Here is a 57,671-nt window from a genome sequence, read left to right on the forward strand (position 1 = left end):
CGATTTAGTTTCTGGTTGGACTTTATGGGCACCTATCACCATCATCGCGCGCGGTCTTCAAGGATACTTAGTCGGGAAAATCGCTTGGTCAGGCAATCGAACTGGTAACAGTACGTCTTTCAATATTTTAGCTGCTGTTGTTTCAATGCCACTGATGATAGCTATCTACTATGTAGGCGAAGCGATCATCTTTAGCAGCTGGGTTATTCCAGCCGCTTCAATCCCAGGAAACATCGTTCAAAACGTAGTGGGATTAATCATCGCAATTCCTGTTGCGATTGCTTTAAAGAAAACACCTTACTTCAAATAAAATAAGTCGGTTCACAACAAAACCCCGTTCATCTAAAAGATGAACGGGGTTTTTGAAATGTGGTTTTTAAAAATTTATTTAGTGATTGTGTTCTTTTCGTCCAACTGCAATGCTTTTGCAGTTGATGCATGGATTTCTTGTAGAAGCTCAGGGTTTTCAGACAAGGACACGCCGTAAGACGGAATCATTTCTTTAATTTTTGGCTCCCATTCGCCTACTTGTTCTGGGAAACATCTTTGGAAAATTTCAAGCATTGCATGAACTGCCGTAGATGCACCAGGTGAAGCTCCTAATAATGCAGCAATTGAACCATCAGCAGCCGTTACAATTTCTGTACCAAACTGAAGTGTCCCTTTTCCTTTATCTGTATCTTTAATCACTTGTACACGTTGTCCGGCAACGACTACTTCCCAATCTTCTAGTTTCGCAGTTGGGATAAATTCACGTAATTCTTCTACGCGTTTTTCGTTTGATAACAAGACTTGTTGAACAAGGTATTTTGTTAATGACATTTCTTTTGCCCCTGCAGCAAGCATCGTGAAGACATTGTTCGGTTTTACAGAGCCGATTAAGTCCATATTCGATCCTGTTTTCAGGAATTTTGGAGAAAACCCAGCAAACGGTCCGAACAATAATGATTTCTTGCCATCAATAAAGCGTGTATCCAAATGGGGTACGGACATTGGCGGAGCGCCAACTTTTGCTTTACCGTATACTTTTGCATGATGTTGTTCCACAATTTCAGGGTCGTTGCAAACTAAGAACAAACCACTAACCGGGAATCCACCAATTTGCTTGGATTCAGGAATACCTGTTTTTTGTAACAATGGCAAGCTTCCGCCACCGCCGCCAATAAAGACGAAATCTGCACTATGGTATTCAATTTTATTGTTTTCTAAGTCCTGCACTTTTACTTCCCATGTGCTATCACTGTTACGTGTAATGTCTTTAACTGCATGGTTGTAATTTATTTCGACTTGTTGTTCACCCAAGTACTCAAACAACATTTCGGTTAACGCACCAAAGTTGACGTCAGTCCCTGTATCGATTTTCGTTGCTGCGATTGCTTCAGTTGACGTACGCCCTTCCATAATCAAAGGCATCCATTCTTTTAACTTTTCTGTATCCGTTGAGAATTCCATTCCTTTAAACAAAGGACTTTTCGTCAAAGCTTCAAAACGATTTTTTAAAAAGCGAACATTGTCTTCGCCTTGAACCATGCTCATATGAGGAATCGACATGATAAAGTCTTTTGGATTTTCAATGCGTTTATTGTTTACAAGGAACGACCAAAATTGTCTCGAAAGTTGGAATTGTTCGTTGATGCTGCTCGCTTTTTTAATATCGATAGAGCCATCTGCTTGTTCAGGTGTATAGTTCAGTTCACAAAGTGCAGCATGACCTGTTCCTGCGTTATTCCATTCGTTAGAACTTTCAGCGCCTGCTTTTTCAAGCTTTTCAAACACTTTAATGTTCCACTCTGGAGCTAACTCTTTAAGCATTGCTCCCAAAGTTGCACTCATAACTCCGGCGCCGATTAAGATGATATTTTTATTATTCTGTTGGTTGTCCATTAAAACCTTCCTTATCCCGTATATTTGCAAATAGGTGCAGCTTGCTCCTGATCAAATAATACAAAAAGCCAGGTTCAACCATAAAACACACCTTTTCTGCTTCAATTATATAATTATATCATATTTCCTGATTGTACCTATCTGCTTTTGCCTGTCCATTATACCTCACTTCATGCGTCTGCAAAAGCATGGTCAACCGACAAAAAAGGCAAACACGTTAAAATACGTGTTTGCCTTTTTTATTTTGTTTGTTATTACTGACCTATAGTTAAGCTTTCAGCGCATGATAGCGGCTAACAACTTCTTTTGTAATGTCACTGTCTTCAGGTAACCCACTAATGGTTGTTAAAACAGCGGCAGGTCCCTTGTCTTGAATTATTTGTTGAATTTCCATCGCTTCTTCATCTTCCGGAAAATCAAATAACAACGCAGCCGCAATGGCATTCGCTAAGTAAGTATAAGATAACCCTGCTTTTTGTGCTTGTGTAGCCGGACGAATCAATCGATCTTCAGGCCCTAACTTCCGGATAGGTGCCCGTCCTACGCGTGTAACACCATCATTCAAGTAAGCATTTTTAAAACGTTCAATATTTTTATCGATATACGTCATATGTTCCTGTTCATCGAGTCCATATTCTTTTACCAAATACGCTCCAGTTTCTTTTAGCGTTTCTCTGACTTGAGTAACAATCTCCTCATCTGCTAATGTTTCATCGATTGTCTCTTTTCCTGCTAAATACCCCAAATAGGCAATAACAGCATGACCTGTATTTACCGTAAACAACTTCCGTTCAATAAATGGTGCGAGATCTTCAACTATTGTCATACCGGTTACTTGTGGGATGGTTTCTGTTGTTTCCACTACCCATTCGAAATATGGCTCTACTAACACATCTAATGAACTCTGATCTTGAATCGGCACAATGCGGTCAACAGCTGAGTTGAAGAAATATACTCTTCCTTCTAGCTTCGCTTTTACCTCATCATCTAAACTATCTAGAATGTGCTGCTTTAAAATATCCGTTGCACCGATTTGGTTTTCACAAGCGATGATATACAGTTTTTCATCCGTTGCCGAAACACGTTCCGTTAGTCCTTGAGCAATTAAAGGAGCGATTCTTGGTAAGATGTTTGGTCCAATAGCAGTAGTTAAATATGTTGCCTGCTGAATTACTCCAATCACATCTTCAGCATGCGTCATATTATTAATGCCCGACACATTTTCAATTGCAATTTGCTCTTCCTGTGATTGAGCTAACTTTACGTGATAGCCTTTTTCTTCGTTTAATTTATTGATTACTTGATCTGCTACGTCCACAAACGTTACATGATAGCCTGACTTAGAAAATAACGCTCCGATAAATCCTCTACCAATGTTTCCTGCTCCAAAATGAACGGCTTGTTTCACTGTCATCATTCCTTTATCAAATTATTTTGTAGGTATTCCCAAAAAACCTCTTCTAATTTCTGTCGAATGGCTTTTTCATTGGAAGAAGTAAAAATCATCATTGATTGATCGCTTTCAATCAAGCTCGTGCTAATTAAACTCAATATTTCTTGCTGTCGTTCAGTCATTACCGTTGGTGCTAGCATTAACAGCAAACTTTTCATTTGCATGTCTTTGCCATCCATTCCTTTTACGATAAGCGGATGATCAATATGGATAACTTGAAATAATAACTCTTGTATCGAGTCATCACGGCCGTGAAAAAGAGCCATTGTCGTATTCGGAATCCCTAGTCCGCCTTTTTCCTCTCGCTCTCTAAGTTCGCGCATTGCAGAAGCTACATTTGTTACAATGTTTTCTTTTCGAGCAGAGTTTAAGACTTCCTGTAAAATCTCCCAATAATCCGTAGCGTACTGCTTTCGAAAAACTTTAAAATTGTTCAATAGTACATCCATACTATGTTGCACTTGTTTTATTTCCTGTAGCAACTGCTGAACATTTGGTCGATTTTTCGATATTATTGCTTCGCTCGTTTTTCCGGGATGTAAATAATTCATTTTGCTCGTAATTTTCTTCACATTATTTTGCAAGTAACTTTCAATATACCCGATATCTCGCTCGTTTAATAAAGGACTTACTCTAATATAATCTACTTCTGTAACCGGTAGCCGAATAGTAGAGATAACTAAGTCATAATTCTTAAAGTCTGCCGCTTGAAAATCATTAATTGAAAGAATTTCTATGGAATTGATTTCGGGAAGTTCTTTTTGAATGCGGCTTGCCAGCATTTTTGAAGTACCAATGCCCGTTGGACAAATAACAACGGCGCCAATTTGTACTTTTTCTTCCCTAATTAATAAAGCAGAACCAAAATGAAGAACAATAAAAGCAGTCTCGTCAGCTGAGAAATACAACTCTTCAAATTCATTTTCTACCCCTTGTTTAACCGCCATAAATAGCACTGGATATTTGCGTTTGATTTCATCAGTTAATGGATTAAAAGATTCGATATTTTGGTTTAACCGGAAAACCAATGGTTCCATATGCGCTAGCAGTCCTTGATACAATGAGAAGTCATTAATAAGATCAACATCTAACTGTGACGATACGTTACGAATTAGGTTCTTCACTTTTCTTCCTAGCAAGACGCTATCATAGTAAGAGCCTTTAGCTTCTTGAACTTTAGACCCTTTTAAAATAATCGACAAAAAATGCATATCAGCTTTTGTTAACGGTACAAGAAGTTGCTCACTTAATTCATTGCATATACTTTCGATCAACTGATACTCGCTAGTAGAACTCTTCTCTACTAATTCTATAGTTTCCAGTAGAAACCCTTTTTCTGTTCGTTGAAGTGTCATACAACTATAAATAACTAAACCCACATAGTCACTATCGGCTAACTTTGTTTGGCCCCGGTTGATTTTTTGGTTGACTAACCGATCGACTACTGCCAAGTACCGCGGAAAAAAATAACCAAGAATATTGTCTTTCTGACTTTTCCCTTGTTGGAGATGGTACAAACTTTCAATCATTTCTTCATAAAAATAAGCCAACATATAACTGCCTAGTGCATAACGCATATTGGCTTCCTCGCCGTTAACTTCGATCCCAACACCTTTTGTTCGAGATACGGCAATGGAAAATTTATGTAGCCAGTCCGATAAGTCATCTAAATGAGTGGTTAATGTAGCATTACTAATTCCTAATTGACTTGCAAGCACTTGTTTTTTAAAAAATGGCCCTTCGTGCAATAAAATAATCAGCAGTTTTAACTTCCGTTCCTCAGGTGTTTCATCTGCTGGACTAACTGTTATCAAATTCTGTATAAGGCGATAAATTTGATCGTTAGGCCCCGTAATTAAAAGTCCTTCATCTGCAGTTCGTTCGATTTTCAGTTCAAATTCTACTAACGTTTTTTCTATCGATTTTAAATCTCGCTGAATAGTCCGAGCACTGACATCTAAATGCGAAGACAAGGAATGAACGGTATGTTTTCCAGAGGTTCTAACAATCAATTCAATAATAGATTTTTCTCTAAACGTGATAAACATGCTTGTCCCTCATTTCGCTTTTAAATGCTTTTTCTCGACTTGAAAATGTAGATAGAACAAAAAGGCAGGAAATCCCGCCTTTCCATTCTTACTATTTAATTGCCGTTAATGATGTCAATTATTTCTTTCGCTGACTCTGCTTCTACTAAGCGATCCACGTTGGTTTGGTCAGCACAAATCACTGCGATTCCAGAAAGAATTTCTAAATGTGTGCCATCTTTTCCAGCAATCCCGAAAATCATTTTTGCACTCTCTCCATCAAAGTCTACTCCATTTGGCACTTGAATAACAGTAAAGCCTGACTTGATGACAGATTTTTTCGCTTCTTCTGTGCCATGAGGAATTGCGACGTTATTGCCCATGTATGTTGTCGTGATTTCTTCACGCTTCAACATTTCGTCCACGTATGATTCTTCAACATAACCAGCTTTAACTAATGCCAACCCTGCAAAGATGATTGCTTCTTCTTTCGTACGGAAGCTTTGTCCGATAAAGACGTTTTCTTCGCGCAACAATTGCTCATCTTCCGGGTTTTGCGGAGCGTTAGTTTCACTTTCTTCAACTAACACATTATGCTCTTCTATTTCACCGCTTTTTAACCGTTCAATCAACTGATCGTATTCCGGACTTGATAGGAAATTATCAACTGAAATATGATAAGCATTTGGTATTTTGTTTTCAGCACGCGGCGTCAATTTTTCCTGTGTAATAACAATCTCAGAATCTGAAGGGAGGGTGCTGATTGCCGTATTCGATACCGATACATTCAGTCCTGCTTCTTTTACTTTTTTGCGTAATAGAGAGGCTCCCATCGCACTTGAGCCCATTCCCGCATCACAAGCAAAGACGATTTTTTGTGCGCTTGCTGGGAAAACACCATTAGTAGTTGGGTTAAGTGAAGGTATTTCCCGGGAAATAGAACTTTTCTTGCCTTTCATTTGTTCCATTTTCTTTGTTGCTTCTTCCATATCTTCATCTGTTTGTTTACTCGCTTTTAAAATGACTGCTGAAATAGCAAATGAAACTGCCGTAGCCACAAAGACTGCTGTAAAGTTTGCTAAATATGCCATTCCTTCAGGTGGTGTAACAGCTGCAATTGCTAGAATACTACCTGGTGACGCTGGAGCAACCAATCCGCCACCCATTAATACAAGTGTAAATACACCACTCATTCCACCAGCTACAACAGCTAGTAGCAACATTGGTTTCATTAATACGTAAGGGAAATAAATTTCATGAATCCCACCAAGGAAGTGGATGATCGCCGCGCCTGGTGCAGATTGCTTGGCAACTCCTTTTCCAAATAGCATAAACCCAAGTAGCACACCAAGACCAGGTCCTGGGTTGGCTTCTAGTAGAAACAAAAGTGATTTACCTGTTTGTTGAACTTGCTCTAGTCCAATAGGTGTTAACACACCGTGGTTAACCGCATTATTTAAGAACAAGATTTTTGCCGGTTCGATTAAAATACTTGTTAGTGGTAGTAATCCCGCTTCTAACAACCAATCTACGCCCGCAACAAGAACATCTGTAAACGAACTTACAGCCGGTCCGATTCCGATAAACGCAAGAAGTGCTAATATACCACCTAAAATACCTGCCGAGAAGTTGTTCACTAGCATTTCAAAACCTGTTTTAATTTTTCCTTCTATCAATTGGTCAAATTTCTTAATAGCATATGCACCAAGTGGCCCCATAATCATGGCACCTAAAAACATTGGTGTATCCGGAGCTCCGATAATAACCCCCATTGTTGCAATCGTACCAACTACAGCGCCTCGTTGATCGTAAATCAACCGGCCTCCTGTGTATCCAATAAGAAGCGGCAACATGTAGATAACCATTGGGCCTACTAACTTGCTAAACTCCTCATTTGGAAAAAATCCTGTTGGAATAAATAGGGCAGTGATTAACCCCCATGCAATAAATGCACCAATATTAGGCAAAACCATCGAACTTAAAAAGTTACCGAATTTCTGTACCCCTACCTTCATGTGATCCTCTCCTTCGAAACTGAATTTATCTTCTAAAATTGTGTGTCGTGGTGTACTACTATCATAGACTCTTAATGGAAGCGCATTCAACAACTAGGAAAGTCAACTTTGTCGGGCTTGTCACGACATAGCTGTTGTTTCTTGAACAAACAAAAAGCTTAAAATACCGTGATTATTTGTTTCATTAGTGAGCAAACTCTATAAATTATGAATTTATATTAAGAAACGAAATTTTTCTTAAAGTTAATAATATTCTGAAATTATTATTTCTATCTTTTAACAATCATTGGAGAATTAATTTAAATAGAATATTTTATACCGTATCTATTTTTTATTTAGTGCAATTCCAAAGAATACTAGATAAGAAAAGGGTTCTCTTTGACAAACAGTCAAGTTCATATAACAATGAGAGTAGCATTAGAATAATTATAATCAAATAACGATAATCAATTGATTACCGTTTTTACATCATTATCCATAATTGTTCTAAAAATATTAGGAGGTCATTATTTATGTCATTAATCGGGAAAGAAATCCAACCATTTAACGCTTCAGCTTATCAAGCAGGAAGCGGAGACTTTATCGAACTAACAGAAGAAAACTTAAAAGGTCAATGGAGTGTCGTGTGCTTTTATCCAGCAGATTTTACGTTTGTTTGCCCAACTGAGCTAGAAGATCTTCAAAACCAATACGCAACGCTGAAAAGCTTAGGAGTTGAAGTATATTCTGTTTCTACAGATACTCACTTCACACATAAAGCTTGGCACGACCATTCAGAGGCAATTGGCAAAATCGAATACACAATGATTGGCGATCCATCACAACGCATTTCTCGCGGCTTTGACGTACTTGACGAAGAAGCTGGTTTGGCACAACGCGGAACATTTATCTTAGACCCAGAAGGTATTGTTCAAGCTGCAGAAATTAACGCAGATGGCATTGGCCGTGACGCAAGTACGCTTGTCGGAAAAATCAAAGCAGCTCAATACGTGCGCAACAACCCAGGCGAAGTTTGCCCTGCAAAATGGGAAGAAGGCAGCGAAACACTTAAGCCAAGTCTTGATCTTGTAGGTAAAATTTAAGGAGTGCAGGACATGATATTAGATTCCGCAATAAAAGCTCAATTAGAACAGTATCTACAATTGCTTGAAAATGATGTGTTGTTGAAAGTTAGCGCAAGCACTGATAAAGTTTCTCGCAACATGACGGCATTGCTGGAAGAAATATCTGCAATGTCTTCTCTCATTACTCTAGAGTATGCACAGCTTGAAAGAACACCAAGCTTTAGCGTTAACCGTCCAGGACAAGACACCGGTGTTGTATTTGCTGGTATTCCTTTAGGACATGAGTTTACGTCTCTTGTGCTTGCATTGTTGCAAGTGAGCGGACGTGCGCCAAAAGTTGAGCAAAACGTAATCGATCAAATTCAAAGCATTCAAGGTTCTTACCACTTTGACTCATATATTAGCTTGAGTTGTCAAAACTGCCCTGAAGTGGTTCAAGGACTCAACTTAATGAGTATTCTCAACCCAAATATCACACATACAATGATTGATGGCGCGGTATACAAAGCAGAAGTTGAAAGCAAAGACATTATGGCGGTACCGACTGTCTTCTTAAACGGGGAATCGTTTGGTAGCGGACGCATGACACTTGAAGAACTGTTAGCTAAACTTGGCAGCGCGCCAGATGCATCCGAATTTGCAAACAAAGATCCATTTGATGTACTTGTTGTCGGTGGCGGACCGGCTGGAGCTAGTGCTGCCATTTACGCAGCACGCAAAGGCATACGGACCGGCATTGTTGCGGAACGCTTTGGCGGTCAAGTCATGGATACGTTGAGCATCGAAAACTTCATTAGTGTGAAAAAGACAGATGGCCCGAAATTTGCGGCCAGTCTTGAAGAGCATGTGAAGGAATACGATATCGACGTTATGAACTTGCAACGCGCGAAAAAGTTGGAGAAAAAAGAACTTTTCGAGCTTGAACTTGAAAATGGTGCTGTCTTAAAAGGCAAAACGATCATTCTTTCAACAGGTGCACGCTGGCGCAACATTGGCGTGCCAGGTGAAGAAGAGTTTAAGAACAAAGGTGTCGCTTACTGTCCACATTGCGATGGTCCATTGTTTGCGGGCAAAGACGTAGCGGTTATCGGCGGCGGGAACTCCGGCGTCGAAGCAGCAATCGATCTAGCAGGTGTTGTAAATCACGTGACTGTTCTGGAGTACAACTCCGAACTCAAAGCCGATTCTGTTTTACAAGATCGACTACGTAGCTTACCCAATGCAACAATCATCACAAATGCTCGAACACAAGAAATTACCGGCACAGAAAAAGTAAACGGCATTTCTTATCTCGACCTTCAAACCGGAAACCTTAACCATATCGAATTAGCTGGTGTCTTTGTGCAAATCGGCCTTGTTCCGAACACAGACTGGCTAGGTGATTTGGTAGAACGCACACAGCATGGCGAAATCGTCATTGACCAACGTGGAGCTACCAACGTTCCAGGTGTGTTTGGTGCAGGAGACTGTACCAACATTCCTTATAAACAAATCATCATTTCAATGGGATCTGGTGCAACTGCCTCACTGAGTGCTTTTGACCATCTTATTAGAAGTAAAGTTCCTGTCTTGGTTTAATACAAAAGTAAAGGACGGTAGATCAACTCGAATCATTCGAGTCGATCTACCGTCCTTTTTTCATTAGTCTCCACTTAGTTCAATCTCATTTTCACTCGCATACTGTTTTGTCCAATCACATAACCCATATATTAATGGGATCAAGCTCTCTCCGTAAGCTGTCATCGAATACTCAACCGTAACTGGAACTGTTGGATATACTTTTCTCGATATAATCTGACTGCTTTCTAACTCTTTGAGTTGCTCAGTAAGGACTTTCTGGCTAATGTTCGGAATGCTTTTTTTAAGCTCTCCAAACCGTTTACTGTCCTTGATCAAATACCAGAGAATCATCAGTTTCCATTTCCCACCAATCAAATCGATTGTCAGTCCTAAAGAACAAACATAATTGTTTTTAACTGCCATTGTATGTCTCCTTTTTCTCTTTCGTAGTCACTTTTTCGTAACTATACCACTAAAAAGTGCCGTATTGTACTCCACAGAACTACTCTGTATGATGAAACTTATCATGACGATAAAAACAGACAGGAGCGATAAACATGGCATATCCAAGAGCATTTTCACACATCGGTTTATCCGTTACAGATTTAGATAAAGCCGTCACTTTTTATAAAGAAGTGATGGGTTGGTATGTTATTATGGAGCCATCTGAGGTAAAAGAAGAAAATGATACGCCTATCGGACAAATGTGCATCGATGTTTTCGGCGCGGGTTGGGGAACTTTCCGAATTGCGCACATGTCGACATCTGACGGCACAGGGATTGAAATCTTCGAGTTTCCAAACAGCGAAAAACCGGAAAACAACTTTGAATATTGGAAATCAGGCGTCTTCCATTTTTGCGTCCAAGATCCAGATGTAGAAGGATTGGTTAGCAAAATAGTAGAACACGGTGGCAAGCAACGAATGCCAATTCGAGAATATTATCCAAACGAAAAACCTTATAAAATGTGTTACGTAGAAGATCCATTCGGTATTATCTTCGAAGTCTATAGCCATAGTTATGAAATTACGTACTCTTCAGGAGTTTATTAACAAGCTGAACCGTATCCTCCAAATGGATACGGTTCTTAGTTTGTAGACAAAAAATAGTTACTCATTTTTTGTATGCATGTGGGATTCTCCACACCTAGTGGACGCTTTCCGCGGACTCCGCGCTGAGCCTCCTCGTCGCAAGCTCCTGCGGGGTCTCATCACTTCGTTTTTCCGCTGGAGTCGCCACTAGGTGCTCCGAATCCTGGAGTGAGTAGGAAAAATATTTTAACACGTTATTTATACGGTGAAACGCACTAAAGAATCTCACTCGGTTCGTAGCAAGAAGACTTCAACTGGGCTGGTCCACGGAGACTCCTGTGGGACAGCGAAAGCTGAAGACCCCGCAGGAATAGCATTGGCCGAAGCCTGCGAGGACAAGCTTTTGCGACGAAGCTAGCGCAGCGATGCAGGAGCATGGTTTTTCAGTGACGAGGAGGCTGAAGCTGAGCCCACGGAAAGCGAAGTGGCCAGTCCGGTTGAAGAGTATGCATCATTATTCGGTTTAATAAGACTTTATCTACAGTCTGAACCGTATCCTCCAAATGGATACGGTTCATTTTAGGTTTTTGAGTGCTTTAAGGTTTAATTTCTTTTTTTATAGAAGCCTCATTGGGTAAAGAGTGAGATGCTATTTTGTTCTATTCACCCACGTTTTTTTGACGTTGCGTTAAAACGGTTTCCATATATTCTTCTCCCCACTCGCGCATTAGCAGGACGATAGGCTTTAAGGACTGTCCAAAATCAGTGAGAGAATATTCTACTTTCGGCGGGATAACAGGATACACTTCCCGGTGAATGATGCCATCTGCTTCTAATTCTCTCAGTTGTAGCGTTAACATTCTTTGTGTAATGCCACTATTTAACCTTTTTAATTCATTGAATCTTTTTTTGTCCTCTAACAGATGGAAAAGGATTACGCCTTTCCATTTCCCTCCGATAACATCTAAGGTACCTGCTACAGGACACGAATATTGATTTAAAAAAGGATTTATTGTATTTTCTTGTACTTTCCCCGTATTCATTTTCAGCACTCCTTTTGTATCAATCGCATTTTATCTATTTCAAGCGTGACTACTTCATTGGTAGCGGTAGTTACTATAACACATAAACTTTCTAAAACATTGACAGTATACAAAATGATACTATAGCACAAAATTGTGCGTACTTACACCTAAATATGTTATATGCTATTATCAATTTATTAAAGGAACGCGGTATGTGTTTTCTGTTTGCAGAAACTTCAACTACGGTTAGTTCCACTACTATAAAAAAAGGAAGTGTATTGAAAATGACTAAAATGAAAGCCGTCGGATTATATAATCATTTACCAATCGATAACCAGGAAAGTTTAGTAGATTTAGAAATAGAAAAGCCTCGCCCAACAAAACAGGATCTTTTAGTACGTGTTGAAGCTATAGGTATGAATCCAGTCGATTCCAAAGTACGTGAGTCGAACGGAGAAAAGTTAACAGAACCTAAAATACTTGGGTGGGATGTTTCGGGTATTGTAGAAGAGGTTGGTCCTGAATGTACGCTCTTTCAGCCAGGAGATAAAGTCTATTACGCAGGAGATATTACTCGTCAAGGAGGCAACAGTGAGTTTCATCTAGTTGATGAACGAATTGTTGGCACAAAGCCAGAGTCTTTGAGTTTTGCCGAAGCTGCAGCACTCCCTCTCACGACAATTACGGCTTATGAAAGCTTATTTGATCGCCTTGCTATCAGCTCAGATTCTGATACAAACAAAGGGAAAACCATTTTGATTATTGGAGCTGCAGGTGGTGTTGGCTCTATTGCTACTCAATTGGCTAAAAAGGTCGGCATGACTGTAATTGGAACGACTTCTCGCCCTGAAACAAAAGAATGGGTACTAAATCTTGGTGCCGATGCTACCATCAATCATTATGAATCTTTTACTTCACAGTTGCAGGAATTAGGTTTTAGTAGCGTGGATTATATTCTTTGTCTCAATGCTACACAAAAACATTGGGGAAATATGGCCGAAGCGATTGCCCCTCAAGGGAAAATTTGTTCTATTGTAGAATCAGATGAGCCTCTTGATTTAACTTTACTGAAAAATAAAAGTGTAAGTTTTGTATGGGAGTTTATGTTTACACGCTCTATGTTCCAAACAGAAGATATGATTAACCAACATTACTTGTTAAATGAAGTAGCCGATTCAATCGATCAAAATGAACTAAAGACTACATTGAACAAACGATTGACTCCTATAAATGCTGAAAATGTCAAAGCAGCTCATCGATTGCTCGAGTCCGGTGCTGCTATTGGAAAAATTGTAATCGAGAAATTCAACTAAATAATAAGCTTCATCACAAGCTGTTAACTTTAAACCCCCGCCTCTGCCAAAGCAGTGACGGGGGTTTTTATCCTTCTATGGCGCAAATATCATGCTGTTTCAGGTTGCAATATAACTTGGACAAATCCGATTTCTTCCTGTACGTTTTGCCTTATACAAGCAATCATCCGCAACATCCACGATTTCCACTGTGTCACTCACTGTTTCTGGATAAGTGGCTACACCTATTGAAACCGTTATTTGAATTTCTTCTTTCGATGAAATTTCAAACTTATGCTGTTCTACTGCTATTCTTATGCGCTCAGCTATTTCTATAGCATATTGATGAGGACAGTCTGGCAGAATCACGGAAAATTCCTCTCCCCCATTTCTCGAAACCACATCAAATGAGCGAGTACTGTTTTGCAACACTTTCCCTAACTCAACCAAAATCTTATCGCCTATTGGATGCCCGTATGTATCGTTCACGTGTTTAAAGTGGTCAATATCGATCATCAATAAGGACAATCTCTCATTTTTCTCCGTTGCATTGCTGATCAAATCATTCCAAACGCTGTCGAATTGCCGTACATTGTTTAAACCGGTAAGAAAATCAGTTGTCGAATCTTTTTCATATTTCATCAATAAATATTGTGTTTTTCGTATATACCTAACAAACATGACTGAAGTCAGTCCACCTATTGTAGAAACCATCCAGTATGAGAAAATTAAGCTTTTTAAAACTGTAACATCCTTTACTAAATACCAAATGATAATACTAAAAGAAATATTTGATAAGATAATCATTAGAAAGCTTTGTTGATATGCGTTCTTTCTAAAATCTGTACTTTTACATAATTTATGAATGACAATAAAACCTAAAATTAATACAGTCATCAAAATCATGGCTGCAATTGCAGATGTGGTAAATCCAAACATAAACCTTGTTAAAATAATTAAAATAGCACTAATAATAGCTTGAGGCACCCCGATAAAGATGATCAACAACATAACTGGTAAAAAGCGCAAATCCACCATCGTTTCAGTGGATACTTGTATGGAAAAAAACATTAAAAAATAGCCTAATATACCTCCTGCAAAACCATCTATTAAAATCGAGATGATACGATTTTTTTGCTCTAACCTAAGTTTCATTCTGATTTGTAAATAAATAAAAATTAGAGAAACCATTATACAAAGATTCACAAATAAATCAGTCAATATTGTCGCCAAAAATAATCCTCCCTAATATCCTAAACTACCGCATATAATATTCTGTCTCAAGTGTATTAATTTAAAAAACCATGCAATGCTCCTAATAACGTAAAGATGATTAAGTGATCTCCGATAGCAATTGCACAGTTTTTTGCACTGACAAGCCCAAATAATGTATTTTTCAAATAGACGATTGAAATTAAGAAGCCTACAATACTCCCTACTGCAACTCCGCCCAACAGACTACTCGAACTAGTTGCTTGAACAAGAACCCCAATGAAGATAGAACTGATAAATGCTACGATTACCGATACGACATATTTTAATGGGCCTGTGCTTTGATTTTTCTTTCCAACTAAGACAGTGTAATAAACTCCACCATAAATCATATACAAAATCCCACCAGCTAAAATCGCCCAATAATTTAAAGAGCTTATGTCTATCAACATATAATTTCCTCTTTTCTATATAGATTAAAGTCTTACTTAGTAAACATCCATTAGCTATTCTGTATAATGATAAAATATGCGTTTCTATCACTATACTCTATTACCTTGTTTTTTTACATATCCTGCACTTTATTATAATTTATTGATAAAATTATGATAATCCCATTTTTCGCTAACTATAAATAAAATCTTTGTTCTATTCCTTATTGGATGGTAATAAAACCAGTATAAAGTTCAACAAATTTCATGTTACTAGCTCGAGAATGTTATGATTAAAGATATATAATTAACTTTTTAGATATAAGTGCATAAGGAGGTTTACAATGAACCAGAATGTCTTAACTCGAAACAATGTCAGAATTATAGGTTCCGGAAAACAAGCTATGATATTTGCCCCTGGATTTGGCTGCGATCAAACTGTTTGGAATTTAGTTGTTAAATCGTTTGAAAAAGATTATCAAATTGTTTTATTTGATTATGTAGGACTTGGACTTTCAGATGTTAAGGCATATGATTCTGATAAATACAGTAAACTTTCCGGCTATGTACAAGATGTATTAGATGTTTGTTCAACATTAAATTTAAAAAACGCTATATTAGTAGGTCATTCTGTTGGAGCAATGGTTGGTATGCTTGCTTCATTACGTAAACCCGAGTACTTTTCTCACCTCATTATGATTAGTCCATCTGCATGTTACTTAAATGACCCACCGGGGTACATTGGCGGTTTTGAAAAAGAGGATTTAATCGGTTTAATGGACTTAATGGCTAAAAATTATATTGGTTGGGCGAATATTTTTTCGGCAACTGCTTTAAATAACCCAAACCTTCCCAAGGTCGGAAAAGAAATCGAAGATCGTTTCTGCTCTACCGATCCTGTAATTGCTCGCAATTTTGCTGAAGCATGCTTTTTTGCTGATAATCGTCAAGATTTATCAAAAGTATCACTTCCAACTTTAATTTTGCAATGTGCTAACGATATAATTGCGCCAGAATCGGCCGGCGAGTACATGAACCAACGTTTGCCAAATAGCACGATCAACTATATGAATGCGACAGGTCATTTCCCACACATGAGTCACCCCGAAGAAACTACGCAACTCATACGTGAGTATCTTTTAGAAACCTCAGTTTCCCTGGAAAAAGAGGATGTAGGTGGTCTAACGTAATGAATGAACAACTAAACCAAGCACCGTGTGGATTTCTTACACTTACGAAGGATGGCATCATTTTATCTGTAAACGAGACATTGCTTCGAGTGCTTGATTTCTCTTCAGATGAACTTGTTGGGCAACATATTAATAAGACACTTACCAAATCAACGCGTATTTTTTTCCACCTGTATTTCATGCAACTTGTAACAGTTCAACATCGGGTAGAAGAAATGTACCTCTCATTAAACTCTAAACATGATGAGGATACGCCTGTCCTTATTAATGCAGTCCTAAATGAACAGCAAGACCAAGAGGTTATTTCCTGCATTATTGTCCCTATTCGGAAACGAAGTGAATACGAAAATCAATTGCTTATTGCTAAAAAAGTAGCTGAAGACGCTTTTAAAGAAAAAGAAAAAGCACATCTGCAGTTAGAAATTGCTCTTCAAAATCTGGAAGCAAACCAAAAAGAGCTTTTAGAAATTAATAAACAAAACCAAAAGTATAATCTAGATACTTACCGGGAATTACAACTTGCAAAAAAAATACAAGAGCGCTCCTTAACTAAACCTATTTGTAACGATAGCATTCATATCGAATCTTACTATAAAGCTTCAAGTGGATTATCTGGCGATATTTATGGTTTCTATAAAATTAATGAGCATCAATACGGCATCATCTTGCTAGATGTGATGGGTCATGGTATTTCTTCTGCACTTATAACCATGTCTTTGCAATCCTTATTCCAGCGACTTATTTCAACCGGTGTTTCGGCAAGTATGGTCATGAAAGAGTTGGATCATCACTTACACACCTTGTTTCCTAGCGATGAAAGTGTTTGGCATTATTGTACAGCTATCTATTTGTTTATCGATACAGCAAAACACACGATTGAATATGTTAATGCGGGACATCCACCATTGATCTACCAAGACTCAGATGGGGAGCAACTCGAGTTATATGCAAGTTCTCCTCCCCTTGGAACGTTTGACAATATTCATTTTGAAACAAAGACCTTTTCATATAAAAAAGGATCTCGAATCATCTTGTATACAGATGGCGTATCCGAATCGCTCGAACCCGAACCTATAAATTCCCTATTATTAAAACACTCTGCCCTTTCTTTACTGCAATTCAAAGAAAAGATTTTGCACTCCCTCGACAATCAAAAAGAAACAAATCATAAAAAAGACGATCAATGCTTTATAGTGGTCGATTTAAAATAAAAAACGCTTGAAATTCAAGCGCTATAGACTGTAGAGCATCTCGATTCGAGATGTCTACAGTTTTTTTTATGTTAAAAAATCGCTCTGATCGCTCTTGTGTAGTCATCACTTTCACGCTCTTTTAATCTTATCCTCTAGTTGAAAAAAACGATTATTTCGGATCATTGCAGTGGCATGCTCTTTAGAAACAGCTGCACTATAATAATAGCCTTGAATTTGATCGACTCCATAAGTAGTCAGCAACTCTTTTTGTTCTTCTGTTTCGACGCCCTCTGCTACGAGTTGGCACCCCAAACCATGTCCCATTGTAATAATGGCTCTTGTGATGCTCTTCATTTCTTTTTTCTCTAGGATATCTTTAATGAATGAACGATCAATTTTGATGGTATCGATAGGAAATCGTTTTAAGTAACTTAAAGAGGAATAGCCTGTTCCAAAATCATCAATCGAAACTTTAATGCCTAGCTTCTTTAAATTTTCAATCGACTTTAATACATATTCTTCGTTATTAATGAGCAGACTTTCTGTCAACTCTAACTCCAACCATTTGCCCTCTAAACCTGTTTCTTTTAAAATTTCAGTAACTGTTTGAACTAGACTTCCATAATGAAATTGATAAGCCGAGATGTTGATCGCCATTACCACAGGCGGAAGCCCTTCATCTTGCCATTTCTTATTTTGCATACACGCTTGGCGTAACACCCATTTACCAATTGGATTGATCAATCCGGTTTCTTCTGCGAGCGGGATAAATTCACTAGGCGATATTGTTCCTAATTCGGGGTGGAACCAGCGAATCAACGCTTCCATTCCTCCAATTTCTTCTGAGGGCATTTTTATTTTTGGTTGATAATATACTTGAAACTCTTCTAACTCTAACGCTTTGCGTATATTATTTTCCAATTGTAACCTTCTGACAGGTTGATGATTAAATTCATTTTGATAAAAGACATAATTTGATTTGCCGGACTCTTTTGCTTTGTACATGGCGATATCCGCATTTTTGATCAATAGTTCACTGTTGCTTCCATCTATTGGATACATGCTTATACCAATACTTGTACTAATGTAATACTCATTGTTTTTCAAGAAAAATGGCTGTAAAATGGTTTCATTTATTTCTTTTGCCATATCGTGTACTACTACTTTGTTTTTTATATTACTAAGTAGAACCGTAAATTCATCTCCCCCAAACCGGGAAACAATTGTAGTTTCCGGTACACAATTCGTTAAGCGACTTGCAACTTCCTTAAGCAAAGAATCACCAGTAGAATGCCCCATTGTATCGTTAATTATTTTGAAACGATCCAAATCAATAAATAACACCGCAAACGCTTGCTGATTTTTCTCATTCTTAATAGAGTCTATGAGGTGATCGACTTTCTTTTGAAACAAAACCCGATTTGGAAGCTCGGTTAATGCATCGTAATGAGCTTGTTTTGTGAGGTCTTTTTGATATCCATTAATTTCATTAAATATTTTATTGATAATTCCCCACGCACCTACTATAAATAAGAGCAAAATAAGAAACGTGACATACATAACCACATTAGAAAATGATAAAAAGGCATTACGGGGAACTGGTTTTATCAATCCTACTACCCAATCCATATCATCACTAAATTTCACATTTTCATACGCTACAAAATAGTCTTTTCCGTCTTTTTGAATCACGTGAGTCCCTTTTATCGTTTGACTAATTTGGTCCCATAATTCTGTGTTTCCAGTCAATTCATTTACATGCGGGAGTGTTACCTCTCCTTGGAATTCTCCAAACTCTTCTTCTGAAAGATTAGCTGCATTCTCTACTGTTGCGGCAATAGAATCTTTCTTCTCTTGAGTACTGCTAGCGATTAAGTCACCATTATTATTAATTACAAAAGCTTCAAATTCATTATTATCACTATCGATTAATTCATTTGATAAATACGATAAGTTAACTTCGTAATGAATCAGTCCTACTTTTTTTCCTTTATAAGGACCATTTTCTTGTATCACCAAAGGGGTTACGTTTCCAAAAACCCAACGTCTACTATCGGCTGACACATAAGGCATAGATTGGTATACTTCTCCACGATTTACCGCCATCGCCGCTTGATAAAATGGTTGTTGTTTTTCGGAAGGAGAAAGATCATGGCTATGAGCAATTTCTTCATCTACTCGAACAACTTCTTCTCCGTTATGTGTGTCATCTAAAAAACACGCTTCATCAGTTTCAGGAATTTGTTCTTTAACATATTGGAATGCTTTTACTTGCTGTTCTCTCCAGTACTCTTTTCGTTCTGGCTCTGTATAGTACTTTTCCCATGCCGGGTTATTAGCCAACAACAACACCGTTTGACGCATTTTCGCTAATTCTTTATCCACCAAATTTGCCACTTGGTTATTTTCTGTTTCTAACTCTGCCAAAGATAGTTCTTCAAATTTTTTCTCATTAATAAAATATAAAATTAATACAGGTACGATGCATATGACTACAGATAAGAGCATTAATCTACGTTTTGATGTCTTTTCGTTAAACATACTGAGATCTACCTTTCTTAGCTGAGTCATAACTACCTTCAAATATTTTAACGTATCTGTATTTTTAAAAGTATCAAATAAATGAAAATTTAGTCTTTTTTTATGTTACAAATTAACTGTAGAACAAGTTATATTTACCCATATTATTATATCATTTTAAACTAAAATATACTTAATTTATATACAAAAATTAGGTTTTTATAGTTATAAATTATAAATTACTCAAACTCAAGTTAAGCAGTGACCTATATTTAAATCTATGATAATGAATGTTATAGTGGAAAAAACTTCTACTAAAGATTCTAGAAATAGGAGCGGATTATGATGACATCTAAGAAAGAAGAAATTATTTATAAAGCTTCGTTACTTATCCATTCTCTTGGCTATACAAATACGAAGTTAAGTGATATTTTAACTTCGAGTGGGATTGGAAAAGGACAATTTTATCATTATTTTACTTCCAAACAAGATCTTGCTGATGCCGTTGTAGAATATTTAATCGGTAATATGAAACATGACATTTTCGACGAAATTTTGGATCGACCAATTGCTCCGAAATTGAGATTAAATCAAATGTTAGATAAGTTGTGCGCTATGCAATTTGAAAATCAAGCTCAAAGTGGTTGTGCCTTGGGAAATTTAGCAATTGAAATTAGTGAAAACGAACCGATACTTAGAGATAAAGTTGCTTCTTTTTTTAAACAGTGGGAAGAGAAAATCCAACGAGCTTTAGATGAATTACAACAACAAAGACAGTTGGATACGAATTTGGATACAGCAAAATATTCACAGGCGATGATTGCCATGATTGAAGGAGCTATTTTGCTTATGAAAAATAAACAAGATATTCAAGTCCTATATGACATTACTGATGTTATTCGCACTGAGTACAATTTAAACGAAGAATAGAGAATCATAAAAATTGACTCTATTCTTCTTTTTTTGTTATCCTTTTTTGTACCGACTGGTAGGTACAACTTTTATACCAGTTTACTTTTTCTTTTGAAGGGAAACTAATTCACATATATGGCACGTTTATAAATTTAACAAGGAAGGTGATTATTTTGACCAACAACCAATTTCAAACATTATTTTCTAAAATAAAAACAGGAAATGTTACATTAGATAGTCGGGCTGGGCTTGCACCTATGACAAGAACAAGTGCGACTGAAACTGGATTAGCAACTGAAGATATGGCTCAGTATTATGCTAATTTTGCTAAAGGTGGATTTAGCCTAATCATTACCGAAGGTACTTACACTGATAAGCTTTACAGCCAAGGCTATTTAAACCAACCTGGAATTGCAACCACTGAACAAACTGACGCATGGAAACCTGTTGTTCAAGCAGTTCAAGAACAAGGGTCGAAAATATTTCTACAACTAATGCATGCAGGGGCACTTTCACAAGGAAATCGATTTAAAAAAAATACAATCGCACCTTCTGCCGTTAAACCAAAAGGAGAACAATTGGCATTTTACGGTGGTTCCGGTGAGTTTTCGATGCCTACAGAAATGACAAAAGAAGATATTTCTCAACTTATAGAAAGCTTTGTTAAGTCTGCTAAAAATGCAAAAGAAGCTGGCTTTGATGGTGTTGAAATTCATGGAGCAAATGGATATATTTTGGATCAATTTTTAACTGACTATACAAATCTTAGAACCGACGAATATGGTGGTCCCACAGAAAACCGCTTACGTTTAATCATAGAAGTTATTGAAGCCGTACGCGATGCTGTAGGAAGTGATTTCCCAGTAGGTATTCGCATTGCTCAAGCTAAAGTAAATGACGCTAATCATAAATGGGTAAATGGAATTGACGATGCTAAACTCATTTTCAGCCAAATCGGGCAAGCTGGAGTCGACTATATTCATACATCTGAACCAAATGCGACTGAGTCTGCATTTTCTGAATCTCCTTCAACATTAGTCGAACTTGCTAAGAAATATGGAAATACAGTGGCAATTGCAAACGGGGCTTTAGAAAATCCTCAACTCGTTGAAGCATTGCTTAGTAAAGGCAAAGCAGATCTTATCACCATTGGAAAAGGGGCTCTTGCCAATCAAGATTGGCCTAATAAAATATTATCAGGCCAAGAATTAGAGGCATTTGACTTCCAAAAAATTCTTCTTCCAAAAGCTACTTTAAAAGAATTTGAAATCAATCAAAACTAATTAATATAAAAAATCAATTATTTATCTGCGTGTAAAATAGGAGGCTATCAAATGAAAGCAATCGTTATTGATCAATATGGAGAAAAAAATGTTTTAACCGAACGAGAAGTCGAAAAACCATCAATTCAAGAAAACCAAGTGCTTGTTGAAATACACGCAACATCTATCAATCCAATCGACTGGAAAGTACGTGCGGGATACCTTAAAGACATGCTACCATTTGAATTTCCAATCATCCTTGGATGGGACGCTGCAGGTGTTATCGTAGAAAAAGGAAGCAATGTAACAAACTTCGAGATCGGGGAACGTGTTTTCACTAGACCCGCAACGACAAACCAAGGAACATACGCTGAATATGTACCTGTAGATGAGAACTTACTTGCTAAAATGCCAGCTTCTATGAGTTTTGAAGAAGCTGCTGCAATTCCGTTAGCTGGATTAACTGCTTGGCAATGTTTAGTTGATTTTGGTGGCGTGAAAAAAGACGATAAAGTTCTTATTCATGCAGGAGCAGGTGGCGTTGGTAATTTTGCAATCCAAATCGCTAAATCTTTAGGTGCGTACGTGACAACAACAGCCAGTGAAAAAAATGAAGAGTTTGTAACATCACTAGGTGCAGACCGTGTCATTAATTACAAAACAGAAGAGTTCAGCGAAATGCTTGAGGATTACGATTTCGTCTTAGATTCAATGGGCGGAGAAGTTCAATCTAATAGCTACAAAGTATTAAAACCAAAAGGCAAACTTGTTTCAATTGCACAACCACCTAACGAAGAAGAAGCAAAGCAATATGACGTAGAAGCCGCTTTCTTATGGCTTGATCCAAAAGGCGATCAATTGCAAAAACTGGCGGATATGTATGAAGCCGGTGAACTAAAATCAATTGTTGGAGAAACGTTCGAGTTTACTGAAGAATTTATGCAGGATGCACATGCGTTGAGCGAAACACACCATGCTCGCGGAAAAATTGTTATCACATTAAAATAATTTTTCAATAACAGTCAAAAAGCAGCTCCCATCAATAGATGAGAGCTGCTTTTTTCAGTTAGTTGACTAGATGTTCTTACTCCACAAAGGTCCATACTGTTACTGTTGCTGAATCAGTACCCGCAACGAGCATAGACTGTTTCTCGCTTGACACCGATACAATATTTGAACTTAGGTTACCTTGTAATGCGAATTGCTTGATCGTTTCAAAGCCCTCAGCAGTTCGTTGAATACCAATTAGTTCATCTTTCCTTTGACTTGGCACCCACAGCTCGATTTGACCATCAGAATTGGAATCTACTGAAGTATGCATATCGAGGTTTTTACTCCCTATTGAATGTGTTGAGTATTCACTTCCCGAAGCCACCACTTTTAACCTTTTATTTTCTTGGTCCCATTCTATAAATTGTAAATTCCCACCAATATGAGGAGTCGTAATTTCTGCTAACTCTAATTTATCTGTTGAATGAAATGCCTCTACTGTTAATGCATGTCTCCAGCGATGACTTTGACCGAGCGGCTCACCTTCAGCTAATTGCTTGCCGGCTTCATCATACAATACCAACCTCGCTCCTTCTTGATCATTGCTTAAGGTTAAGATAATTTCTTTTGTTCCATTTTGATCCCAATCTACCCAAATTGGTTTCAAACTTTCAATGACGTCTTTTTGAGGAACAGAGGTTTCTTGAACTACTTCTTTTTTATCTCCATCAATAATCGCAAACCCAGTCGCTTCTATTTGGTCACCCAAAATGCCATGATCGTAGCGAGTAGATGGTTGCGTCAACACAAGAACCTGGTTTTTGTCACCCACTAACAAATTTGAGTCAGGAAGTGCATTAATTGCAAGTCGCTCAAGTTCTTGTTCTTCACTCCAAAACACCACATCGCCATTTTGATCGATGTACACAAATTCATTTTCTTCTAATAGAAGAGGGGGCACCTGTAGATTACCTTTTGGTTGAGGAACGGTTTTTGCAGTCTGTTTTTCTGTAAGCTCTGTCAATTGGCCACTTTCCGCTACTACTCTAAATCGTTGAATTTCCCCACTATCTAATACAACAGCCAACTCTACATCTGCATCATTGTTTACTTTCTCCGCTTCGATACGAATTGGGATACCATTAAGGTTAATCGTTGTTTCTGAACTCTTGCTTGTACTAGTTTTTTCAGTATTATCAATTGCTTCTTGTTCTACCTCTTGGACATTTTCTTCAGGTGAACAACCCGCCAATATAACGAGCGCTGTAAAAAGAAGTACAAGTAATTTCCTCATTTAGTCACTCCTTTTGATTATGAACCGTAATAAAAATTGAGCTAAAAAAATCCTGATCAGCCGTATTAAGTCTGATCAGGATTTTTTAAAATTAGTTTTTCAAGTCAAAACGATCGGCATTCATCACTTTGTTCCAAGCTTTGATAAAGTCACGAGCGAATTTTTCTTTGTTGTCATCCTGTGCATATACTTCGGCAATTGCACGAAGAATTGAGTTTGAGCCAAATACTAAGTCAAAACGTGTAGCTGTACCAACTGCTTCTCCAGTTGTACGGTTTTTCCCTTCGTATTTGTTAAACTCAGCTGGTGTCCACTCAATATTCATGTCCAGTAACGTAACAAAGAAGTCATTTGTTAATGCACCCGCATTATTTGTCAGAATTCCTTCTGTTGCGCCTTGGTAATTTGCGTCTAATGCACGCATCCCCCCAAGTAAAGCTGTCATTTGTGGTGCAGTCAAACCAAGTAATTGTGCTTTATCAACAAGCAATTCTTCTGGGCTAACTGAGTACTCTTTTTTCTGGTAATTTCTGAAGCCGTCTGAAATTGGTTCTAATACGTCAAAGCTTTCTGCATCTGTTTGTTCTTCGAGTGCATCTCCACGGCCTTGAGTAAATGGCACAGCTAAGTCAAAGCCAGCAGCTTTAACAGCTTGTTCAACTGCAACATTTCCTCCTAGTACGATTAAATCAGCCATCGACACTTTGTTTCCAGTGCTAGCTTTAAGGTTTTCGTAAGTCGCTAGTACTTTCTCCAACTCTTCTGGTTCGTTAACAGCCCAGTTGCGTTGAGGTGCGAAGCGAATGCGCGCTCCGTTTGCCCCACCACGTTTATCTGAATCGCGGTATGTGCTAGCAGATGCCCAAGCGGTTTTAATCATTTGCTGGATAGTTAAGCCACTTTCCGAAATCTTTGTTTTTAGCTCATTGATTTCGTCAGCTGTTAATGTACCTGGTGCTGCTGGAACTGGATCTTGCCAAATCAATTCTTCTTCTGGTACTTCTGGTCCTAAGTAACGCTCTTTAGGTCCCATATCGCGATGAAGAAGTTTGAACCAAGCACGTGCAAATGCATCGGCAAATTCATCCATGTTTTCATAGTAACGACGCGAAATTTTTTCGTAAACAGGATCTTTACGAAGTGCCATATCTGCAGTTGTCATCATTGTTTTCACTTTGATAGAAGAATCTTCTGCATCCGGGGCCATTTGCTCTTCAGACAAATCTTTTGCTGTCCATTGATAAGCGCCGGCAGGAGATTTAGTCAATTCCCACTCGTATTCGAATAATTGCTCAAAGTAACCATTATCCCATTGCGTTGGGTTGGCAGTCCAAGCTCCTTCAACACCACTTGAGATGGTATCGCGGCCTTTTCCTGAGCCGTATGAGCTCTTCCAACCAAGACCTTGGTTTTCCATTACAGCTGCTTCTGGATCGTCCCCTACTTGATCAGGGTCCCCAGCGCCGTGTGCTTTACCAAAAGTATGCCCACCTGCAATTAGTGCAACCGTTTCTTCATCGTTCATACCCATCCGTGCAAATGTCTCACGAATATCTACAGCACTGCCTAACGGATCCGGTTTACCGTTTGGTCCTTCTGGATTCACATAAATTAGACCCATTTGAACAGCTGCTAGAGGGTTTTCTAACTCGCGATCGCCAGAATAGCGATTGTCTTCTAACCACTCTTTTTCATTGCCCCAATATACATCTTCTTCTGGTGCCCAAATATCTTCGCGTCCTGCTCCAAAGCCAAATGTTTTAAAGCCCATTGACTCAAGTGCAACGTTACCAGTTAACACTAATAAGTCAGCCCATGAAATTTTGTTGCCGTATTTTTGTTTGATCGGCCAAAGCAGTCGACGTGCTTTATCTAAGTTTACGTTATCTGGCCAGCTGTTAAGCGGCGCAAAACGTTGATTTCCGGTAGAGCCACCTCCGCGACCGTCTGCAGTACGATATGTACCTGCAGCATGCCATGACATACGAATGAACAAACCGCCGTAATGACCATAATCTGCTGGCCACCAGTCTTGGCTATCTGTCATTAACTTATGCAAGTCTTGTTTTAAAGCATCAAAGTCTAATTTTTCGAATTCTGTTTTATAATCAAACTCTTCCCCTAGAGGATTTGTCTTTGTATCATGCTGGTGAAGAATGTTCACATTCAGCATATTTGGCCACCAGTCTTTGTTTTGCGTTTTTCCTGGCTTGTTTGAAGTTGTAATTGCACTATCTTTATGACCACCTGTTACTGGGCATTGACCTTCGCCTGCCGCTGTGTGGCGCTTTTCTTCATTGTTTTCCATCTTTGATAACCTCCCAATAGTGTGAAAAATAGTTTGTTTTCATCGAAATCGATTACCGCTATTTGTTGCTCGTGTAAAAATGATTCTTACATTAGAATTATACTAAAGTAGAGCGTAGCTGAACAGTAATAAGACTGTCAATTTAAAAGCAAATTTTTTACTAAGTAAAACAAAACCCTAAATCGGTTATTTTTCGAGTGAAAAATAATGGATCATCAAAAAAATAGTGATATACCTAAAAGTGTAAGATCCACTTTTTTAGGTACATCACTATTACGACAGCTTTTTTAAGCATTTACTTTATTTAATAACCTTGAATTGTAATTACAGGCTAAAAACTCACTCATATCATCTGCAGTTAGGGGCTCTGAGTATAAATAGCCTTGCACTTCGTTACAGCCAATTGATTTTAAATATTCTTCTTGTTCTACTGTTTCGACTTGTTCTGCTAGGGACAGTAATTTTAAATTTCTTGCCATAACGATAATGGTATCAATAATCGTTCTTGCCTTTTCGTCATGTTCAATATCTCGTACAAGAGAGCCGTCAATCTTCAAGCGATCGATTGAAAAGTTCTTCAAATGATTCAAAGAGCTATAGCCTGTACCAAAATCGTCCATGCTAATTGAAATGCCAAGATGTCTCAACTTATCAAAAATGTCTTTAGCATATTCTACATCTTTAATTGCCAAGCTTTCTGTAATTTCCAAGTCCAACCGCTCGAAATTATAACCAGTTTCTTTGAAAATTTCTTTAATCGTTCCAATAAAGTTGTGATGGAAAAATTGTTTAATCGATACGTTCACACTTAAATACAACTCTTCGCATCCTTGTTCTTGCCAACTTTTCACTTGCTTGCTAGATTCCCTTAACGCCCATTCGCCTAGTTCAATGATTAACTCACTGTCTTCGACTATCGCGATAAAGTCATCCGGCTTTATCAACCCTTCTTTCGGATGATTCCACCTCAGTAAAGCTTCTACACCAAACATTTTTCCACTTGCGTAATCTATTTGCGGTTGATAAAAAATCTCAAATTGTTTTTCTTTGACTGCTTTTCTTACATCGGCTTCTAATGATAGCTGTTTTGGGTTTTTCTCTTTTAAATAATTATGATAAAACTCGTACATATTTTTCCCTTTTTCTTTAGCGCTATACATAGCCGCATCCGCGAACTTCATCAAGTCTTCTCCAATTCGACTATCTTGAGGATACAAAGCGATTCCAATGCTTCCTGTTATGTAAAGTTCCTGATTTTGACTTCCTAAAAGGAAAGGCGTTTGTATTTGAAGCAAAATATCCTCTAACTGCTTTTGGAAAACTTCATCGTCTGAGACATCGGGAAAGAGAAAAGTAAATTCATCTCCACCTAACCTTGAAATGACTACGTCTTTATCTACTAAAGACCGGAAACGATCGGCTAATACTTGAAGCAATTGGTCTCCTATTTGATGTCCTAAAATATCATTCACTAATTTAAAGCGATCCAAATCTAAAAAGCAGACAGCCATTTGTGAGAAGGCCGTTGAATAAGTAATTTTACGGTCTAGCTCTTCCACAAAAAATCGTCTATTCGGTAGAAGCGTTAGCGAATCGTGATAGGCCATATGATGCATCTTTTCTCTGGCTTCTGCAATTTCCGTTATGTCTTTTACAAATACATTTATGTGTGTCAGTTCTTCATCTAAAAAGTTCGGGACTAATGTAATTTGCACATCAATATGATTGTCAAACTTAGTAAGCAACTTTGTTTCAAACATTTGAGAATCACCACTAAACGCGATTTTCAAAAAACTTAAAAATTCAGCTCGTTGATGTTCATGAATCAGTTTACTAAATGAAGAATATTCTTCTAATTCCTCTGGAAGAAAGCCCGTCATTTCTTTTGTAGCCTCGTTTACTTTATTGATTTCACCTTTATCATCTACTGAAAATATCGCAATCGCTTGGTTTTCAAAGAGGGCTTCATATTGATGCTTATTTTTATAAATAAGTTCTTTTTGTTTCTCGCTATACAGTTCCGAAATAAAACTTGGAAACAACTCTAAAAACACTAACCCAAATATATTAATGGTTAATGGCAACAAAGTGTTATTAAAATACAGCCAGTCATAAATTTCGATGTCATGATTATTAAATAAATCAAAGTTGGAAAATAACGTAATGCTCGAAAACAGCGTGTACCGAATACTTGCAAAGGCAAGTCCAATCGCCACACTACCATAAACAATCCACTTAACATGTATTTTTTCTATTTTTCGTAACTGTCGAATAAACCGAAAAGTTGCTATCGCATTTCCTAACAGCAAAATATTCGCACTGATAAATAATAGAAGATTCATGTCTAGATTATTCTCGATCATTATTTTTCTAAGGTCAATGTAATTGACTAAACTAATACAAAAAGCAAAAATAATGGAACCGATTAACAATCGCTGAAATGTAACTTCTTTATAACAAATGGTACTGATCGCTGAATAAACAGAAAAAGAACAAAAGAGAATGATTGAGACAATTAGTAATAATTTAATCGGGGTCATAGCACCGGTGAAATATGTATTTAAATAAGCAAAGTAGATGACAAATCCTGCCACAAAAGAAGTGATACGCACCTTATTTTTGTTTTTATCTATAAAATCGATTTTCATGATAATACTAACGCCTATAAAGGCAGCTATACTGGCTACCACAATTGACAGCATGTAATCATTAAGTAAAAAATAATCCATAGTTAAACCTCTTTCCTAACCAATTACGCTTGCCAAATTAGAAGGACTATTTATCCTACTTTGTAATCAAAAATGTAAAATTTATAAGCTTTTTCAATACATTATGCTTATTTATGACCTAATTCAATATACACCTAATGGACTAAATTATATCCATAATACAGGTATATCAACCAAATTTCAATAGAAGATTCCGATAATTCCGCAAAAAAGGCATCCATACAATTTTGAGTGGTTAGCTCAAAGCTGTATAAATGCCTTTATCTTTATCCGTATTATTCTAGTACAAAGAAAGTTTTAGTAGAACATATCAAACCAACCATTGCTTATCGTTTGTTTGTACCAGTAATAACTATCTTTTTTTGTTCTTTCTAATGTGTTGAAATCTACGTGAATGATGCCAAAACGTTTATCATAGCCTTCAGCCCATTCGAAATTATCTAAAAGTGACCAAGTTAAATATCCTTTTATGTTAACGCCATAATCGATACTTCTCTTTAAAGCAGTTAAATGTTGCTTTAAATACTCAATCCTTCTTTGATCGTGAACTCGCCCATTCTCCACACCATCATTATAGCAAGCGCCATTTTCGGTTATGTAAATTGGAATAGAACCGTATTGATCTTTTATTTTTGCTAATACACGATAGAAACCTTCAGGGTAAATAAACCAACCAAAATCTGTTTTCTCAAAGCCAATATCAATTCTTTCCAGGTCGAACAAGTCTGCATCTTTTTTGTATCTGCCGATTGCTCCTGTGTAATAGTTAATGCCTAAGAAATCGATCGGTTGGCTGATGATTTCCATATCGCCTTCTTCAATTTGGAGAGTTACGCCTTTTTTCTCAAACCAATCCACCATAAAATCAGGGTAGCTCCCTTTAAAGATCGGATCGAAAAACCATTCCATTAGGAAGCCCATTCCTCTATTACAAGCATCAATGTCTTCTTGCTTGTTGCTAAATGGCTCAAGCCATTCCACGTTAGGTGCATAGCCAATGCCACCTTCAATTGCTGCTTCTCTAAATCGAGTAACTGCTTTCCCGTGTGCTAGCATCAAGTGATGAGAAATATTGGTTGCAAGTTGAAGATCTTGATTGCCTGGTGCGTGTATGCCTATAAAGTTAGATAAGAACGATACACACCAAGGTTCGTTGATTGTTATCCAGTTTTTAATCTTTCCTTTAAACTCTTTGAACATAAGCTCCGCATAGTCGGCAAATGCTTCAACTGTTTCTCGATTATCCCAGCCGCCTTTGTCTTGCAAAGCTTGTGGCAAGTCCCAATGATAAAGCGTACACATTGGTTCGATACCGTTTGCCAACAAGGCGTCTACGAAATTATGATAATACTCTAACCCTTTTTGGTTTACTTCACCAGAACCCGCAGGGAAAATTCGAGGCCATGAAACAGAAAAGCGGTACGTATCAATCCCTAATTCTTTCATTAATTGGATGTCTTCTTCATAGCGATGGTAACTATCGATCGCCACATCCCCGTTATCACCATTTAACACTTTGCCTGGCGTATGTGAAAACGTATCCCAAATTGACAAACCTTTTCCATCTTTATAAGCTGCACCTTCTATTTGAAAAGCAGCTGTTGCCGCTCCCCATTTCATGTCTTTCGGAAATTCCATAATTGCCATTTCTATTACCTCCAGTATCCAGAATTTACGAATGCGTCACGTTCTTTTAGTTTATACCTTTTTTTTGATCAAACTGCCGCAAGATTCTCTTACGATTAGCTCCGAATCAATAAATACCGGCTGTAATTCTGCTTTGCCGTTGATTAAGTCATTTAGCATATACGCAGCTAATTTGCCTAATCGCTCTTTGTCTTGTTTAACAGTTGAAAGCGGAGGCGCGCTATAACGACAAGCGTCAATATCGTCACACCCCACAAGACGAATGTCTTCAGGCACTTTTAGTCCTGCTTCTTTAATCGCCATTAACGCTCCGAATGCCATCATATCAGAAGCTGCGAAAACGGCTTCAGGCTGCACTGGTGCTTCTAATATTTTTTTCATCGCTGTATATCCACTAGCTTCATAATAATCTCCGTATTCGATCCATTCGTCTCTTACTTCAAGACCAAATTGATTCATCGCCTGTAAATAGCCTTGTGCTCTCAGTTTCGTAACGACAGAATCTTGCTGTCCACCAATAAAGCCAATATTTTTTACTGAATTCAAATACAGATGTTGAACCACTTTACTCCCTAACGACACATTATCGGTCATCACATAGCTTGAATTGGGTCCATCTAATACTAAGTCAATACCAATACACGGAATCTCACTATGAACCAATTCATAAATCGAGTCTTCAATTTCTTCTCCTGTAATAATGATGCAGCCATCTACATGGAAATGCTTACAGCGAGCCAAGTAACTGCCGTTATCTTGAGAGAAATTTTCATTTGAAAACATGAGGATGTCAAAGCCCAATTGGCCAATGTTCTTTTTAAAGGCGGTCACAACTTCTGTGAAAAAAGGATGCGTAAATTCAACATTTACTTTTCCAGCGTAAATCAAGCCAATCAAATTGGACTTTTTTGTGGCGAGCGATTTAGCTGAAAAGTTTGGTTGATATCCCGTTTGTTTAATAATATCCAATATTTTTTTCTTCGTGGCTTCGTTCACACCATGATAGTTATTGATCGCTTTGGATACAGTAGCCGGAGAGACACCGGCCATTTTTGCGATATCTTTTATTTTTAAACTCATTTGTACTCCCTCTTTTGCTCCTATAGTAAAGGTTCTTATCCTTAATCATAATGAATCAGTGAGTATTAAAGTAGTTTTAGAAACGAAAAGATTATTTAACGGATCCTTCTGCAATACTCGAGATAAACAAACGGTTGAACAATAAGAAAATAATAATTAATGGTACAGTTGCCCAGAACACACCTGACAAGATCATGCCAAAGTCCACATTAAATGTATTGCTTAATGAAGCTAGTGCGACTTGGATCGTGTAATTTTCCGGATCTCTTAAGATGGTAAACTGCCATAAGAACTCGCCCCATACCGCTGTGAACACAATAATTCCAAGCGTTGCAAAAGCTGGCAAGATGATCGGCAGTACAATACTTCTGTAGATTTTGAAATTCGAGCAGCCATCTAATTTTGCGGCTTCGATCAACTCATCAGGTACAGAGTCACTTACATATTGTCTCATAAGGAAAATCCCTAGTGGATTCAAAAAGAACAAAATCATAACACCGGATAACGTATCAAGTAATCCCGCTTTCGCAATCAAAAAATATTGTGGGATCAATCCAAGTTGAGGTGGAATGATCATGGTCAATAAGATCGTAATAAAGAGAAAGTTTTTAGCCGGGAAATGAAATTTCGCAAAAGCAAATCCTGCTAGTGAACTAATAAATAACACGACGAGGGTAACAATCGTACATAGTACGAACGATGTCCATAATGCTCCGAAAAAATCAATTTGCTGAAGAACTTTTTGAAAGTTTTCCACCATTAAGTTACCAGGTGTAATGGTAGGTGGAATTGAGTTATACGCCGAGCTGGTTTGAGTTGCCATAACAAACATCCAATAAAATGGGAAAAGAGAGAGCGCCGAAGCAAGAGTCAGAAATAAATAGACAAACACCTTACCCATAGATAGTTTTCTTTTTTTAGCTACTGTATTCATTTATCTAGCCCCTCCTTCTCTTTTTGCCAATTCCAGATGTTAAGTACGTATTAATTGCAGCGAAAATAATGATGACCACGAGTAAAATAATCGCTGTTGCAGAAGCTGTTCCAAACGATTGAAGTTTGAATGCGTCACGGTATAAATACATTACAACCGTCATCGCTTCATCTCTCGTAAAGGCTGATGCTCCTAGGAATACCGTTGGTTCAGAAAACAGTTGGAGTGCACCGACGGTTGAAAAGAAAACCGTTAAAAGAATGAACGGCTTCAGCAAAGGCAAGGTAATGTGGATCACCTGTTGGAATTTGCTGGCACCATCAATTGTTGCAGCTTCGTAAACATCATTGGGAATACTTTGAATACCCGCTAGATAAATAATCGTATTGTACCCAACCCATCTCCAAAATACCATGATGGAGATGGCGATCTTTGTTCCCCACTCTGAAGTTCCCCAGCTTACTGGATCAGCGCCGAACAATCCAAGCACGTAATTTGCCAATGAAGACTGATGGTCACTGAAAATAACACTAAAGATCAAGGCAACCGCAACCATTGACGTAATGTAAGGCATAAAGATTGTAACTCTGAAAAAACTTCTGAAACGGAGAAATGCTACGTTTAACAAAATTGCTAAAATGATACCGACTATAATCTGTGGAGCAGTACCGATTAAACCGATGACAATTGTATTATAAAGTGATTTCCAAAAAAGAGGATCTTCCAATACAATTTTGAAGTTGTTTAGTCCAACAAAGCTCATTTCCCCTAGGCCATTCCACTTTTGGAAAGCCAAATAGAAACTAAAAAGTGCTGGATAAAGACCAATAACGCCGAAGATAATAAAGAAGGGTGCGATATATAAGTACGCGGACACTCGGTCTTTCTTGCTTTCAGATAAATTCTTTTTCTTGCCTTTTTTCCCTTTTTGATAAGTAGAGTCCATTTTCACTCCCCGTTTCCGTTAAAAATAATAAGGATATGGCTTCCGCGAGGTCACCATATCCATTAACAAGTTTGTGTTGCTTATAACTTTTAACGATTTACTAGATCTTGTGCACGTTTAACAGCTTCATCCCACTCTTTTTCAGGATCTGCTCCGTTTTGCACGTTTTTCAATGCCGTTAGTATTTCGTTGTTTACAGGGAAGTATTTTACGCCTTTGTAAACAGCAGCATCGATATCTTGTGCAGCTTCAGCGAATACTGACGATGTTACTTGACCACCGAAGAATTCATCTTCGTTCGATTTAAATTCGTCCATTTCATAAACAGTAGGAGATGATGGGAACAATCCTTTGCTTTGGAATGATTCTAATTGATTTTCAGCAGATACTAACCATTCAGCAAAGTCATATGCTTCTTGTGCATGATCTGTTTCGTTTGGAATCGCAAGGTATGATCCACCCCAGTTTGCTGCGAACTCAGTAGGAAGTGTAGCAACTTTCCATTTGCCTACAGCATCCGGTGCATTTCCTTCCATCCAACCTTTTAACCAACCTGCGCCTAGCTCAACTGCAAATTCACCGTTGTTGACTGCATTTGCCCATTCAGGTGACCACATATCAAATTCTCCTACAACTCCAGCTTCGTTAAGCTCAACTGCGTAGTCGTATGCTTTTTTAACATCGTTATCTCCTTCAGTGATCAACAATTCACCTTCAGGATTTAAATACGTTTGCTCTGAAGCATCCAAGTAAGCTCTAAAGGCCATTTCGATACTATCAACAAAAGGTTTTCCAGTTTCCGCTAACACTTTCTCTCCAGCTTCTTTAAACGCTTCTGGAGAATTGATCAATGCCTCTACCTCTGAAGGATCTGTCGGTAACCCAGCTGCTTCAAATACATCCGTGCGGTAGTACAATGCTTTTGGCCCGATGTCTGTAGGTAGACCGAAAAGGAAATCACCTTCTGAATTTTCTCCAGCATTCCATTTCCATTCTAAATACTGATCTTGAACATCTTTAGCCCCAAGGTCATATAAGTTTTCAAAACTACCTTGTGCTTCTTTAAAGCGGTCAAACTGGTCAACTTCTAACATTGCGATATCAGGCGCCCCACTTCCAGCTGATAAAGAAGTAAACAATGCATCATGATGTTCTGCTGTTTCAGACGCTTTTACTTTAATTGTTACGTTTGGATTTTCTTCTTCGTATGCTTTTGCTAATTCTTCATAGTTAGTAGCTCCAAAAGACCAAAAATTTAGGGTTACTTCTTCGTTGCCATCCCCTGAACCCTCTGACTTCTCATCTCCGCTACATGCTCCAAGTGTTAAAGAAAGAGCTAGTGCTGCACCAAGTACAGGCCATTTTTTGTTGATCAATGTGTTTTCCCCCTTGTATTTGAATAATTTCTTTTACCCGAATCTCCATCGTGCTCTTTTCGCTGATTAACGAAACCGGTTTCGTTAATTCGTAAAAAAAATAGAATTAAACCGCTTACACGCATAATATATAACGATTAATCAAATAAATCAATCTTTTTTTAAATAAAAATGTAAACCGGTTTCGTTAATTATGAGAAATTTCTGTATTATCCGCTTTAGAACAGCATTCGTAGTAAAAAAAAAACGAGGTAACTATTTCGCAAATAGTTTTCCTTTCCTCGCTTTTTTTATATTAAATTAGTAAATTAGATGGCGGATTAATTGCTAATCACTGGATTTACTCTAGTAAATCTTCTGAAATCAATTTAAATCCTTCAATCATTGTATCTTCTTCTACTTCAATCAATACACAACGTTTGCCATTGTAATTGACTTGTTTAACGTAACGTAAGTCTTGTGGGTTAATGGCAATATCCGCAACTTTTGTGCTGATTTTGATGGATTTTGACGTGTAACTTGGCACAATATGACTGGCTTTCATCTCATAGGTTTTGTCTTCAACCACCTGTTGAAAAGCTCTTTCTACTTTTTCTGTGCTGATGTCTTTCATGCCACTCGCTTTTAATACACGTTCGACTTCTTTCACATCCATCATGGGTGTTTCTTCATTGTCGTCATCACTTTCAGCTTCGATCACTAACAGGTGATTGATTTCATCGTAAACACCCGCCAGCGTTCTTGAATCTACTTCGTCTCCAATTACCGCTTTCACGATTTCCTCAAATACGGCTTTATCTTCCTCAGCCGTGACGATCTCATTGCCATTTAAGACATTTTCGATAAATTGGAAATCCGGTTTATTGGCTTTGCTCGCTGCATATAAAACGTGATTGATGTCAGCTGCATTGTCTGTGAAACTTGGAAACAAGAAGCCCCCAATTGGCGAAGAAAGCTTAATAACGGGATCAACTAGCACGTTTGACTTAAACTCTTTTTCCATGAAGTCAAATACCAACGAACTTTTTGGCAGTTCGGTTTGGTTCATGCTGCTTAAAATAAACGGCGTTGTGTACGTTTCATCTCGAAAGTCCATTTCGGATTCATCTGATTTGCGCTTTGTTGTTTTATGGTAATTTCCACGAATAAACGTAACAACGATATCTTTTTCGTATTGAACATCTTGAACCATCTTCAATGCAATTTGCTGCATATTTTTTTTCCATTCTGCGACCACCTTTGACTCCAGCCCTTCATACAATAGGCGTTGTGTATGATCGGTTTGCCCTTCTTCTTGCGGTTGGAATTTAACATCAAACAATTTGATGTCTAACTTGCCACTTAAAACCTTTTTGAAGTTGGCAAGAAACAGCTCTTGTTGTTCCCGGTCCAATAAAGAAAACGAACGACTTTCTTCGTGAAAAATCTCACTGCTTTCCTGCTGTATGTAGACATTATAAATATCAGTGATTTTTAATAACTCACTGTCTAGTTTAAATCGTTTGCGAATATCGGCTATATCTTTATTGTTCATCTCTTTTCCAACTCCCTAACTAATAAAATCCAAGTAATACAAAAAAGAGTATCAAAGCAACCATTAGCTTTTGACACTCTTTCAGTATAACAAGAATTCAGATGGCACATCTCTTCTAGCCAATAAAATTCAGAGCGACTCGAACGAACTCCGATGAAGTTGGTGCATACGCTCTGCTAGTTCAGGAACAGGACCATCAACAATTGTGTCTTTAATGACTTCTCTAATAGCCAAATTTCGAACACGTGATGGCGCGGCTCCCATATTGCTTAACCATTCAGCTAGTTGCTTAGAAGAGCTTGCATAAACGATTCTCCCCAAGCCTACCCAGCCGTGCGCTGCTGCGCACATCGGACAATGCTCTCCCGAGGTATAGACCGTTGCCTTGCTTCTTTCTTCAAGTGATAGATTCGTTGCTGACCACCTGGCAATCGCAAACTCAGGATGCTGTGTATGATCGCCACCCGCCACATGATTGTGATCTTCGTAAAGCACATCTCCGGTTTCTGAAACGAGAACTGACCCGAACGGTTCATCGCCCTTCTTTAAAGCCATTTCCGCTAATTCCACACAACGCTTTAAATGTGTTAAATCCACCTCGCTAATCATTTGGCTCCTCCTTTCCATATCAAATTAACTGTCTACTTCATGATTAATTATATTTGAAAATCAAAAAACAGACAGAGAAAAGTCTTTCTTTTTCTCTGTCTGTTTTTATGGAGTGACTTATAGTTTCTTTAATTTGTTATGAATTTCACTTCGCTACTACTTCAACTGTTTCTAGTACTACCGAAAAATTATCATTCGATTGTTTAACATCCCATTCCGTACGATCAAGTAAGGACGCTATTTGATCTACAGGTACAGGACGACTGAAATAATAACCTTGTGCTAAATCGCAACCTTCTGACTTAAAGTAGTTGTATTGCTCTAAAGTTTCTACCCCTTCAGCAACAGATTTCAAATCCAGTTTTTGTGCCAAACTAATGATGGTAGAAATAATAGAAGTGGTTTTTTTGTTTTTAGATAAATTTCTAATAAAGGATTGATCAATTTTTATCGAATCGATTGGAAGATCCTTTAAATAAGATAAAGAAGAATAACCCGTTCCGAAATCATCAATCGAGATTCGAATTCCTAAGTCTTTCAACTTATTCATCGTGATTATCATGGATTCCGTATTTTCCAAGAACACACTTTCCGTCAGTTCAAGTTCCAATATGTTTGGATCTAACCCAGTTTCTTGAAGAACTCGTTCAACAGTATCCACAATATCGCTATTTACAAACTGCTTGATCGACAAATTCACAGCAATATGGAAAGGACGGCCATACGTATCGTTCCATTCCACGGCCTGTTTACATGCCGTTCTCAACACCCATTCTCCGATTGGAATGATTAATCCCGTTTCTTCTGCAATTGGAATAAATCGATCGGGTGGGATGACTCCCCATTCTGGATGAATCCAGCGAATAAGTGCTTCTGCCCCATACATAAGCCCTGTTTTCGGGTCTATTTGAGGCTGATAATACATCACTAGTTCATTATTACCTAAAGCATTATGAAGGTGCTCTTCAAGTCCAACTCGTTCCTCAAACGAAGTGTTCATCGAATTGGTAAAGAATTTGTAGTTGTTGCCTCCCAATACTTTGCTGTTATACATAGCAATATCCGAATTTTTTATCAAAGCTTCTATATTCTCACCATCAGATGGATAAAAGCTAATACCAATACTCGACCTCAAATACAATTCATGCTGGTCGATGAAAATCGGCTTTCTAATTTCTTCCAAAATTCTCTCTACAACCCGAGAAACTTCAGCTTTTTCTCTTTCTAGCAATATGACAGTAAATTCATCTCCGCCTATGCGAGAGACTATATCACCTCTAGAAACACAACTAATTAATCGTTTCGCAATTTGCTGCAAGAGTTTATCACCAACAGCATGACCGCGAGTATCATTTACCATTTTGAACTTATCTAAGTCAATAAATAATACCGCAATTTCTTGATCTAATTCCACAAAACTTTTTAGTTTCTCAGTAAAATGGAGTCGATTAGGGAGACCTGTTAATGTGTCATGGTAAGCTAAATAAGTACTCTTCTCTTCGGCTTTTTTACGATCAGTAATATCCTGGATGGCACAAATGGAAATATTCTGTCCTTCTCTTTCTACAAAATTTACATTGATTAAAGTAGAAATGATATGCCCATCTTTATTGACTAACTCTGCTTCAAAGTTATTAATAGGAACTCTTTTTAAAAAACCTTTAAGCAAAGTCATCCGACGTCGCTCTGAAGTTGCTAATAAGTCGATTAAATACTGTGGTTTTTTTCCAAAAAGTTCATTGGAGGCAGGATTGGTTTCTAAAATTTGATGGTCTTCTTTAGCAACGATAATGGGTACCGATACTAAGTTGAACATATTATTTAGAAACTCGCCTTTGTCCCGATTTTCTGCTTCTGCAATTCGTCTCAACTTATTTTGAAAAAAGGTTTTACGGTTTGCTCGCTCCATAATATTTCCACCTGCTACACAAGTAACCAAAAGCACCCAAAGAAGCAATGAGAGTATCCCAATTTCCTTTGTACCAATTAAGGCAATCTGGTAAATAGAAACATAAAGAAGAGTAGTCAAAACAGCAATTTTAAACCTCAACCTTAAAATAAAAAATGAAAACAAACTAACTATAACGATTCCACAAATTGCTAAAATGCTATTTTCTAATATAATATGACCAACAACAACGACACTTAATCCAGCAAGTCCATTAGAAACTGCCGTCATTAATTGATAATACTTTCCAAAGCGGTTAGTATTTAAAACGATTAAATTCAGAGTAAACACTGGATACAATACAAGAACTATTACTTGAATAATTTGCGTAAAATGTTGCTGTATACTCATATACGAAAATATGCCTAAACTAAGCCACGCTAAGTAGGATAAGACAATCCCGATTTTGTTAAACAGACGTACTTCGCTATCATTGAAAGATTTAAACTCTTTCTCTAATGTTCGATCCCGAAAACTTAAAGTCAATGGATGAAAAGACAATTCAAGCTGGCCTCTACTATTATCCATAACTTCACATAACTCTATGCATATCTAATTGTTTAATTTCTTCCGTATTAACCTGATGTCTACGACAAATCTCTTCTAAAGCATTGACTGTATAATCAATTTGCTCTTTGCTGTGATTATAATTGACGATTAATCGGATTCTTCCTTGATTCATTTTTACAGCGGGAAAGACAATCGGAGTCGAGTAAACACCAACGAGATAAAGATCATTAACAACTAATCTTAGTTTATTGTGATCTTCGATAAACACTGGAATAATTGGACTTTTGCTTGTACCAAGGTCAAACCCTTTAGATATCAATGAATTTCGCATATAAGTATTTTTAGCATGTAGTTCAGTTATTAATGAAGGGTTGTTCTCTATTTCTTCTAGCGCAGCTAAAATAACTGCAGCATCTACAGGTGTTAAGCATGCTTGAAATAAATAGGCATCGGAAAACCTTAGCAACGAGCAATACTTCTTATCTGCTGCAAGAAAGCCTCCAACAGAAGCTGTCGCTTTAGATAAAGTAGACATAATGAAATCAACTTTTTCACTTACCCCTTGTTCAAAGCAATAGCCTCGCCCTTTGTCTCCATAAATACCAAATGTATGTGCTTCGTCTACATACAAATAAAATTTATGTTGCTGTTTCAAATTTGTTATTTCTTTGAGTGGAGCTAAATCCCCGCTCATTGAATACGCTGATTCGACGATGACAAATATGTTTTCAAATGAGTCCTCATACCTTGTCAATTTCTTTTCAAGATCGGCAACATCATTATGTTTAAAAGAAATTGTTCTTTTAGCATTGGATAATCTTATACCATTAATAATAGATGAATGGCTTTCACGATCAAAAAGAATCAAGTCCTTACTTCCCACCAACATTGAAATAGCACCCAAGTTTGCAGTAAAGCCTGTTGGAAATAGAACTGCGCTTTCTTTTCCTGTCATGTCACTTATTTTCTGTTCTATTTTTTTATGCAAAGTTGTCATTCCACAAGAAGATGCAGAAGTCCCAGCGCCAGTACCAAACTGACTTAAAGCGCGGGTAGCTTTTTCAATTACGTTCTTATTACGGTTTAAACTAAGGTAATGATTTACATTCCATAAAACGCATTCTTTTATTTCACCGGATTGTTCTGTTATGACATTCATCAAAGTCGCAGGACCATTTTCCAAATATCGATCATATTCATTATCTACTTCAACAAAACCATGAAGCGTTTTAGCTCTTTCTTCAAGATCAGTAATACCTTTTAAATACGTAAGAACTTCTCCAATCGTAACAAATTCATTTGTCATTAAAATACCCCCATCCCATATTTTTGCATATTATAAATTCAATTTATTAGTACTATCGTATTGCTGTATAGTGCTATTGTAACACTATTGTAAATTTATTCAATTAATATTTTAGTAATTCTCAAAAATATACTAATTTATTTTTTACGTACATTTTAAATCTTGTTAAATCAATATTTATAGACTATTACCTCCGTTATCCACAGTTGTATTAAATTGTCTTTCAACCAATTTCCGATCTAAAAATAATAGGTTTTTTTCTTAAAAGTAAGCATTTAGACTTTAAAAACCTTAAATTCCACTATTTAAAACAGATAAATCCCTCTACTGATTCATCTTTTAAGAGTCTATGTATCTACAACGAAATTATTTTAAAAGGACTAATAGACCTGTCGAGTTCATAAAGCACTTTTGTTTACATCTAACCCATATAAAAGAGCGTCTATAAATCGAATAATCGACCTGTAGACGCTCTTTTCTCTATCCTCTAAACTTTACTTATTATTTTAGTTTATCTGAAATAGTTACGACGGCTTTCATAAATTCGGAAACAAATTCTTCGCGATTGACCGTGTGAAGAACATGCACGTTCGGCACTTTACCAGAACGATTCGTATAATCAACCACTGTTGCTCCCGCTGTTACACCTTCTAATGCTACCTCTACATAACAATCTTGTCCTTTAAAGTATTCGGGCTTCAATAAATACATAACGGCGCAAACATCGTGGAAGTGTAGCACTTGATCGTAGTTTTCTTCGTGGAAAGGAGTTCTTTTGATAACATCTAAATAATAAGTCACCAAATGATAAGCTTTTTCTGCAAATTCCGTACCAATAGCTAAAATATTTTTTGCTTCCTCCACTGTGACAAATGCTTTATGCGTAACATCTAATCCACTCATTACTATCGGTATTCCTGACCGAAAGACGATTTCAACTGCATGCGGATCCACATACGCATTAAATTCAGCGCTAGGCGACATATTGCCCCCAACTGCCGCACCGCCCATCCAAGAAATACGCTCAATGTTCGCCTTTACTTCAGGATGCGCTAGTAATAACGCTGCGACATTTGTTAATGGTCCCGTTGCGACAATCGTTATTTTCTCATCGCTCGCTAAAATCGTTTCGAGCATTGCTGTTATGGCTGGTCGTTTGCTTACCGGCAATTTTGGCATTGGAAATTGTACATTACCAAAGCCACTTTCTCCGTGTATATCTTCTGCTACTTCTAGTTGTCGAAAAATCGGCTGTTCCAATCCACGTGCAATTTCTACATTCGCTTCAATATAACTTAAGAATGAACGTGCGTTGTAATTTGTTTTATCTTGAGAAATATTTCCCGAGCACGTTGTAACAAGTCGCACGTCCAGCGCATCTTCATTAGCAAATGCTAATGTGAGCATCATTGCGTCATCAATTCCAGGGTCTGTATCGATAATAATGGGTATTTTAGTCATTGAAATAAGCCACCTTTTCAACCAATTTTTAAGCACTCTACGTCTTTTTCGATGATAGATAAGTAATTTTAAAACAGCAAATTACCATTCAAGCAATTCATGCTTTATACTAATCTTACTTACTAAAGGGGGCAGACACAATGTCCGAAATGGCAAACGATTTCAAAGAAGCGTTGATCGCTAAAGTAAAGTGCTTATCTACTAGTTCGCTGTATATGCTGAAGTACATGGCGATTATTCTTGTACCACTATACTTCATTTATTTATTTCTAAATTAATGAAACTTAAAAGGCGATTCCGTTTTGAATGGAATCGCCTTTTTTTATTTATGATAAATGCTATTCATCCATTTTTCGCAACAGGAAAGTGTTTGATGTTTTTCTTTCCCCATTCGTCCATCATTAAAACGATTGGAATTAGGCTTTCCCCTAAAGGAGTTAATGAATATTCTACTTTCGACGGAACTTCAGCAAATACTTCCCGATGGACAATCCCGTCCTCCTCTAATTCTCTAATTTGCGTAGTCAGTACCTTATGTGAAATTTTGGGAAGTAAGCGGTTAATCTCACTAAAGCGCAACACACCTTCTGTTCCCAAATAATAAATAATAATGATTTTCCACTTGCCGCTGATAATTGATAAGGTCAGTTCTTTTTCGCAATTAAATTCGCCACTCTCAATTTCCCTTTTTATTTCTGACCGCAAATCACCCATGAGCCTGCCCCTTTCTTCCATTTCTTCCTGAAAGTATCCTTTAGGTAACCTTCTCACAATAAAGTGCGTTATTCCATTAAAAAGAATTATAATTTAGAATAAATCGAAGATAGAGAATATTTAATATAAACGCTTACAGTTTTGTCTCTTCTCCGATGCTGCCCCGGTGTAAAGATTAGATCTTTCTATGTACAAAATTAGATAGGAGCTGACAGAAATGGCAGGAAACAGAGCGGTTGTATACAGAGGTGCTGGAACAGTAACAGTTGAAGACATTAGCTACCCTGAATTAATCATCAGAGACGGTCCCGGGGTAAATCCGTTGAATGTAGGGCGTAAATGTGAGCACGGAGTAATTGTAAAAGTCGTTACAACGAACATTTGCGGAAGTGATCAACACATGGTGCGTGGCCGGACAACAGCTCCTGAAGGGCTTGTACTCGGCCATGAAATTACCGGAGAAGTTATTGAAGTTGGCCGTGATGTTGAATTTATAAAAAAAGGTGACTTAGTATCTGTTCCATTTAATATTGCTTGTGGTCGCTGCCGCAGCTGTAAAGAGCAAGATACCCATATTTGTGAGAACGTAAATCCGGATCGTCCAGGTTCTGCTTATGGGTACGTCGATATGGGTGGATGGGTCGGCGGGCAATCGGAATATGTGATGGTCCCTTACGCAGATTTTCAGCTGCTCAAATTTCCAGATAAAGATCAGGCAATGGATAAAATACTTGATTTAACGATGCTTTCCGATATTTTCCCGACAGGCTACCACGGTGCCGTGAGTGCTGGTGTGAAACCAGGAGCTACTGTCTATGTTGCCGGGGCTGGCCCTGTAGGTTTAGCCGCTGCCCATTCTGCTCAACTACTGGGTGCATCTGTTGTCATCGTGGGTGATTTAAACAAGGAGCGCCTTGCACAGGCCCATAGTTTCGGCTGTGAAACTGTAAATCTTCGGGAGCATCCGAACCTCGGGGAACAAATTGCTCAAATTCTAGGTGTCCCAGAAGTGGATTGCGCGATTGATTGCGTAGGCTTTGAAGCTAGCGGACATGGTGAGGGCGCTGGTGAAGCACCAGCTACCGTATTAAATTCCATTATGGATGTTACGCGTGCAGGTGGACGTCTTGGTATACCTGGACTCTATGTAACCGGTGATCCTGGCGCTGCCGACAAAGATGCCCAAAATGGAACCTTGAAGGTGCGCTTAGGACTGGGCTGGGCAAAAGCTCATACCTTTGTAACTGGCCAAACTCCGGTTATGAGGTACCATCGTGATTTGATGAAGTCGATTTTAAGCGGAAAAGCACAAATTGCCAAAGCCGTAAACGCAACCGTCATTACGTTAGATCAATCACCAGAGGCATACGCTGAATTTGACCATGGCGCTTCCAAGAAGTTTGTCATTGATCCGCACGGGCATTTTAAAAAATAAGTTACTTGCTCCTCTGCTTATGGAGTAACAGGGAGGTTTATTTCCTTGTGGATGATGCGTGTTTTAATATGAAAAAGCGCTAGGATTATAATCCTGGCGCTTTTTTTATTTTGGAAAGGTGGGTGAACAGGACTTCCACTATATCTTTGTCGAGAAAACCTCACTTACTTATGATACGGTTCACCCTTCATAATCCGAAACGCCCGATAAACCTGCTCCACCAAAATCAACTTCATCAATTGATGGGGAAACGTCATCTTCGAAAACGATAATTTTTCATCCGCCCGCTTTAACACCTCGTCATGCAATCCAAGCGATCCGCCAATGACAAAGACAATTTTGCTGCGGCCATAGGTCATTAACGATTCGATATCTTTTGCCAGCTGCTCTGAAGTTTTCATCTTGCCATCAATCGCTAATGCAATGACATACGCGTCAGCGGAAATTTTCGCCAAAATTCGGTCGGCTTCTTTCTTTTTGACAATTTCCATGTCCGCATCACTCAATTGCTCTGGTGCTTTTTCGTCCGCAACTTCAATTTCATTAATTTTTGAATAGCTTCCCAGTCGTTTTGTGTACTCTTCGATTCCAGCTTTCAAATATTTCTCTTTCAACTTTCCTACACTGATAATTGAGATATTCACAACTTATCCCCCTTCACATTAAATTTACAAACAAGTTATACACAATAGTTATACACATACTAACATCCAATTTCTACATATTGTGCTCGATCATGCGTTTGCCACAAGATACGTTGCAGCCTCTTTGCAATAATCACAAGTTGTGGATAACTTTTCTGTTTCTGATAATTCTGTTAGTATCGGATAATTTTTAGTCTCTGCCACGAACACGTCTAACGCATGCTCCACGTGGGTTTTACAGCATTTTATCTCCATTATTTCCACCTCTTTCGATTTCCGAATATTCCACATAGTTATACACATTTCATTCACCTTTATCCACACCCTATTTTAACAGACCTAAAGAGTTCCGGATAGCGAAGCTTTTATCCTCTTGTGGATTGTTAACAATAAATATGCACATTAAAAGTTATCCACATGCTATTTTCACCTTCCCGAACGTTTTTACTTTTCCTCTAAATTTCAGAATTTATTATTTGAATAGTATTAGTTCAAGACAATGAAATGAGAAGCGAGTATTCAATCCTTTATATTAGACAAGATTAATATCCTCTTAAGTGGAGAATACTTAGATTTCCTTTGGTTATACGAATGTTATATACTGATTTCACATACTCATCACTTTACTATGATATTTGGAGGAGATCTTATGATGTTCGAAAACAACGTAGTAATTGTTAATGGTGGAACCGATGGAATTGGTAAAGAAGTGGTTCGTTTCTTTTGCAAAGAAGGGGCTACCGTTCATTTTACTGGAAGAGATCGCAACAAAGGCTCTCAAGTAGAAAGTGAATGCGATGGAAGGGCTCATTTTTACCAAGTCCATAACGAAAACGTGGAAGAAATCGAAAGCTTTTTTAAAACACTTGAAAATAACGGTCACAACGTTGATATTCTATTCAATAGTGCTGGTATTTTATCGACAGGAATGGGGCCTTTGTCTCGAGTAAAACTAGATGACTGGAATCATTTAATTGCGGTCAATCAAACAGCCATCTTCGTCTATATGAAATATTCTTTAGTCGGGATGAGCAAGCAACGAAATGGCGTTATTATTAATAATGCAGCCATCCTTGGAAACGATAAGGTTAATCCTATGCTGCCAGCTTATAGTGGAACAAAAGCAGCGATTGTGGCAATGACTCAAAGCACAGCACTTCGCTTTGCTAACCTCGGAATTCGCGTAAATTGCATATCCCCTGGCCCTACAGAAACCGACCTAGCCATTAATGCATATGGCGGAACAGAGAAGTATGAAGAACAATCCAAAAAACACCCTCGAGGAAGTTACGGAAAACCAAGTGAGATTGCAGAAGTTGTTCTATTTTTAGCTTCAGACAAAGCATCCTATATAAACGGTGCGGAAATAGTCGTAGACGGTGGCTACTCCTTAAAATAAACAAATTCAGAGTATATTTCCTATCTTAAAAAAGAACCTTTCACTAGCGAAGGCGCGTCTACGGGGTAGGCGAAGCGAGAAGACAGATGATCTTCCTGGCTTCTCGCGAAAGCCAAGGAGGAGCGATTTTGGCTCCTCCTTGGCGACGAGCTTGCGCAGGAGCAATCATCTTTGCTCTACCCAAAGCGACCAAAGCGATAAATTTCCACAAAAAAACCTGCATAGAAGTTTCTATGCAGGTTTTCTATTTTACAATGCTGAATTATCCACAAGCTTTAAGTTGAATTCGATTAACTCACCATCTCGATACGCTTTAACGGTCAGTTCATCACCGATTTTCTTTTTATTGTATAAATGCTTTCGCAACTCGATAATATCGTCTATTGCGGTACCATCCATTTCAATAATTACATCAAACTGCTCCATACCCGCCGCAGCTGCAGCAGAACCTTCTATCACTGAATTGACAACGACACCCGTTACCACGTCTTCAGGAAGCTTTAAGGTGTCTTGACGAGAAGCTTGGGGCACTTGAACCAAATCCATCAACGTTACACCCATTGCAGGTCGAATCATTTCCCCATTTTCTTCAATCGACTCGATCACAGGAATCGCAGAATTGATGGGAATCGAAAATCCAATGCCTTCTACTTGCGAAGTCGCGATTTTCATCGAATTGATGCCAACCAATTGCCCTGCTAAATTGACCAATGCGCCACCACTGTTTCCTGGATTTATCGCTGCATCTGTCTGCAACACTTCTGCTTGCCAATCCTCTTGACCATCTCCATTCAAATCCACTGGCACCGCTCGATCTTTACCAGAAACGACACCCGTCGTCACTGAACCTGAAAAATCCAGACCTAACGGATTGCCAATTGCAATCACTGTCTCTCCTTGTTTTAACGCATCTGAATCCCCAAATTGAGCAACCGCCTGCACTTTAGCGCCGTCCATTTCAAGTACAGCCAAATCGGTCCATATATCACTTCCTACTAGCTCGGCTTGAACTTTAGAACCGTCCGACAACGTCACTTCAATACCACTGGCTCCATCAATAACATGATGATTCGTAACGACATACGCCTTTCCATTTTCGTTTTTATAAATAACACCAGATCCCGTGCCAACAGCTTGTTCTTGTTGCGGTGATTGAGACCAAAAATCCCCATTCGCTTGCAAATTACTAACCCCCACAACCGCATCCGCCGCTATATCAACTGCTTTTGTCACATCTGTCATAATATTAACCGAAACTGCCTCAGAACCTTCTTTCGCACCTTGCTCTACAATTTGCGTGTCACTAGTGCCATTTTCCGGTCTTAGCTCTGGTAAGGTATAAAACAATACCCATACTAATAACGCACCTACTACAACTCCGCCAAGACCTGCAGCAAACGCACCAAACCGGCTTGGTCTCGGCCTACCATTTGGTGTTTGATTGTAATAACCCACCGCACTCATCCTTCCTTTATCTTCTCTCTCTATTTACCCCGTTTGAACCATTTATAAGACCTTTATAATTTCAGTTTAAAAATTTCGTGTAACCAATGCAAGCTGGAAAAACTTCGTATATTTAACTTTCTTCTAATATCAATAAAAAGAGTATTCAACACACGTAGAAGAAGTCGTATTAGTCGGCGACTCCTGCGGGAAAGCGGAGTAATGAGACCCCGCAGGAGCTTGCGACGAGGAGGCTCATCGCTCCGCCCGCGGAAAGCGTCCGGCTAACACGACTTCTTCGTTTATTTCTCAACAAAAAAGCCATCCAAAAGTCACTTTCATGACCTTTGAACAGCTCTTCTCTTACACAACGATTAATTTAGTCGGTATATTGGCATCCGTATCAAACAGATTCACGTATTCTCCCGTGATAATCCCTTTTGACTGCAATGTTTGCTCAACACTCATACGCGCTAAATCTTTCATATTATTGTCTTTACTCAAATGCGAAAGATAAATGCGCGTCGGTTTTTCAGCAATCACTTCACTCATCGCCACTGCCGCATCTTCATTCGACACGTGACCCACATCACTTAAAATCCTACGTTTAATCGACCATGGATAACGGCCCATCTGCAGCATTCCCACGTCGTGATTACTTTCGAACACATACGAATCCGACGCTTGAATAACGCCTTTCATCCGGTCGCTGACATAACCTGTATCCGTAATCAACGACAACTTCCGACCATTCGCATGAAACACATAAAACATAGGATCTGCCGCATCGTGTGACACAGCAAACGATTCAATATCCATCGAACCGAAAGTTTTCACCGTGTCCATATCAAAATGGAATCGCTGCTCTACAGGAACCGCTCCGATCAACCCATCCATCGCAGACCATGTTTTCGCGTTGGCATAAATCGGCACTTTGTGTTTACGTGCTACAATCCCAAGCCCTTTAATGTGATCGCTATGTTCATGAGTGACCAAAATGCCATCCAAATCGCTCATTTTTTTACCGATTGCCGCAAACAATTCTTCCATCTTACGGCCACTAAGTCCCGCATCGACTAAAAAAGAATGTTCTCCGTTCTCGATATATGTGGCATTGCCGCTTGAACCGCTGGCTAATACACTGAATTGCATAGTGAAAATCTCCTTACTCTACTTCTTCTGGTGGTTTGTTCAATTCAATAACTCCGTCTTTTACCGCATTCACAAAATAATCTTGTCGGCTTCCATCTTCAAGTTCGCCTTGAACATGCCATGTTGGGACAAACATTTGACGGTTTTTTGATACTAGAACATGTACCGAATAACCTAATTCTGTATTGACGATTTTAGTACCATATTCCAACATGTTTTTTTGGTAAAGGGTATGAATGGCGGTGACCGCTGTCACTAAACTTTTCGGTTCTTCGTTTTCGATAATATTGGTGAACATCGTTTGTTCATAGCGGACAACATTCCCTTCGTTATCCCAATACACCGTTACTTTTCCATCATCGCTATAATAAAGAACTTCACCAGCAAGCTTTTGAAAATAGACTGCTTTATTTAACTCTTTATCAATCTCCCATAATTCATAGGAAGTGCCTTCATACACGTTTTGTTCCATAAACGTAGCTAACGCTTTTGCGCTTTCTGGTTCGCCCACCGGTGAAACAGCTTTTTCATACGAAACTTGTAGTTTTTTTCCGTCTTGAATATTCACTTGAACATTTTCTTTAGGTGCTTCTTTCGCCGTGAATATTTTCGTTTCTCCACGAATATAAGGCATCCCTTCCACATTTTCAGGAAGGTTTGAATAGGTAATTTTATCAGCTTGTAACTTTTCATCCACTGAGGATTCCGAAAGCACTTCTACATTTTTCGCTTCTGTATACCGATTCAAGTACAAGGAATACAAAAAGACATTTAAAATAGAAAAGACAATGATAAAAATAGTCTTGGTTTTATTCCAATCCAAGTTCTCCCCCTCCTGTCAATTCAGTTGGCAGCTCTGTCCAAATCCCATTTGTTTTCACGTACCACGTCGGCTCAAAAATGATAAAAGAATCATCTTCACTTCTCGTTACATGATAAGCAGGCGTAACATCCGTTATCGCGGATCGTTCTTCTTCCTCCATTTGTCCAAGAGCTTTCAATACATTTTCTCCTGAAGCAAGTACAACTACTCTTTTTTCTGCTTCTGAATCTAATTGATAAGCTGGTCGAACATAACTATAAACTTGTTCGATTCCGTCATCTATTCCCCACATCACTTCTAGATCCGTAGTAGTCGAATTACTGAAGACCGGTAAATCAGCTACGTATAATTGATACTCAATTTGCTGATTTACTGAATTCATGCCTGCATAGAAATATTGATCTGTCCAGCCGCCATGGGCATTAATGTAGTTCAGCGAATCGAAAAGTAAATCTGATGGAATCGCTGGATCTGTGGTTTCGGCTTTTGGCTGTATATAACTTATGCTTTTGGTGTTCGGATTTTCTCTCATAAATGCCCCTGAATCATCCGTATACTCCTGCGTTTTTAAATCCGCTGAGAAGACCAATTCTGGACTATCCAATAACGCTTCTGCAAACTTCGAAGTTGAAATTTCTTCTAATAAAAACCCAATACTCGTCTTCTCAACTTTTTCTTGTTGCACATAGATCGGTAATACCCCAATCGCGTCATCTGTAACATAGGTATCATAGTCGCCCGCTTGGTCCACAATCTCTGTTTGGAATTGATACAAGTCTTCTACTCGAAGATCTGCTTTGTATATTCTTCCTGACAACGAGTTAATAAAATATAAAGCCGGACGATCATTAGCTGGTGCATCCCATTCGATAATAAGCCGGTCAAAAGAAGATTCTGGAATTGTTGTATCCACAATATTATTAATCGAGTCAAAAACTGGTAAGGGTACTAATCCGGGATAGTAAACAAGCGCTCGTTTTGAGCTGTGCATATAAGATTTTATCGTCGCTGGAGTTGCTTCATCTTGCACCAATCTTATATTGCTAATTTGCCAGTTCTTCACAGACTCAAGCAAGACTTCAATATCATTTTGGTCGCTCGTCCCGGTGACATTTTCGTCGTTATGAAACAGTAGTTTTACGGGACGAACAATTTCTTCTGTGTTTTTCGTTTCTGAAATTGGCATTTCTACTGTAGTAGTTGGTTCAATAATTTCATGTGTTGGTGTGAACGTCCAAATAGTAAAGGTTAACGCAAGACTCAGTAGGATGAGTAAAAACAAGGCGATCGACTTGATATGTTCTACATATTTCAATCCCACTCACCCCCATCGTCTTCTTCAAATGGCAACGTAAAGAAAATACTTGTTCCTTTTCCTAGCTTACTTTCTGCCCAAATGACGCCTCCATGAGCATTGATCATTTCTTTTGAAATCGCCAACCCTAATCCCGTACCACCCATTTCACGGGATCTTGCACGGTCAACGCGATAAAATCGGTCAAAGATCCGATCGACATTTTCTTTTGGAATTCCCATTCCTTCATCACTAATTTGAATCAGTAAATATCCTTCTTCAACAGTCATGTTAAAGCGGACTTTTCCACCTTCAGGAGAATATTTCAATGCATTCGAAATGATGTTATCAATTACTTGGGTTAATTTATCTGGGTCAATTTCAACAAAGTACTGCTCTTTAGGCAATTGACGCATAAAATTCACTTTGTGCGACTTCGACATTTCAAAACGATCGATAATGCGATTGAAAAAGACGTTGAATTCAACCATTTCTTTGCTTAATTCGGTTTCACTCGAATCCATTTTTGATAATTTCAGCAAATCATTTACCAGTCGAATCATGCGTTCTGTTTCTGTTTGTGTCACATTTAAAAAGTTTGGCGCTAAGTCTGGATCTTGCCATGCCCCATCAGCCAATGCTTCTAAATAACTGCGCATTGTTGTTAAAGGTGTCCGCAATTCATGCGATACATTGGCCACAAACTCACGGCGTTCAATATCAATTTTTTCTTGTTCTGTGTTGTCATGCAAGACCGCAATTAAACCATTAACAAAGCCTGTTTCTTTTTGAATTACAGAAAAAGTCGTACGCAATAACGTACTTTGTTCATACGTACTTAAATCTAATGTAACAGCTTCTTTCATATCAATTAAATCTTCGAAAGTATATTCTTCTTCAAGACCCAATACGCTCGTTACCGGTCGGTTTATGACCGTTTCACGTGAAACATTAAGCAATTGAAGCGCAGGATCATTGATCAAAATAATGCGTCCTCGCCTATCAGTCGATAATACGCCATCGGTCATATTAGAAAGGACAGATGCTAATTTCCGACGTTCACTTTCTGTCGATTGTTGAGATTCCTGCAACCGATTTGTTAAATGGTTAAAAGCTCGAGCAAGTTGACCAATTTCATCATCACTATAAACTCTTACTTTACGGGAAAAGTTTCCTTTTGCCATTGCTTGCGCTTGTCTTCGCATATCCGCAATAGGTCGTGAAATGGTTTGAGCCACTAAAATTCCTAAAATTGCAGTAATGGCCAAGGAAATCGTTGTACCTACTGCGAGAATGGAGTTGATATCATCCATTTGGTCATACACGTTTTCAATTTCAGCTTCAACATATAAAGTCCCGAGTAAGGTGCCACCTGTCGCCACAATCGGCAAGGTTCGTACCCAAATTCGCTCTTCGCTTTCCTTATCCACATAGGTTTGTTCTAAATCAATTTCTCCGATAATAGATTGGCGAACCAAGTCATTGGTTGACCGCTGGCCGACTAGTATTTGGTTTTCAATAACAGATGATGCAAGAATGCTATACCGTGTATCTACAACCCGTATTTCATTGATATCATCTGATTGAAATCCATATAATACCGTTCGCAAGGTTTGTTCAAGCGTTGAATTTTCTTCTGTACGTTCTTTAATCATTTCTTCACGCACACTAAATTCAATAATTTCCATACGGTCTTTAATAGAACTTTCAAAGTTCCCTTTTAAGGTTTCTTCAAGCTGCTGAGCAAAGTACAGACCAATAATCTGCATAGCTAGCAAAATCAGCAAAATATAAATTAACACAAACTTCACATGTATCGACTTTAAAAAATTTACTTTTGACATCTAACTACTCCTGTTCAGGATTTCGCAAATAATACCCTACGCCGCGACGCGTCACAATCCATGCCGGATGACTTGGGTTATCTTCAATTTTTTCACGCAGACGTCTAACGGTAACATCCACTGTACGGACATCACCAAAGTAATCATATCCCCATACGGTCTGCAATAAATGCTCACGTGTCATGACTTGTCCAATATGCTTACCAAGATAGTGAAGCAGTTCAAATTCACGGTGAGTCAATTCGATCGTTTCTTCACGTTTTAATACAAGATAAGCATCTGGTTGAATTGTTAACACACCTACTTGAATATCATTAGAGTGTTGTCCTTCTTCTTCAGCAGGCGCTACATTTTGACGTCGCAAATTGGCTTTTACACGTGCAATCAGTTCACGCGTTGAAAAAGGTTTTGTCACATAATCATCTGCACCTAGTTCTAGACCTAGCACTTTATCAATTTCAGAGTCTTTGGCTGTTAACATAATGATTGGAAAATCGTACTTTTTGCGAATTTCACGACAAACTTCCATCCCGTCGCGATTTGGCAACATAATATCTAATAACATTAAATCGGGTTGAATTTCTCCAGCAATTTTAATCGCTTCGTCTCCGTCATACGCACAAACTACATTAAAACCTTCTTTTTTCAAGTTAAACTGTAAAATATCTGCAATCGGTTTCTCATCGTCTACAACCAATATTGTTTTACTCATCATTTTTCTCCCCTTTTTCTTCCCATCTACACCCTTTTTTGTTGTCATTGCTCGTTCTTTACTACCCTATACTTTATCATTGTTCAAGGCATTTCGCATCTATCAGTAGCTACCCCTGCTCTGTCTCAAACACTCAAAACCTAAGCGCAATCCACAAAACAGCAAAAAGCAGCCGCCTAAAGGCGACTGCTTGATCTCAATTCTAAGCTTAAATTATCTCCAAACACTTGTAACAATGTTTGTTTGGTTACGGTCAGGACCGACAGAGAAAATCGAAATTTGAACACCCGTCAACTGAGAAATACGCTCTAAGTAATGACGTGCATTTTCTGGCAATTCATCTAATGATTTGCAGCTTGTCACGTCTTCAGACCAGCCTGGAAGCTCTTCATACACAGGTTCGCACTCATCCAGCATACGTAAGTTTGCTGGATATTCTGTGATCAGTTCTCCTTGGTAACGGTAAGCTGTACAAATCTTAACCGTTTCAAGACCCGACAATACGTCAATGGAGTTAACTGTTAAGTCCGTTAATCCACTTACACGTCTTGCATGACGAACAACTACACTATCAAACCAACCAATGCGGCGTGGACGACCAGTAGTCGTACCGTACTCTTTACCAATTTCGCGGATTTGTTGACCTACTTCATCGAACAATTCTGTTGGGAATGGTCCGTCTCCAACACGTGACGTGTACGCTTTACATACGCCGATTACGTGTTGAATAGTTGTTGGTCCTACGCCCGCTCCGATTGTAACTCCACCCGCTACTGGGTTAGAAGACGTTACAAACGGATACGTTCCTTGGTCGATATCGAGCATAACGCCTTGAGCGCCTTCAAACAATACGCGACGGCCATTATCAATAGCATCGTTCAATACTTTTGATGTGTCTGTTACATATTTAGCGATTTCTTGCCCATATGCATAATACTCTTCCATAATTCCTTCGACTGTAAATCCTTCTGTTTCATAAAATTTCTCGAACAAACGGTTTTTCTCGATTAAGTTCATGCGTAGTTTTTCTTCGAACACAACGTGGTCCAATAAATCCGCCATACGAATTCCGACACGTGCTGCTTTGTCCATATAAGCAGGTCCGATGCCTTTACCTGTTGTTCCAATTTTATTTGCTCCGCGACGCGCTTCTTCTACTTCATCTTGCTTAATGTGGTATGGCAATAATACGTGTGCGCGGTTTGAAATGCGCAAGTTTTCCGTTGTAATGCCACGCTCATGAAGACCTTTTAATTCTTTAACAAGCGCTTTTGGATCTACAACCATGCCGTTTCCAATTACCGATGTTTTCTCTTTATAGAATATCCCTGAAGGAATCAAATGCAATTTATACGTTTCTCCACCAAAAATAATGGTGTGTCCAGCGTTATTACCGCCTTGATAACGTGCAATTACTTCTGCATGTTCTGATAGAAAATCAGTGATCTTCCCTTTTCCTTCGTCTCCCCATTGCGTTCCAACTACTACGACTGACGTCATAATTCCGCACCTCCGTTAGGCATATGCCCTATCTCAAACAGTGTTTATTGTACCAATTAAAGACGAAACCGTCAATACAAAACAGAAGAAAACACGAACATATAAATGTGTTGCCACATTTAATGTTCGTGTTTAAAAGTCTCCGCCGGATTCATGTTGACTCCAGTCAATGGTGACAAACTTATTGTATTCTTTCACAAACGCCAATTTAACAGTCCCTGTTGGACCATTACGTTGTTTTGCAATGATAATTTCAATCATGTTTTGGTCTTCTGTTTCTTTGTCATAATAATCTTCACGATACAAGAACGACACAATATCGGCATCTTGCTCAATACTTCCAGATTCACGTAAATCCGACATCATTGGACGCTTGTCTTGTCGTTGTTCTACTCCACGAGATAACTGCGACAACGCGATAACCGGTACTTCAAGCTCACGCGCTAACCCTTTTAATGAACGGGAAATATCCGATACTTCTTGTTGTCGGTTTTCACCAGATTTACCGGGTCCTTGGATCAATTGAAGATAATCGATCATGATCATGCCAAGTCCATATTCTTGTTTTAAACGTCGGCATTTTGCCCGAATGTCATTTACGCGAATACCCGGTGTATCATCGATAAAGATTCCGGCATTGGATAAACTGCCCATCGCCATTGTCAACTTGCGCCAATCTTCGTTTTGAAGTGCTCCTGTACGCAATACTTGTGCATCAATATTGCCTTCCGCACAAAGCATACGCATAACCAACTGTTCAGCACCCATCTCTAAACTAAAAATGGCGACATTTTCGTCTGTTTTAGTCGCGACGTTTTGCGCGACGTTCAAAGCAAAAGCTGTCTTACCAACAGAAGGCCGTGCAGCTACAATAATTAAGTCGTTTCGCTGAAACCCTGCTGTTACCTTATCAAGGTCACGGAAGCCTGTAGGGATTCCTGTGACGTCTCCTTTACGAGTATGCAGCAATTCGATGTTGTCGTAAGTTTTTACTAGTACATCTTTGATATGGGTAAAGTCACCGGCTTTTTTCCGGCTTGATACTTCCATCATTTTCTTTTCTGCTTCGGAAAGCAATGCTTCTACTTCATCTTCACGTGTAAATCCATCTTCTACGATTGTAGTAGCTACCCGGATCAATCGGCGAAGCAATGCTTTTTCTTCTACAATATGCGCATAATGGGCAACGTTTGCTGCTGTTGGTACAGCGTTAGCGATTTCCGTTAAATACGATAAACCGCCAACGTCTTCTAATTCTTTTTTGACAGAAAGTTCTTCTGTCACGGTCACTACATCAATCGCTTTTCCGTGATCTGCTAAATTCAGCATCGTCTGGAAAATCTTTTGATGCGCAATGCGGTAAAAATCTTCTGCCATCACAATTTCAGCAACCGTGATTAAAGAAGGCGGTTCTAAAAAGATGGCGCCAATAACCGATTGCTCGGCTTCATGGTTGTGCGGGGGGACACGATCAATCATTTCGTTCATCGGTGTCTCACCTTACGCTTCTTCTGTAACATGAACTCGAAGCGTAGCCGTCACATCCTGGTGCAATTTCACAGGAATATTAGTGTAGCCAAGCGCACGAATGGCATCGTCCAATTCCATTTTGCGTTTGTCTAATTTGATGCCATGCTTTTTTTCAAGTGTTGTTGCTACTTGTTTTGTTGTAATTGAACCAAAAAGACGTCCGTCTACTCCAGATTTCGCAGTCAATTCGATAGTTAAACCCTCAAGTGTTTCTTTTAACTGTTCTGCTTCTTGACGTTCTTGGTCAGCTTCTTTTTGCTCTTTTTTCTTTTGACCATCTAATTTACTAATAGTTGCTTGGTTTGCTTCAATCGCTAAATTATTTTTTAATAGGAAGTTATGTGCATAACCATCTGCTACGTTTTTAATTTCACCTTTTTTGCCTTTACCTTTTACGTCTTTCAAAAATATTACTTTCATTCGTTTGTTCCTCCTTCA

Annotated in this window: 48 protein-coding genes (2 of these 48 running past the window's edge); 13 read left to right on the forward strand and 35 right to left on the reverse strand. The window is 38.4% G+C overall.

Annotated features, from left to right (window positions below):
- A protein-coding gene (locus BCM40_RS15775) for an ECF transporter S component (protein ID WP_065525025.1) crosses the window boundary here: on the forward strand, window positions 1-310 show its 3' portion. The gene continues 233 nt to the left of window position 1, outside the view; only the last 310 of its 543 coding nucleotides appear in the window; the start codon falls outside the window, past its left edge; its stop codon occupies window positions 308-310.
- A 74-nt stretch (window positions 311-384) separates the two neighbouring features.
- Here the strand turns inward: BCM40_RS15775 and BCM40_RS15780 are convergent, their stop codons facing one another.
- The 4 genes from BCM40_RS15780 to BCM40_RS15795 form a co-directional block, all read right to left on the reverse strand.
- Entirely contained in the window at window positions 385-1,884 is a 1,500-nt protein-coding gene (locus BCM40_RS15780) for a malate:quinone oxidoreductase (protein ID WP_065525024.1), read from the reverse strand.
- 268 nt (window positions 1,885-2,152) lie between these two features.
- The gene (locus BCM40_RS15785) at window positions 2,153-3,292 is read right to left on the reverse strand and encodes a mannitol-1-phosphate 5-dehydrogenase (RefSeq protein ID WP_065525023.1); all 1,140 of its coding nucleotides are present in this window, start codon (window positions 3,290-3,292) and stop codon (window positions 2,153-2,155) included.
- Between the two features lie 5 nt (window positions 3,293-3,297).
- On the reverse strand, window positions 3,298-5,385 hold the full coding sequence (locus BCM40_RS15790) for a BglG family transcription antiterminator (RefSeq protein ID WP_065525022.1): 2,088 nt from the start codon (window positions 5,383-5,385) through the stop codon (window positions 3,298-3,300).
- 95 nt (window positions 5,386-5,480) lie between these two features.
- Window positions 5,481-7,379, reverse strand: coding sequence for a PTS mannitol transporter subunit IICBA (locus tag BCM40_RS15795; protein ID WP_065525021.1), 1,899 nt, complete (start codon window positions 7,377-7,379; stop codon window positions 5,481-5,483).
- A 512-nt stretch (window positions 7,380-7,891) separates the two neighbouring features.
- On the opposite strand from BCM40_RS15795, the gene ahpC reads away from it, so the two are divergent.
- Window positions 7,892-8,461: an alkyl hydroperoxide reductase subunit C gene (gene ahpC, locus BCM40_RS15800; protein WP_008427795.1), complete on the forward strand. Its 570-nt coding sequence runs from the start codon at window positions 7,892-7,894 to the stop codon at window positions 8,459-8,461.
- Window positions 8,462-8,473: 12 nt separating this feature from the next.
- Window positions 8,474-10,021, forward strand: a complete 1,548-nt coding sequence (gene ahpF, locus BCM40_RS15805) for an alkyl hydroperoxide reductase subunit F (RefSeq protein WP_065525020.1) — start codon at window positions 8,474-8,476, stop codon at window positions 10,019-10,021.
- Between the two features lie 63 nt (window positions 10,022-10,084).
- Here ahpF and BCM40_RS15810 read toward each other — a convergent pair whose 3' ends face one another.
- Window positions 10,085-10,426, reverse strand: coding sequence for a winged helix-turn-helix transcriptional regulator (locus tag BCM40_RS15810; RefSeq protein ID WP_065525019.1), 342 nt, complete (start codon window positions 10,424-10,426; stop codon window positions 10,085-10,087).
- 134 nt (window positions 10,427-10,560) lie between these two features.
- On the opposite strand from BCM40_RS15810, the gene BCM40_RS15815 reads away from it, so the two are divergent.
- Window positions 10,561-11,055 carry a lactoylglutathione lyase family protein gene (locus BCM40_RS15815; protein WP_065525018.1) on the forward strand — a complete coding sequence of 165 codons (495 nt, stop codon included), beginning with the start codon at window positions 10,561-10,563 and terminating at the stop codon, window positions 11,053-11,055.
- A gap of 638 nt (window positions 11,056-11,693) precedes the next feature.
- On the opposite strand, the gene BCM40_RS15820 is transcribed toward BCM40_RS15815, so the two are convergent.
- Complete coding sequence (locus BCM40_RS15820) at window positions 11,694-12,077, reverse strand: winged helix-turn-helix transcriptional regulator (protein ID WP_065525017.1); 384 nt, start codon at window positions 12,075-12,077, stop codon at window positions 11,694-11,696.
- A 266-nt stretch (window positions 12,078-12,343) separates the two neighbouring features.
- On the opposite strand from BCM40_RS15820, the gene BCM40_RS15825 reads away from it, so the two are divergent.
- Entirely contained in the window at window positions 12,344-13,372 is a 1,029-nt protein-coding gene (locus BCM40_RS15825; protein ID WP_065525016.1) for a zinc-binding alcohol dehydrogenase family protein, read from the forward strand.
- Window positions 13,373-13,471: 99 nt separating this feature from the next.
- Here the strand turns inward: BCM40_RS15825 and BCM40_RS15830 are convergent, their stop codons facing one another.
- Together BCM40_RS15830 and BCM40_RS15835 are read right to left on the reverse strand one after the other, a co-directional pair.
- Window positions 13,472-14,584 (reverse strand): GGDEF domain-containing protein, encoded by a 1,113-nt coding sequence (locus BCM40_RS15830; RefSeq protein WP_156851318.1) that lies wholly within the window; start codon window positions 14,582-14,584, stop codon window positions 13,472-13,474.
- Window positions 14,585-14,640: 56 nt separating this feature from the next.
- A complete protein-coding gene (locus BCM40_RS15835; RefSeq protein ID WP_065525015.1) occupies window positions 14,641-15,015 on the reverse strand; it encodes a DUF1761 domain-containing protein in 375 nt (124 codons plus the stop codon).
- 323 nt (window positions 15,016-15,338) lie between these two features.
- Here BCM40_RS15835 and BCM40_RS15840 point away from each other — a divergent pair, with 323 nt between their 5' ends.
- The gene (locus tag BCM40_RS15840) at window positions 15,339-16,184 is read left to right on the forward strand and encodes an alpha/beta fold hydrolase (protein ID WP_065525014.1); all 846 of its coding nucleotides are present in this window, start codon (window positions 15,339-15,341) and stop codon (window positions 16,182-16,184) included.
- Complete coding sequence (locus BCM40_RS15845) at window positions 16,184-17,395, forward strand: PP2C family protein-serine/threonine phosphatase (RefSeq protein WP_065525013.1); 1,212 nt, start codon at window positions 16,184-16,186, stop codon at window positions 17,393-17,395. Before BCM40_RS15840 ends, BCM40_RS15845 begins: the two co-directional genes overlap by 1 nt.
- A 111-nt stretch (window positions 17,396-17,506) precedes the next feature.
- On the opposite strand, the gene BCM40_RS15850 is transcribed toward BCM40_RS15845, so the two are convergent.
- Window positions 17,507-19,918, reverse strand: a complete 2,412-nt coding sequence (locus BCM40_RS15850; RefSeq protein WP_065525012.1) for a bifunctional diguanylate cyclase/phosphodiesterase — start codon at window positions 19,916-19,918, stop codon at window positions 17,507-17,509.
- Between the two features lie 321 nt (window positions 19,919-20,239).
- Between BCM40_RS15850 and BCM40_RS15855 the strand changes: the two genes are divergently transcribed.
- The 3 genes from BCM40_RS15855 to BCM40_RS15865 all read left to right on the forward strand — a co-directional run bounded on the left by BCM40_RS15855 (window position 20,240) and on the right by BCM40_RS15865 (window position 23,079).
- Complete coding sequence (locus BCM40_RS15855) at window positions 20,240-20,827, forward strand: TetR/AcrR family transcriptional regulator (RefSeq protein WP_238323738.1); 588 nt, start codon at window positions 20,240-20,242, stop codon at window positions 20,825-20,827.
- Between the two features lie 155 nt (window positions 20,828-20,982).
- A complete protein-coding gene (locus BCM40_RS15860; protein ID WP_065525010.1) occupies window positions 20,983-22,092 on the forward strand; it encodes an NADH:flavin oxidoreductase in 1,110 nt (369 codons plus the stop codon).
- Window positions 22,093-22,143: 51 nt separating this feature from the next.
- A complete protein-coding gene (locus BCM40_RS15865) occupies window positions 22,144-23,079 on the forward strand; it encodes an NADP-dependent oxidoreductase (protein WP_065525009.1) in 936 nt (311 codons plus the stop codon).
- A 76-nt stretch (window positions 23,080-23,155) separates the two neighbouring features.
- Here the strand turns inward: BCM40_RS15865 and BCM40_RS15870 are convergent, their stop codons facing one another.
- From BCM40_RS15870 to BCM40_RS15930, 13 genes are all read right to left on the reverse strand, one after another.
- Window positions 23,156-24,355 (reverse strand): hypothetical protein, encoded by a 1,200-nt coding sequence (locus tag BCM40_RS15870; protein ID WP_065525008.1) that lies wholly within the window; start codon window positions 24,353-24,355, stop codon window positions 23,156-23,158.
- 91 nt (window positions 24,356-24,446) lie between these two features.
- Window positions 24,447-26,663: a catalase/peroxidase HPI gene (gene katG / locus BCM40_RS15875; RefSeq protein ID WP_065525007.1), complete on the reverse strand. Its 2,217-nt coding sequence runs from the start codon at window positions 26,661-26,663 to the stop codon at window positions 24,447-24,449.
- Window positions 26,664-26,950: 287 nt separating this feature from the next.
- Entirely contained in the window at window positions 26,951-29,392 is a 2,442-nt protein-coding gene (locus tag BCM40_RS15880; RefSeq protein WP_065525006.1) for an EAL domain-containing protein, read from the reverse strand.
- A 297-nt stretch (window positions 29,393-29,689) separates the two neighbouring features.
- Complete coding sequence (locus BCM40_RS15885) at window positions 29,690-31,039, reverse strand: GH1 family beta-glucosidase (protein ID WP_065525005.1); 1,350 nt, start codon at window positions 31,037-31,039, stop codon at window positions 29,690-29,692.
- 51 nt (window positions 31,040-31,090) lie between these two features.
- Complete coding sequence (locus BCM40_RS15890) at window positions 31,091-32,119, reverse strand: LacI family DNA-binding transcriptional regulator (RefSeq protein WP_065525004.1); 1,029 nt, start codon at window positions 32,117-32,119, stop codon at window positions 31,091-31,093.
- Between the two features lie 91 nt (window positions 32,120-32,210).
- Window positions 32,211-33,053 carry a carbohydrate ABC transporter permease gene (locus BCM40_RS15895; protein ID WP_065525003.1) on the reverse strand — a complete coding sequence of 281 codons (843 nt, stop codon included), beginning with the start codon at window positions 33,051-33,053 and terminating at the stop codon, window positions 32,211-32,213.
- A 4-nt stretch (window positions 33,054-33,057) separates the two neighbouring features.
- Window positions 33,058-33,999, reverse strand: coding sequence for a carbohydrate ABC transporter permease (locus BCM40_RS15900; RefSeq protein ID WP_008427755.1), 942 nt, complete (start codon window positions 33,997-33,999; stop codon window positions 33,058-33,060).
- 89 nt (window positions 34,000-34,088) lie between these two features.
- The gene (locus BCM40_RS15905) at window positions 34,089-35,375 is read right to left on the reverse strand and encodes an ABC transporter substrate-binding protein (RefSeq protein ID WP_065525002.1); all 1,287 of its coding nucleotides are present in this window, start codon (window positions 35,373-35,375) and stop codon (window positions 34,089-34,091) included.
- A 340-nt stretch (window positions 35,376-35,715) separates the two neighbouring features.
- Window positions 35,716-36,909 (reverse strand): DUF4317 domain-containing protein, encoded by a 1,194-nt coding sequence (locus tag BCM40_RS15910; protein ID WP_065525001.1) that lies wholly within the window; start codon window positions 36,907-36,909, stop codon window positions 35,716-35,718.
- Between the two features lie 129 nt (window positions 36,910-37,038).
- Entirely contained in the window at window positions 37,039-37,518 is a 480-nt protein-coding gene (locus BCM40_RS15915; protein WP_065525000.1) for a nucleoside deaminase, read from the reverse strand.
- A 145-nt stretch (window positions 37,519-37,663) separates the two neighbouring features.
- Window positions 37,664-39,994: a putative bifunctional diguanylate cyclase/phosphodiesterase gene (locus BCM40_RS15920; RefSeq protein ID WP_083394553.1), complete on the reverse strand. Its 2,331-nt coding sequence runs from the start codon at window positions 39,992-39,994 to the stop codon at window positions 37,664-37,666.
- Window positions 39,995-39,998: 4 nt separating this feature from the next.
- A complete protein-coding gene (locus BCM40_RS15925; RefSeq protein WP_065524998.1) occupies window positions 39,999-41,282 on the reverse strand; it encodes an aminotransferase class I/II-fold pyridoxal phosphate-dependent enzyme in 1,284 nt (427 codons plus the stop codon).
- Between the two features lie 501 nt (window positions 41,283-41,783).
- Window positions 41,784-42,743: a nucleoside hydrolase gene (locus BCM40_RS15930; RefSeq protein WP_065524997.1), complete on the reverse strand. Its 960-nt coding sequence runs from the start codon at window positions 42,741-42,743 to the stop codon at window positions 41,784-41,786.
- Between the two features lie 140 nt (window positions 42,744-42,883).
- Between BCM40_RS15930 and BCM40_RS16510 the strand changes: the two genes are divergently transcribed.
- A complete protein-coding gene (locus tag BCM40_RS16510; protein ID WP_169818725.1) occupies window positions 42,884-43,021 on the forward strand; it encodes a hypothetical protein in 138 nt (45 codons plus the stop codon).
- A 64-nt stretch (window positions 43,022-43,085) separates the two neighbouring features.
- Here the strand turns inward: BCM40_RS16510 and BCM40_RS15935 are convergent, their stop codons facing one another.
- Window positions 43,086-43,457 carry a winged helix-turn-helix transcriptional regulator gene (locus BCM40_RS15935; RefSeq protein WP_065524996.1) on the reverse strand — a complete coding sequence of 124 codons (372 nt, stop codon included), beginning with the start codon at window positions 43,455-43,457 and terminating at the stop codon, window positions 43,086-43,088.
- 217 nt (window positions 43,458-43,674) lie between these two features.
- Between BCM40_RS15935 and fdhA the strand changes: the two genes are divergently transcribed.
- Window positions 43,675-44,892: a formaldehyde dehydrogenase, glutathione-independent gene (gene fdhA, locus BCM40_RS15940; protein ID WP_065524995.1), complete on the forward strand. Its 1,218-nt coding sequence runs from the start codon at window positions 43,675-43,677 to the stop codon at window positions 44,890-44,892.
- A 164-nt stretch (window positions 44,893-45,056) separates the two neighbouring features.
- Here fdhA and rlmH read toward each other — a convergent pair whose 3' ends face one another.
- Together rlmH and BCM40_RS15950 are read right to left on the reverse strand one after the other, a co-directional pair.
- Window positions 45,057-45,536: a 23S rRNA (pseudouridine(1915)-N(3))-methyltransferase RlmH gene (gene rlmH, locus BCM40_RS15945; RefSeq protein ID WP_065524994.1), complete on the reverse strand. Its 480-nt coding sequence runs from the start codon at window positions 45,534-45,536 to the stop codon at window positions 45,057-45,059.
- 90 nt (window positions 45,537-45,626) lie between these two features.
- Window positions 45,627-45,791: a CxxH/CxxC protein gene (locus tag BCM40_RS15950; protein WP_065524993.1), complete on the reverse strand. Its 165-nt coding sequence runs from the start codon at window positions 45,789-45,791 to the stop codon at window positions 45,627-45,629.
- A gap of 394 nt (window positions 45,792-46,185) precedes the next feature.
- On the opposite strand from BCM40_RS15950, the gene BCM40_RS15955 reads away from it, so the two are divergent.
- The gene (locus tag BCM40_RS15955; RefSeq protein WP_065524992.1) at window positions 46,186-46,935 is read left to right on the forward strand and encodes an SDR family NAD(P)-dependent oxidoreductase; all 750 of its coding nucleotides are present in this window, start codon (window positions 46,186-46,188) and stop codon (window positions 46,933-46,935) included.
- A gap of 249 nt (window positions 46,936-47,184) precedes the next feature.
- Here BCM40_RS15955 and BCM40_RS15960 read toward each other — a convergent pair whose 3' ends face one another.
- The 10 genes from BCM40_RS15960 to BCM40_RS16005 form a co-directional block, all read right to left on the reverse strand.
- Window positions 47,185-48,390 carry a S1C family serine protease gene (locus tag BCM40_RS15960; protein WP_420330052.1) on the reverse strand — a complete coding sequence of 402 codons (1,206 nt, stop codon included), beginning with the start codon at window positions 48,388-48,390 and terminating at the stop codon, window positions 47,185-47,187.
- Between the two features lie 351 nt (window positions 48,391-48,741).
- On the reverse strand, window positions 48,742-49,530 hold the full coding sequence (locus BCM40_RS15965) for an MBL fold metallo-hydrolase (protein ID WP_065524990.1): 789 nt from the start codon (window positions 49,528-49,530) through the stop codon (window positions 48,742-48,744).
- 13 nt (window positions 49,531-49,543) lie between these two features.
- A complete protein-coding gene (locus BCM40_RS15970; RefSeq protein ID WP_065524989.1) occupies window positions 49,544-50,353 on the reverse strand; it encodes a two-component system regulatory protein YycI in 810 nt (269 codons plus the stop codon).
- Window positions 50,340-51,674, reverse strand: a complete 1,335-nt coding sequence (locus tag BCM40_RS15975; RefSeq protein WP_238323739.1) for a YycH family regulatory protein — start codon at window positions 51,672-51,674, stop codon at window positions 50,340-50,342. Before BCM40_RS15975 ends, BCM40_RS15970 begins: the two co-directional genes overlap by 14 nt.
- The gene (gene walK, locus BCM40_RS15980) at window positions 51,665-53,491 is read right to left on the reverse strand and encodes a cell wall metabolism sensor histidine kinase WalK (protein WP_065524987.1); all 1,827 of its coding nucleotides are present in this window, start codon (window positions 53,489-53,491) and stop codon (window positions 51,665-51,667) included. Before walK ends, BCM40_RS15975 begins: the two co-directional genes overlap by 10 nt.
- Before the next feature lie 4 nt (window positions 53,492-53,495).
- Window positions 53,496-54,203 carry a response regulator YycF gene (gene yycF, locus BCM40_RS15985; RefSeq protein ID WP_065524986.1) on the reverse strand — a complete coding sequence of 236 codons (708 nt, stop codon included), beginning with the start codon at window positions 54,201-54,203 and terminating at the stop codon, window positions 53,496-53,498.
- Between the two features lie 213 nt (window positions 54,204-54,416).
- Window positions 54,417-55,703, reverse strand: a complete 1,287-nt coding sequence (locus BCM40_RS15990; RefSeq protein WP_065524985.1) for an adenylosuccinate synthase — start codon at window positions 55,701-55,703, stop codon at window positions 54,417-54,419.
- Between the two features lie 132 nt (window positions 55,704-55,835).
- Window positions 55,836-57,191, reverse strand: coding sequence for a replicative DNA helicase (gene dnaB, locus BCM40_RS15995; protein ID WP_065524984.1), 1,356 nt, complete (start codon window positions 57,189-57,191; stop codon window positions 55,836-55,838).
- Window positions 57,192-57,203: 12 nt separating this feature from the next.
- Window positions 57,204-57,653 (reverse strand): 50S ribosomal protein L9, encoded by a 450-nt coding sequence (gene rplI / locus BCM40_RS16000; RefSeq protein WP_065524983.1) that lies wholly within the window; start codon window positions 57,651-57,653, stop codon window positions 57,204-57,206.
- Window positions 57,650-57,671 carry the end of a DHH family phosphoesterase gene (locus tag BCM40_RS16005; RefSeq protein WP_065524982.1) on the reverse strand. Its footprint extends 1,952 nt past the window's final position, so the window shows 22 of its 1,974 coding nt (coding positions 1,953-1,974); its start codon lies beyond the right edge, outside the window — the gene reads right to left on this strand; its stop codon occupies window positions 57,650-57,652. Before BCM40_RS16005 ends, rplI begins: the two co-directional genes overlap by 4 nt.

The sequence above is a fragment of the Planococcus donghaensis genome (assembly GCF_001687665.2).
GTDB lineage: Bacteria > Bacillota > Bacilli > Bacillales_A > Planococcaceae > Planococcus > Planococcus donghaensis.

Coding starts and splice junctions, on each gene's coding strand:
- BCM40_RS15780 (WP_065525024.1), bottom strand. CDS start 1,884: ATGGACAACCAACAGAATAATAAAAATATCATCTTAATCGGCGCCGGA.
- BCM40_RS15790 (WP_065525022.1), bottom strand. CDS start 5,385: ATGTTTATCACGTTTAGAGAAAAATCTATTATTGAATTGATTGTTAGA.
- BCM40_RS15795 (WP_065525021.1), bottom strand. CDS start 7,379: ATGAAGGTAGGGGTACAGAAATTCGGTAACTTTTTAAGTTCGATGGTT.
- ahpC (WP_008427795.1), top strand. CDS start 7,892: ATGTCATTAATCGGGAAAGAAATCCAACCATTTAACGCTTCAGCTTAT.
- ahpF (WP_065525020.1), top strand. CDS start 8,474: ATGATATTAGATTCCGCAATAAAAGCTCAATTAGAACAGTATCTACAA.
- BCM40_RS15810 (WP_065525019.1), bottom strand. CDS start 10,426: ATGGCAGTTAAAAACAATTATGTTTGTTCTTTAGGACTGACAATCGAT.
- BCM40_RS15815 (WP_065525018.1), top strand. CDS start 10,561: ATGGCATATCCAAGAGCATTTTCACACATCGGTTTATCCGTTACAGAT.
- BCM40_RS15820 (WP_065525017.1), bottom strand. CDS start 12,077: ATGAATACGGGGAAAGTACAAGAAAATACAATAAATCCTTTTTTAAAT.
- BCM40_RS15825 (WP_065525016.1), top strand. CDS start 12,344: ATGACTAAAATGAAAGCCGTCGGATTATATAATCATTTACCAATCGAT.
- BCM40_RS15835 (WP_065525015.1), bottom strand. CDS start 15,015: ATGTTGATAGACATAAGCTCTTTAAATTATTGGGCGATTTTAGCTGGT.
- BCM40_RS15840 (WP_065525014.1), top strand. CDS start 15,339: ATGAACCAGAATGTCTTAACTCGAAACAATGTCAGAATTATAGGTTCC.
- BCM40_RS15845 (WP_065525013.1), top strand. CDS start 16,184: ATGAATGAACAACTAAACCAAGCACCGTGTGGATTTCTTACACTTACG.
- BCM40_RS15850 (WP_065525012.1), bottom strand. CDS start 19,918: ATGTTTAACGAAAAGACATCAAAACGTAGATTAATGCTCTTATCTGTA.
- BCM40_RS15855 (WP_238323738.1), top strand. CDS start 20,240: ATGATGACATCTAAGAAAGAAGAAATTATTTATAAAGCTTCGTTACTT.
- BCM40_RS15865 (WP_065525009.1), top strand. CDS start 22,144: ATGAAAGCAATCGTTATTGATCAATATGGAGAAAAAAATGTTTTAACC.
- BCM40_RS15870 (WP_065525008.1), bottom strand. CDS start 24,355: ATGAGGAAATTACTTGTACTTCTTTTTACAGCGCTCGTTATATTGGCG.
- katG (WP_065525007.1), bottom strand. CDS start 26,663: ATGGAAAACAATGAAGAAAAGCGCCACACAGCGGCAGGCGAAGGTCAA.
- BCM40_RS15880 (WP_065525006.1), bottom strand. CDS start 29,392: ATGGATTATTTTTTACTTAATGATTACATGCTGTCAATTGTGGTAGCC.
- BCM40_RS15885 (WP_065525005.1), bottom strand. CDS start 31,039: ATGGCAATTATGGAATTTCCGAAAGACATGAAATGGGGAGCGGCAACA.
- BCM40_RS15890 (WP_065525004.1), bottom strand. CDS start 32,119: ATGAGTTTAAAAATAAAAGATATCGCAAAAATGGCCGGTGTCTCTCCG.
- BCM40_RS15895 (WP_065525003.1), bottom strand. CDS start 33,053: ATGAATACAGTAGCTAAAAAAAGAAAACTATCTATGGGTAAGGTGTTT.
- BCM40_RS15900 (WP_008427755.1), bottom strand. CDS start 33,999: ATGGACTCTACTTATCAAAAAGGGAAAAAAGGCAAGAAAAAGAATTTA.
- BCM40_RS15910 (WP_065525001.1), bottom strand. CDS start 36,909: ATGAACAATAAAGATATAGCCGATATTCGCAAACGATTTAAACTAGAC.
- BCM40_RS15915 (WP_065525000.1), bottom strand. CDS start 37,518: ATGATTAGCGAGGTGGATTTAACACATTTAAAGCGTTGTGTGGAATTA.
- BCM40_RS15920 (WP_083394553.1), bottom strand. CDS start 39,994: ATGGATAATAGTAGAGGCCAGCTTGAATTGTCTTTTCATCCATTGACT.
- BCM40_RS15925 (WP_065524998.1), bottom strand. CDS start 41,282: ATGACAAATGAATTTGTTACGATTGGAGAAGTTCTTACGTATTTAAAA.
- BCM40_RS15930 (WP_065524997.1), bottom strand. CDS start 42,743: ATGACTAAAATACCCATTATTATCGATACAGACCCTGGAATTGATGAC.
- BCM40_RS16510 (WP_169818725.1), top strand. CDS start 42,884: ATGTCCGAAATGGCAAACGATTTCAAAGAAGCGTTGATCGCTAAAGTA.
- BCM40_RS15935 (WP_065524996.1), bottom strand. CDS start 43,457: ATGGGTGATTTGCGGTCAGAAATAAAAAGGGAAATTGAGAGTGGCGAA.
- fdhA (WP_065524995.1), top strand. CDS start 43,675: ATGGCAGGAAACAGAGCGGTTGTATACAGAGGTGCTGGAACAGTAACA.
- BCM40_RS15950 (WP_065524993.1), bottom strand. CDS start 45,791: ATGGAGATAAAATGCTGTAAAACCCACGTGGAGCATGCGTTAGACGTG.
- BCM40_RS15955 (WP_065524992.1), top strand. CDS start 46,186: ATGATGTTCGAAAACAACGTAGTAATTGTTAATGGTGGAACCGATGGA.
- BCM40_RS15965 (WP_065524990.1), bottom strand. CDS start 49,530: ATGCAATTCAGTGTATTAGCCAGCGGTTCAAGCGGCAATGCCACATAT.
- walK (WP_065524987.1), bottom strand. CDS start 53,491: ATGTCAAAAGTAAATTTTTTAAAGTCGATACATGTGAAGTTTGTGTTA.
- yycF (WP_065524986.1), bottom strand. CDS start 54,203: ATGAGTAAAACAATATTGGTTGTAGACGATGAGAAACCGATTGCAGAT.
- BCM40_RS15990 (WP_065524985.1), bottom strand. CDS start 55,703: ATGACGTCAGTCGTAGTAGTTGGAACGCAATGGGGAGACGAAGGAAAA.
- dnaB (WP_065524984.1), bottom strand. CDS start 57,191: ATGAACGAAATGATTGATCGTGTCCCCCCGCACAACCATGAAGCCGAG.
- rplI (WP_065524983.1), bottom strand. CDS start 57,653: ATGAAAGTAATATTTTTGAAAGACGTAAAAGGTAAAGGCAAAAAAGGT.